The organism is Bacillus sp. FSL R7-0685, assembly GCF_038002425.1.
GTDB lineage: Bacteria > Bacillota > Bacilli > Bacillales > Bacillaceae > Bacillus > Bacillus subtilis.
In genome coordinates this window covers 1,320,875-1,377,506 of record NZ_JBBOCN010000001.1, presented here as the reverse complement: position 1 = coordinate 1,377,506, position 56,632 = coordinate 1,320,875, and the positions used below count along the sequence as shown (strand labels likewise).

The following is a 56,632-nucleotide window of genomic DNA, read 5'->3' as shown; positions in this document are numbered from 1 at the left end:
CAAGCGCCATCAGAAAAGCGGAACGGACAGCGCTTGCGATGGAATCTAAAGGTTTTACAGGAAGCAGAAACCGGACATATTATAGGAAATTGAGCGTGAACCGGCGCGACTGGGTGTTCTTTTGCCTCGTCCTCTTATTATTCGCGGGATCCTTTCTCGTATCTTTATGTTTCGCATCATAAAAAATCCGCTATCACAGATAGCGGATTTTTTTATTGATGATAGTTTAATGCTTGGGCAAGGTTGGTTTTAATGGTAATATTCGAAAAGTCAATCCCCAGCTGTACAGCAGTTTGCGCAATTTCAGGCCTGATTCCTGACAGGGTTGACCGGACACCGATCAGATTAAGCGCCTCAATCAATTTAAAGATCTGGTGCGCCACCATCGTATCCACCACAACAACACCTGACAGATCGATTAACAGATGCTCCACACGTCTTTTCGCACAAGCTTGAAGCGTGTTTTCCAGAATAAACTTCGCCCGTTCGGTATCAATGTCACCGACGAGGGGCAGCAAAGCTGTTGATTTGCTCAGGGTAATGACAGGTGAGCTTAATTCCAATATCATTTCTCTTTGGGCGTTTAATTGCTGCTTGGCATTCATTTCAGCGTGATCAACGAATGTATAAATGGTGAAATCAAATACTTTTACAATCAAATCTGCCCATTTTTGCTTCTCTCCCGGTTCAAACGCTGATTCATTTTCTTCTGCGAACTTCTCAAAATACTTCGTATATAATCTCCTGTTTCTCATAAACTCCCGAATGACATACTGAACCGGTGTGTCGAGATGTTTTTGATCGTTGGTCAGCTCAATGACCCACTCTTGAAACTCTTCGAGAAATTGTTTTTCCGGTAAAACATACATGTAATTCAGATGCCGGTAAAATTCTCTGTCCTGCTCTTTCAATTCTTCCGTTACTGTTGCATTATGTAGGGCGTAAAGCGAATTCGGATCACTTTCCTCCATCGTTTCAATCCATTCCTCGGCCATTTGTTCCACATGCTCTGAAAAAAATGCATATAATTTTTCATTCAGTTTCATGACACTGCTCCTTTCCCCAACACTATTATAACTTGACTTACAGTTGAATCCCAGTCATACACGCCGAAGCCATCCAATATTTTGAAAATTACTAATTCTTTGGTGTGTCTCCTATTTTTTCAAAATACTTCAAATGGCTCTGTCCGAGCGCTTGTTTTTTTCATATAATATGAGGCAACACCCTTGAATCCACTTGAAAGCATAAAAAAGGAGGGCTTTTTTATGAATGGTGAAATCCGCTTGATCCCGTATGTGACGAATGAGCAGATCATGGATGTAAACGAGCTTCCTGAGGGCATTAAAGTGATTAAGGCGCCAGAAATGTGGGCAAAAGGGGTAAAAGGCAAAAATATTAAAGTTGCTGTATTAGACACGGGCTGCGACACAAGCCACCCTGATTTAAAAAATCAAATCATCGGCGGAAAGAACTTCACGGATGACGACGGCGGCAAGGAAGATGCGATTTCCGACTACAACGGACACGGCACACACGTCGCCGGAACGATTGCAGCTAATGATTCAAACGGAGGCATTGCCGGAGTCGCGCCTGAGGCAAGCCTATTGATTGTGAAGGTTCTTGGCGGCGAGAATGGCAGCGGACAATACGAATGGATAATTAACGGCATCAACTACGCGGTGGAACAGAAAGTTGACATCATCTCAATGTCCCTTGGAGGGCCAAGCGATGTGCCAGAGCTGGAAGAAGCAGTGAAAAACGCAGTCAAAAACGGAGTGCTTGTCGTTTGTGCAGCGGGAAATGAAGGTGACGGCGACGAACGCACAGAAGAGCTTTCCTACCCCGCAGCTTATAATGAAGTGATTGCAGTTGGATCTGTTTCTGTAGCGCGAGAATTATCAGAATTTTCTAACGCGAATAAAGAGATTGACCTTGTGGCACCAGGAGAAAACATCTTATCCACCCTTCCCAACAAGAAGTACGGTAAGCTGACCGGCACTTCAATGGCTGCCCCTCATGTCAGCGGTGCGCTTGCTTTAATCAAAAGCTATGAAGAAGAATCATTTCAAAGAAAGCTTTCTGAATCTGAGGTTTTCGCACAGCTAATCCGCAGGACACTTCCTCTTGATATTGCAAAAACGCTGGCAGGCAATGGATTCCTGTATTTAACAGCTCCTGATGAGCTCGCAGAAAAAGCAGAGCAATCACATTTGTTGACCCTATAAGATTATTTTTCTTATATAATATACACCACATCATGTAAATAAAAATTTCAAATTCTATGTTGACAATGAATTTGAATTACTGTTAAGATTACCAACAAATGATTCAACTTTTCAAAAAATTAATAACATTTTCTCTTATCGAGAGTTGGGCGAGGGATTGGCCTTTTGACCCCAACAGCAACCGACCGTAATACCATTGTGAAATGGGGCGCACTGCTTTTCGCGCCGAGACTGATGTCTCATAAGGCACGGTGCTAATTCCATCAGATTGAATCTGAGAGATGAGAGAGGCAGTGTTTTACGCAGAAAAGCCTCTTTCTCTCATGGGAAAGAGGCTTTTTGTTGTGAGAAAACCTCTTAGCAGCCTGTATCCGCGGGTTAAAGAGAGTGTTTTACATATAAAGGAGGAGAAACAATGACAACCATCAAAACATCGAATTTAGGATTTCCGAGAATCGGACTGAACCGGGAATGGAAAAAAGCACTTGAAGCGTATTGGAAAGGCAGTACTGATAAAGATACGTTTTTGAAGCAAATCGACGAACTATTTTTATCCGCAGTAAAAACACAAATTGACCAGCAGATTGATGTTGTGCCTGTTTCTGATTTCACACAGTATGACCATGTACTCGACACAGCAGTCAGCTTCAACTGGATTCCGAAACGTTTTAGACATTTGACTGACGCTACCGATACATACTTCGCTATCGCCCGCGGAATCAAAGACGCCGTATCTAGTGAAATGACAAAATGGTTTAATACAAATTACCATTACATCGTTCCGGAATATGACGAGAGCATTGAGTTCCGTCTGACAAGAAACAAGCAACTCGAAGATTATCGCCGGATCAAACAGGAATACGGTGTGGAAACAAAGCCTGTGATTGTCGGCCCTTATACGTTCGTTACGCTTGCTAAAGGCTATGAACCGTCTGAAGCAAAAGCGATCCAAAAACGCCTTGTGCCATTATATGTACAGCTTTTGAAAGAGCTTGAAGAAGAAGGCGTAAAATGGGTTCAAATCGATGAGCCGGCGCTCGTTACCGCCTCTAGTGAAGATGTCCGCGGCGCAAAAGAATTATTTGAAAGCATTACAAGTGAGCTTTCATCCTTGAATGTGCTTTTGCAGACGTATTTTGATTCTGTTGATGCTTATGAAGAGCTGATCTCTTACCCGGTTCAGGGAATTGGCCTTGATTTCGTTCACGACAAAGGCAGAAACCTGGAACAGCTTAAAACACATGGCTTTCCGACAGACAAAGTGCTGGCAGCCGGCGTTATCGACGGACGCAACATTTGGAAAGCGGACCTTGAAGAGCGTCTCGATGCCGTTCTTGATATTCTCAGCATTGCAAAAGTTGATGAACTGTGGATTCAGCCTTCCAGCAGCCTGCTACATGTTCCAGTAGCGAAACACCCTGATGAGCATTTGGAAAAAGACCTATTGAACGGATTATCCTACGCAAAAGAAAAGCTGGCCGAGCTGACAGCTTTGAAAGAAGGCTTAGTATCAGGAAAAGCGGCGATCAGCGAAGAGATTCAGCAGGCTAAGGCTGATATCCAGGCGCTTAAACAGTTTGCAACAGGCGCCAATTCTGAACAAAAGAAAGAGCTTGAGCAATTAACTGATAAAGACTTCAAGCGTCCGATTCCGTTTGAAGAACGTTTAGCCCTGCAAAATGAATCTCTCGGCCTTCCGCTTTTGCCGACGACAACGATCGGCAGCTTCCCGCAGTCTGCTGAAGTGCGGAGCGCACGCCAAAAATGGCGGAAAGCTGAGTGGTCCGATGAACAGTATCAAAACTTTATCAATGCGGAAACAAAAAGATGGATTGATATTCAGGAAGAATTGGGGCTTGATGTCCTTGTTCACGGCGAATTTGAACGGACAGACATGGTCGAATACTTCGGTGAAAAGCTGGCCGGTTTCGCCTTCACTAAATATGCCTGGGTTCAATCATACGGCTCACGCTGTGTCCGCCCGCCAGTCATTTACGGAGATGTTGAATTTATTGAACCGATGACAGTGAAAGACACAGTCTACGCACAGTCATTGACTTCCAAGCATGTAAAAGGAATGCTGACGGGCCCGGTTACAATCTTAAACTGGTCTTTCCCTCGAAACGATATCTCGAGGAAAGAAATCGCCTTCCAAATCGGGCTTGCCCTTCGCAAAGAAGTTAAAGCGCTTGAAGACGCAGGCATTCAAATCATTCAAGTCGATGAACCAGCGCTGCGTGAAGGCCTTCCATTGAAAACCCGCGATTGGGATGAGTATTTGACTTGGGCGGCAGAAGCATTCAGATTAACCACTTCTTCCGTGAAAAACGAGACACAAATTCATACACATATGTGCTACAGCAACTTCGAAGATATCGTTGATACAATCAATGATCTTGATGCCGATGTGATTACAATTGAACATAGCAGAAGCCACGGAGGATTTTTAGATTACTTAAAAAACCACCCGTATTTGAAAGGGCTTGGCCTTGGTGTATATGACATTCACAGCCCTCGTGTGCCGTCAACTGAAGAAATGTACAATATTATCGTTGATGCGCTTGCCGTCTGTCCGACTGACCGCTTCTGGGTAAATCCGGACTGCGGATTGAAAACAAGACAGCAGGAAGAAACGGTTGCAGCATTGAAAAACATGGTTGAAGCCGCAAAACAGGCAAGAGCACAGCAGACACAGCTAGTATAATTTGAAAAAACCATCTGCATTTGGCAGATGGTTTTTTTCTATAATACAACCACAATCGGTTTCTTATTTAGCAAATCCCCCAAATACTTTGTTTATTTTGCACTTTTTTAAGAATGTTCTTTGCATTCTTTTCGGCTATACTAATAACACTCTATTGACAGGAGGGATTGGGATGAATCATGAAACGTTCTTAAAACGGGCTGTCACTCTCGCATGTGAAGGAGTGAATGCAGGAATCGGCGGGCCTTTTGGAGCCGTTATCGTGAAAGACGGAGCCATTATTGCAGAGGGACAGAACAACGTCACAACAAGCAATGATCCGACTGCCCACGCGGAAGTCACAGCTATTCGGAAAGCCTGTAAGGTGCTAGGAGCATACCAGCTTGATGACTGCATTTTGTATACGAGCTGTGAACCATGCCCAATGTGCTTGGGCGCCATCTACTGGGCCCGGCCTAAAGCCGTTTTCTATGCAGCTGAGCACACAGACGCTGCCGAAGCCGGGTTTGATGATTCATTCATTTATAAAGAAATTGATAAACCTGCTGAAGAAAGAACGATCCCCTTTTATCAAGTGACACTAACAGAGCATTTATCCCCTTTTCAAGCATGGCGGAACTTCGCCAATAAGAAAGAATATTAAAAGGATCAGGCATGCGCGGCCTGGTCCTTGTTATTTCTCCAAGTAGCGCTATGCCCTGTGCAAATACAAAACAGCCATCATGCGCGCCGGAATTCAGCTTTGCAGACACCGAGCCAGCCGCCCCCTTCATCTGTAACTTTTGCAGGCTTTAAACGCTGTGATCGCTTCTCTGACGTTTTATCAATTTCTGTGCCCACCCCTACCCCGTTCCGCGTCAATTCATAATGGATATAAGTCTAAATCCATTTATAAGAAATGTCTCAGACTTCGAAAAGATCACACCCGCTCCGACACCAAAAAACATCCTGAGAACACTCAGGATGCCGGTCATTATTTTAATTCGAGTTTTACATCAACATTTCCTCTGGTTGCCTTTGAGTAAGGACAGAATTCATGAGCGGCGTTGACAAGCTCTTGTGCCTTTTCCCGATCTAAATCTTTCGTGTTCACAACAAGTGTGACACCGATTTTAAACCCGCCGTCGCTCTCATCCTTCATGAGGCTGACCTGCCCTTCAATCTCCGAATCAATTTCGATATTCTGCTCTTTGGCTACGTGTTCGAGCGCGCCGCCGAAGCATGCAGCATACCCTGCCGCAAAGAGCTGTTCCGGATTTGTGCCGGTTTGTCCTTCTTTTTTGGCATTTGGCATGACAATATCAAAATCAAGAACACCGTCATCTGATGTAATATGTCCTGCTCGTCCGCCTCGCGCGGTTACTTTTGCTGTAAATAGTGCCATATTTCCCAACCTCCTTATTTGTATCTAGTTGTTATATTTCCCTTTCTGATCTTTTTAAACATGCTATGTTTGCCGAGAATAGGAAAAGTGAGGTTTTTCAGATACAATAGAATCGAATGACAAAAAAGAGTTGGTGAACAAAATGGAAAATAAATTTGATCATATGAAATTGGAGAATCAGCTTTGTTTTTTGCTATATGCGAGTTCGCGGGAAATGACAAAGCAATACAAGCCGCTGCTTGATAAGCTGAATATAACATACCCTCAATATTTGGCTTTGCTATTGTTATGGGAACATGAAACGCTTACTGTCAAAAAAATGGGCGAACAGCTGTATTTAGATTCAGGGACGCTCACTCCGATGCTTAAACGAATGGAACAACAGGGTTTGATTACGAGAAAAAGATCTGAAGAGGATGAGCGGTCCGTGTTGATCAGCCTGACAGAGGCCGGAGCATTATTAAAAGAAAAAGCGGTTGACATTCCAGAGACAATTCTGGGGCTCTCAAAGCAGTCTGGGGAGGATCTCAAACAGTTAAAATCCGCTCTATATACATTGCTGGAAACACTTCATCAAAAAAATTGAGGATGCCTTGTACAGGCATCCTCTTTTTATTTATTCAGCAACTTCAAGTGTCACATCAATATTTCCGGAGGTTGCTTTTGAGTACGGGCAGACGCCGTGCGCTTTTTTCACAAGCGCCTCCAATTCTGATGCACTGACTCCTTCTCCTTTTACTTGCAGCGTCACACCAAGCTTGTAGCCCTGGTCCGCTTCATCCTTTAACAGACTTACATTCGCTGTAACCTCTGTCTCTACTTTTACCCGTTCTGTTCTTGCGACGAGCTGCAGGGCGCTGTCAAAGCAAGCTGCATAACCTGCTGCAAACAGCTGCTCTGGATTTGTCGCTTTTTCTAATTTCTTGGCTCTCGGTGTCCCCGGCATTGCGACATCAAGCTCAAGAACGCGGTCTGATGAAATGACCTTTCCTTCTCTTCCTCCTACCGCTGAAACAGTTGCTGTAAATAATGGCTGACTCATTTTTCATTCCCCCAATATATTTTATACAATTAAATTGTACACAATTAAATTTGAAATGTCAATTTTTCGCGTATAAAAAAGCTTATCTCGTAATGAGATAAGCTTTTTCATTGAACATTGCCCCGCTATTCACGGATTTGCCCAGTTCCTTTAATGATGTATTTTGTAGAAGTCAGTGCAGGAAGCCCCATCGGTCCTCTTGCATGAAGCTTTTGCGTGCTGATGCCGATTTCGGCTCCGTAGCCGAATTCAAAGCCGTCGGTAAAGCGGGTTGACGCGTTATGATAGACAGCGGCAGCATCGACAGCCGTTTGAAAATATGCCGCGTTTTTGTCATTTTCAGTTAAAATCGCTTCAGAATGATTGGTGCCGTATTGTTGGATATGCTTCACAGCTTCTTGGACGTTTTCAACCGTCTTTACGCTGAGGACAGGCGCTAAAAATTCGGTTTCCCAATCTTCTTTTGATGCTTGTTTGCCTGAAGGATGAAGTTCACATACCAATTCATCACCGCGAATTTCAACTCCCGCGTTTTCCAGCTGGTCCAGCAATTCTCTCCCATGCTGTCTTGCCCAAGCCTTGTGAATCAGCAATGATTCAATCGCGTTGCATACGGAAGGGCGTTGCGTTTTGGCATTTACGACAACCTTTTCTGCCATTTGCGGTTTGGCTGTTTCGTCAATGAATATGTGGCAGTTTCCTGCTCCCGTTTCTAATACAGGAACCGTTGATTCTCTCACAACGAGATCAATCAGTTTCTTGCCTCCGCGCGGAATCAATACGTCTAAGCCATCATTTAACGTAAAGAGCTCTTTTGCTGTCTCTCTGCTCGTATCCTCAATCAGCTGCACAGCGTGAATCGGAAGCGCTGATTGCTCAAGTGCTCTGTGAATGACACTGACGAGCGCTTTGTTGCTGTGGATGGCTGAGGAGCTTCCCCGCAGCACAACCGCGTTCCCTGTCTTCAGGCAAAGGGTAGCCGCATCAACTGTGACGTTTGGCCTCGCCTCATAAATCATTCCTACGACACCGAGCGGCACACGGATTTTTTCAATAAACAGGCCGTTTTCTTTTTCAATCGTTTCAAGAGAGTCGCCGACCGGGTCCGCTAAGTCGATTAAGAGCTCCACCGCGTCCGCGATATCGCGTATCCGTTTCTCATCCAATGTGAGACGGTCAATGATGTCCGGTGTTAAACCATTCTCTTTTCCGTTCACAATGTCTTTTGCATTCTCCGCCAAGAGAAAATCCAGTTCTTTGCGGAGTCCGTTTGCAATGAGGCTGAGCGCCTCATCCTTCTCGGCTGTTGTTTTCATGATCATTTCGGCTGCTGCTTCTTTCGCCAGCTTCGCTTTTACAGAAACTTCACTCATTTTTCCGCCTCCTAGTCTTTTACATTGACCCAGTCATTCCTATGAATAACCTCAAACGTTTTCTCAAAATCAAGTTCGTCACTGCGTTTGCCCTTGGCCTCCATAATCTCCTCAGAGGAGTAATGGGTTTGGCCTTTGCCGATCACGCCGCCCGGTCCCCTGACTTCCACGACCGCCCCTTTCGGAAAGCTTCCGTTCACGCCCACAACGCCAGCGGGCAAAAGGCTGCTTCCATTATGGATCATCGCCTCCTCGGCACCCGCATCAATGATAATTTCTCCCGATATCGGCGAGTGGAACTGAATCCACTGCCTTGTGTTGTTAACCGAAGATAGTTCTTTGTCTCCGATATAAGTGCCGTCTCCCCTGCCGTCCAAAATGTCCGCAAGTTTTTGCTCTCCGCTGCCAGTTCCAATGAATACTTTCACTCCCAGAGACAGCGCGGTTTGTGCGGCTAACAGCTTTGATTTCATTCCGCCGGTGCCGACCTTTGATCCAGCTGAACCTGCATATCCAAGCAATTCAGGCGTGATCTCTGGCAAATAATCAAATCGTTTCGCCTCAGGATTTTCATTTGGATTGGCATCATACAGTCCGTTAATGTCGGTGAGAATCATGAGCTGGTCCGCGTGAATCAATCCGCTGACTAACGCAGAAAGCATATCATTATCTCCGAATGTCAATTCTTCAACAGATGTAGAATCGTTCTCGTTGATAATCGGAATGACGCCGCGTTCCAATAATTCCATTATCGTAGCATACGCGTTTCGATACCGTTCTCTTTTCGAAAAATCATTTCTCGTTAAAAGGATTTGTCCCGGAGTCAGTGAGTATTGTTTAAATTGATTCATATATTGCTGCATTAACAGTGTTTGTCCGACCGCGGCCGCCGCCTGTTTTCCTTTGATGGTAACGGGACGGGACGGATAACCGAGGCTGGAAAACCCCGCCGCTACGGCACCCGAGGTAATCAGAATCATTTCATGCCCCGCTTTTTTTAACACGGAAATCGCCTGAACATGCTCTCTGATTTTTGCCTCATCAATGCTTCCTTTGCTATTCGTGAGCGAACTGCTTCCTATTTTCACTACTATTCTTTGTTTTTTCATTTATTCTCCTCCGCGGCTCTTCTACAATAAAAAAACCCATTTCATCCTGATTCATAAGGACGAAATGGGTTTCCGTGGTACCACCTTGATTGAACGCGCTTGTGCACGCTCCGCTCTCCTGTAACGCCAGGTTATGCGCCTAGGTTTTTCCCCTAGGACTCCAAGGCAGGTTCGGCAGGTTTCATGCGGCAAAATGTTTCAGCGATTCATTTTGCTCTCTGTCACAGAAAGGTCTGCTTACTAATCCTCTTCAACGCTCAATGATTTTTTTATATTATGCAAAGAAAAAAGACACTTGTCAAGGTTTTTTGTCATCAAAAATAGCCCGCATTGCGCGGGCCTCTTGCAGTCTAGTTAAAGACGATTGTTTTATTTTCATGAACGATGACACGGTCTTCCAAATGCCATTTCACAGCACGGGCAAGCACGCTGCGCTCAATTGTTCTTCCGATGTTTTTCAGCGCTTCCGCATTATCGCGGTGGTCCACACGCTCAATATCCTGTTCAATGATCGGCCCTTCATCAAGATCGTTTGTCACATAATGAGATGTCGCACCGATCAGTTTCACGCCGCGCTCGTAGGCCCGTTTGTACGGATTCGCACCGATAAAAGCTGGCAGGAATGAATGGTGGATATTGATGATGCGATTCGGATGAGCCGAAACAAAATCAGGAGTTAGAATCTGCATATAGCGTGCGAGAACGATGACATCAACATCGTACTGCTCCAGCAGTTCAAGCTGCTTCTTTTCGACTTCCGCTCTGATGTCTTTGTTCGCTTTCATATAGTGGAATGGAATGTTCAGGCGCTCAACCAGCTCTCTCGCTTCCTCATGGTTACTGATGACAACAGCGATCTCCGCCATCAGGTTGCCGGTTTGCCATTCCCAAATCAGCTCATGCAGGCAGTGGAGCTCCTTTGAAACAAAAATGGCGACACGCTTCAATTCACTTGCCAAAGTTAAGCTCCATGTCATGGCGAATTTTTCCGCTACAGAGGCAAACGCCGCCTGAAGTGATGTTTTTTTCTCACGAATGCCTGCGCAGTCGAATTCGATTCTCAGGAAGAACCGGCCGCCTTCAGGGTCTGTCGTATATTGATTTGATTCTATAATATTGGCACCGTGTTCAAATAAAAACGCGGAAACTGCAGAGACGATACCCGGCTGATCGGGGCAGCTGACCAAGAGCCGACCTTTATCCTCATTTCCGTCACGGTATTCGTCCAACCGCTGAGTCATATATGATTTCATGAATAATCCCTCTTATCTTTGTAAGTCTAAACTATTTATCCATTATACTGAAGATTTGATAAAAATCAATTTATGACAGAATTTTTAAACCAACTGCTGAGCATAAAATCAACGCGATAAAGAAGATCCGTTTGGCGTCTTTCTGCTCCTTGTAAAAGAGGATGCCGATAAGCGCCCCGCCGGCGGTGCCAATTCCTGTCCAGACCGCGTAAGCCGTTCCCATCGGAATGGTTTCCATTGCGTACGACAGCAAGGAAAATGAAGCGGCAAAACCAACAATGATCAACAGCACCCATTTCACGCTTTTTTCTTTCGCATATTGATTCATAAGGGCCACGCCGGCCATTTCTAAACAGCCCGCGCACAGTAAACTGATCCAGTGCAGCATTATGCCTCGCCTCCTTTTTCCTCTGTCTCATCCTGTGTCACAAGCTTCAACCCGATTACACCGATTAAGAGCACGCCAATTAACAATAGCTTCGGCCATCCAACCGGTTCATGAAAGAGAACGATTTCACTAAGTACTGTTCCCGCTGTGCCGAGCCCGGTAAAGACGGCATACACGGTACCAACAGGCAGACTGTGAGTCGCCTTCATTAGAAGGTAAAAGCTGAATATGATGCCGATGGCAGTGCCGCTCCATGTTAAGGCTGAGTCAGCGTGCTTTAAGCCTATCACCCAAACAACCTCGAAAACAGCGGCAAGCACGACCAATCCCCATTTCATTTTGAGTCATTCCTTTCTATCTATTAAGATTCTCCGAAAACAAAAAAACCCCGGACAGTCGTCTCACATGAGATTGACTCTCCCGGGCTTTTTTCCCTCCGTGTGCATACGCGCTTCTATTTACGCGTATGTGTTTTCTCTCGGACCAGTCCATGTCAATTGACATGCGGAACCCTAGAAAACTTTACATGATATCATGATACTAAACTCAGCTCTATCTTTCAATTGTAAGATTTTCTTTCATATACCGCGATCGGTTTATTCCATTTTCTGATCGTTTTGCTGTAATGCATGCCGATTTTCTCCGCTACCCGTATGGACGCTTTGTTACCCGGATCAATCAAAGCCGCCATTTTGCCGAACTGCCGCTCGTTAAAGCCATAGTCCAGACAGGCCCGAGCCGCTTCTTGCGCATAGCCGTTCCCCCAGTGGCGGCGGGCAAACATATAGCCAATTTCCATTACGGTTTGATTTTCGATCTGCTGGGGAACGATGCCGCATTGCCCCAAAAACTCCCCTGTCCGCTTATCTTCGGCGATCCACAGACTAACGCCGTACCCTTTTTCATTTCGTTGGTTCCAATTGACCCACTCGCGGGTTTGCCTCTTATCTTTTAAACCGGAATAATATGTCATGACGTCAGGATCATTAAAAAGCAGCCCAAACAAAGTGGCTTGATCCCGATCTTCCATACAGCGCAAACGAATTCGATCAGTCACAAGCTTCGTTTTAGCGTTCATACTTCGCCACATCCTGCTTCCATTCTTTTTTGAGAGCTTCAATATGTGCCTGATGATAGCGGTTATGATCTGCCATATGCCAAATTCCCCATCGTATCGTCGCGGTGTCACCTTCGAAGGAAAGCGGCTGGTTCAAAGCATTTTCAGTTAAAGTGAAGCATACCGATTTCAACTCCTCTACTACATGCTGATGTCTTTTCAGGAGTTCATCTAAGCCTGGCTGATTCACCGGTTCAGGCAGCCGTCCGCTTTCATCTGTCATCGGGCCGTATGCCTGTTCAATATGGTCCGGTATCCGATTTTCCTTGATACGCCAGACCCATCTGATATCAACATTTGTGATATGGTGCAAAAGCTGAGCCGTGCTGTTTTTTGTTTGGCAGCGCCCCTTATAGTAAAGTTCACTGTGTGTCATATGGCTTACGATGGAAGCCAGACGGAGACTGTTTTCTTCCACTGCGGAATACAGCAAACTGACCGTTGGCGCCATGTCGTTTCTTATGGATAAGTCCTTCATGTTCAGTTCCCCTCCTAACTAGGTACATTTGACACCAAACAAAAATTCCCTTTAAAAAAGAAAAAAGCTCTCATTACAAGAGAGAGCCATCTTAATTGTTATTTCCCGGTTTATATAAGTAAGGATCATGCTGCGGTTCATTAGCGGTATTTAAATCAAGGGATATATCACCGCGTGCATTCATCGTGCCAAGGGTAATCGAAGACAGCAGTTTGGGGCTGTACCCTTTTTCCTCAAGCTTCTCAAACAGCCAAGATCGGTTTTTTTGGAGATATTTCAAATTATGATCAAGGATTTCGCCATCCAGTATGAGCGGAATCGGGATAAAATTCCGTTCAGCTTCCATATTCAAATCCCGCACCTGCACCGCTCTCGCTTCCTCTTTCGGGATGACGCTTACTTCTCCCGTTTCTTCAATGATAGCAAGATCAATGTCAGCCGGGTCGGCATAGCCCTTTTCCCTCAGCTTTCCAAGCAGCTCATTAACAGTCAGCCTTTCTTTACGAAGGCCGCGTTCATCAATATCCCCGTTTCGGATTAGGACAGTCGGGCTCACGACCAGGAGCCATCGCCATTTATTAGATAAAGAGAGCTTGCTCATGATAAGATAAAGCACCAAAAAAGCACCCGCATAATAAATTGACATCGGCAGCTTGGATGTAAGGATCGGCTCACTGATAATGGTTCCGATTGCGAAGGTCAAAAGCAGGTCAAAATTGTTCATTTGTGACACAGCTTTTTTACCGGCAAGCCGAAATAAAATATATGCAATCGAAAATACGATAACTGGCTTCAGTAAAAATACCCATACCATCCATAACACCGATCTTTACCTCCATCCGCTGGTCATATTGAACCTATTGTGCCCCGTGGCAGGCCCTCTATGCATCAGTGTCTAGGCGAACGTGCATATCGCCTGAACATAACATAATAGAAAGTGACACCGATTGGAGGCGCAATACGCAATATGAAAAATCAGAAGTCGAATGCCCTTTGGCCCTTTGATCTGCCATTGGCTCCCCAACCCGAGGGCTACCAGCAGCAAACAATCGACAGGCTGGCCGGTTTGGAGCTAAGGATGGAGCAACTAATTAGAGCGATTGAGGTAAACAATGAATTGCTGAGAACAATGCAAGAACAGCAAAACCGTGTATGCACAAATGGCGGCGGGTCTGTGATTGTCCGGATGTAGAAACCGGCGCTTGTCTGCCTTCTTATATCTCAATAAAAAACTCTTCTCTGAAAGGAGAAGAGTTTCATGTATGTGTTCAAACGGACTGCGCCAAACTTAATTGCGGGCCGAATAGCTCGTAATGGATAGACTCCGGCGCTGATCCGAGCTCTGATACAAGCTTATGCATTGCCGTAATAAACGACGGTGAACCGCAAATATAGTAATCCGCATCTGTGTTGGCAATCAGTTCTTTGAGGAATTGCTGATCAATCTGTCCTTCATGAAAATGCAGATCACCTGCACGGTCTTCCTCTGTCGGCTCGCGATACACAAATGCTGTTTTAACAGCAGAATGTTTTGCTGCTTCTTCTACTTCATGGCGCAATGCATGATATTCACTGTTTTTCGCCGCATGAATGAACAGAATTTTCCGTTCAGGCTGTTTGGAAACAGATGTTTTCAGCATGCTGATCATTGGTGTAATGCCAACTCCGGCACTGATCAAAACGAGATCTTTTTGTGATGCATGATCTAAAACAAAGTCCCCTGCCGGTGCGCTGATCTCTATTGAATCTCCCTCCTGCAGCCCATCGTGTAAGTAGGAAGACACGACACCATCTTTCTTCACTGAAATTCGATAATAGTCTTTTCCCGGCATATCAGACAGGCTGTACTGGCGGATATGCGTATATTCAGAATCAGGAATCCGCACTTTGATGCTGATATATTGCCCTGCTTGGAATTCAGGTAACGGCTTGCCGTCTTCCGGTTTCAAATAGAAGGATGTAATTTCTTTGCTTTCCCGCTCTTTTTTTGCGATAACGAATGGCTTATACTCCTTCCAGCCGCCGGCTTGCTCTTCAGCCTGTTCATACATGTCTTTTTCAATTCCGATGAACGCGTCAGCAATGACTCCGTACGCTTTTTCCCATGCCTGCATAATGTCAGGAGTTGCAGCGTCTCCCAATACATCTTTAATCGCAATCAGCAAATATTTACCGACGATTGGGTAGTGCTCAGGCTTAATTCCGATACTGCGGTGCTTGTGGCCGATTTGTTTGACAACCGGAATGATGTTTCCTAATTGGTCAATGTTTGCCGCAGCTGCAATAACGGCATTTGCCAGTGCAGTTCGCTGTGTTTTTTTCTTTTGGTTTGTTTGATTAAAAATGTTCAAAAGCTCTGGATGGTCTTGAAACATCCGATCGTAAAAACGGCCAGTGATTGTTTCTCCATGCTGTTGCAATACGGGTACAGTGCTTTTAATAATTTCGATTGTTTTGTTATCTAACATTGTATAAACAATCCTTTCGAAAAGATGTATTTAAAATATATCTTTAAAATACATGATCTTACGAATAAAAGATATATTTAAAATGAATCTTTAATAAAGTTGTCACAAAATTATCAATTTAACGTGACATTTGTTGCTTTTTTATAGAATCTCCTAGCAAAAACGGACTAACCATTGTAATAATCACCATTGAAAAGTACAAAAAAACCCAAAACAACTTATGTTTTGGGTTTAACGTTCACCAAGGCTTATCAGTTCCGAGCGCATTTGCAAGCGCCTGGCTGTGTTTCTTGCGGTTCTTACGTTCATTAGCACGCTGTACAGCTGTATTATGCAGCATGATTTCTTCTTCTGTTTCCGGTACAACCCTCGGTACAGGCACCGGCTTGCCATTTGAATCTAATGCGACAAATGTCAAAAAGGATGTGGCAGCGAGTTCCCGTTCGCCAGTCATCAAATGCTCCTTAATAACTTTCACAAATACTTCCATGGAAGATGTGCCGACCCATGTCACATATGACTCTAGGCAGACAGAATCCTTTTGCCCGATCGGCTTTAAAAAATCTACAGAATCCATTGAAGCTGTTACCGTTTCACGTCTGCAATGGCGCGCCGCTGAAATAGAGGCAATGTCGTCTATGTAGCTCATTAATTTTCCGCCAAACAGCGTATTATGGTTGTTCGTGTCAAGCGGGAACACCCTGCTGGTTTTCACAACCTTTGACTCTTTACAAAATCTTGTTTCCGGTGTTTCCATACCTTTCTCCCCTTTGATGTCTGATCTTTTAGCTAAATGCACTTATATTCTCCTATTAAACAATATTCTCTTCCATTTGTCTAAAATTTAAAATGGTTTAATGATTTTCATGATGAGGGAATAATAAATGTATTCTTCACACTTTAGGAGGAAAAACAAATGGACGTATCCATCCCGAAATCTCAGCACAAAACGGTATGCCGAACGGAATACGGCACACTTCAAAAAGTGATCTTATGCAAACCTGAGCACATGACCATAAAAGATGTTATAAACGAAACACAAAAACATTTTGAAGATGACAATATTCATGTAAAAACCGCTAACGACCAGCACAGCCGCTTAGTGGAGGCACTTAGGTCACACAACGTTGAGGTCGTCCTTTTGCCCGTTCGCGACGGACTACCAGAGCAGGTTTTTACTAGGGACATAGGATTTGTCATCGGAGAAAAAGCCTTTCTGTCAAGCATGACTGAACCGATTCGCCAAGGAGAAGAAGCCGTTATAAAAGATTTTTTTCACAGCCAAGGTATCTCTTACACCCGCATGCTTGATACGAGTATTGAAGGCGGAGACGTCATTATCGATGATGACATTGTCTATGTCGGAATCAGCCAGCGCACCGACATTTCAGCTATCGGCCAGCTGGAAGAGGCACTTCCTGAATATACGATCGTTCCAGTGAAGCTTCATGAAAAATTTTTGCATTTGGACTGCGTATTTAACATTATATCTGAAAGCGAAGCGTTAATTTATTCACAGGCCATTGAGCCAGATGCAGCCGATATGCTGGCAAAACGTTATGATCTTATTGAGGTGCCCGAGGACGAACAATTTACGCTTGGCACCAACGTCCTTTCAATCGGAAAAAAAACGATCATCAGTCTCCCTGGCAACCGCCATGTCAATCAACAGCTATCGAAAAGAGGCTATCACATTATCGAAATTGACCTGTCAGAAATTATTAAATCAGGCGGCTCCTTCAGGTGCTGCACAATGCCGCTGATTCGAGGCGAATGAAGAATCTTCCCCTTTTTCATGTTTTGAACAGCTTATTTTATCAAGATACGTTAATATAGAGGTGACATCATTTTTAAGGGGGAAATCGCATGACAAAATACATAGGATATGTGGGAACATATACAAAAGGCGGAAGCGAAGGAATTTATTCATTTGAGCTTGATACTGAGAAAAAAGCACTCAGCGAGCCAAAGCTGGCCGCTAAGCTGGGCAACCCGACATATGTGGCGACGAATAAAAACAACACCATCCTTTATTCCATCGAAAAAGCAGACGGCCAAGGCGGAGTTGCTGCCTATCAAATCGATAAAAACAGCGGCGAATTGACATTTCTGAATCATCAGTTAATTGATGGCCCTTCGCCATGCCACGTAAGCGTTGATGATCAAAATCAATTCGTACTGACTGCCAATTATCACAGCGGGAAGGTACACGTTTTTCCGGTTCAGGAAGACGGCAGCTTGCAATCACCTGTTTCAGAGGCCGCTCACACAGGAAAAGGGCCGCACGAAAGACAAGAAAAACCGCATACACACTACGCGGGGTTCACACCTGAACACAATTATGTGGTAGCGGTTGATTTAGGTATAGATAAGCTCTGCACCTATAAGCTTAAAGACGGTGTGTTGACTGAATCCGGAAGCCATTCCTTCGCTCCCGGTGCAGGACCTCGCCATATCGCTTTTCATCCGAAAGAAAAATACGCTTATGTCATGACAGAATTAAGCAATGAAGTGATTGCGCTTGAATACAACCCGACAGCCGGCGAATTTAGAGAAATCCAAGTCGTTTCTGCCATCCCTGATGATTTTACAGATAACAGCCAGGGAAGCGCAATACATGTCACGCAGGACGGACGTTTTGTTTATGTCGCAAACCGCGGCCATGACAGTATCGCCGTATTTGAAGTGAATCAATATTCAGGAGAGCTGGCTTTCGTAGAAAGAGTGTCGACAGAAGGAAACTGGCCTCGTGACTTTGTATTTGACCCAACGGAAGAGTTCCTCGTTGCTTCAAATGAAGAAACAGGCAACCTTGTCTTGTTTGAAAGAGACAAAGAAACCGGCCGATTGACACTCCTCCCATCAACGGTTTCTGTCCCTTACCCGGTTTGTGTAAAGTTTTTACATCAAGTATAAACAAATGGAGTGGCTCTAGTAAAAAGGAGCCACTCTTTTTATTTATCTTACTTTTTCCTTCGTTTCAGCATTTCGATACAAATGGCAAGCGACAAAACGGCCGGGTTCGATTTCTTGAAGCTGGGGACGAGATTCTCCACATTCAGGCATCGCCTCCGGACAGCGGGTACGAAACACGCAGCCGCTTGGCGGATTGACCGGGCTCGGCAGCTCCCCTTTCAAGAGAATACGCTCACGCTTGTCCTCCAATTCAGGATCTGGAATCGGAATCGAGGACAAAAGCGCCTTTGTATAGGGATGGAGCGGTTCACGATACAAGGTGCCGCTCTCTGTAATTTCCATCATGTGTCCTAAGTACATAACACCGATCCTGTCACTGATATGCTTCACCATCGAAAGATCATGGGCAATGAATAAAAACGTAAGCCCTTTCTCTTTTTGAAGCCGCTTCAGCAGGTTGACCACCTGCGCTTGAACAGAGACATCAAGTGCAGAAATCGGTTCGTCCGCCACGATAAATTCAGGATTCAGCGACAGTGCTCTCGCAATCCCGATTCTTTGCCTTTGCCCGCCGCTGAATTCATGCGGATAACGGCTGCCAAAATCGGGATGAAGCCCAACTGCCTCAAGCAGCTCGTCCACGACGAGAAGCCGCGCTTTATGAGTATTGTAGAGATTGTGAATCTCCATCGGCTCCAAAATAATTTCTCGAACGGTCATGCGCGGATTAAGTGAAGCATAGGGGTCCTGAAAAATCATCTGCAGTTTGCGGTTGAAGGCAAACTGCTCTTTTTCACTCAGCGCATGAAGATTTGTGCCTCTGTATATCACACTTCCTTCTGTTGGCTGATAGAGGCGCATCAGCACTCTCCCCAAGGTTGATTTCCCGCACCCTGATTCCCCGACTAGCCCGAACGTTTCTCCTTCACGAATCTGAAAGGTGACCCCGTCGACGGCTTTGACTGTCCGCTTTTTCCCTGCGTCAAAATGCATTTTCAGCTGGCTGACCTCTAACAAAGGCAGTGGCGTCATTTGTCTCCCTCCTTATTCTGAAAAACAGCGGCGCACCGCACAAAGTTCTTTTTCATAGATTGTGTCTTTTAATGTGAGGATTTCGATTGACTTCCCTGTCTTTGGAGAATGAAGCATTTTCCCGCCGCCTACATACAGACCGACGTGATGAATCGCTCCTTTTCCTTCCTCATAAGCAAAAAACAGCAGGTCACCGGCTTTCATATCATCAAGCGGGACACCCTTCCCCGCCTTAGCCTGATCTCCCGCATCACGGGGGATGCTGTATCCATTCGCCTTAAATATACTGTACATAAATCCGGAGCAATCAAACCCAAACCCGCTGATCCCTCCCCACAGGTAGGGAAGGCCAAGGAAAAACGCACCCGTTTGAATGATGTCTTCAGCAGTCCCTTTCTGTTGGCTGACAGGCACTGCATCACTTTGCTTCACAAACCTTTCTCCCAAAACGGTCGAAACCTTAAAATATCCTTTTTCATCTGCAATAAGGGGGAGAACTGTCAAAAAGCTCAATTCGATCTCCTTTTCTCCATTGCTTTTGTACAAAAAGGCAGCAGGTTTGCTGATCATCACATCGTGTTGTGAATGGACGGGCATAGATTTTTCCAGCTGGTTCTTTTTCATCCAGCCTGGGTATCCGCGTGGATCCTTTCGGGATGGCTGGCTAGGCACGATCACAGAAACCCATTCCCCCTGTTCCGCTGTCACAAGTACCTTTTCGCCAAAAAGAACCTGAGTTTGGATTACATTGTCTGTACATAATCCAAGCCGTTCATCATACGTCATGCGCTCCAGCCAGTCTCTGATCCTTACAGTCCGTTGAAGCATGAATTGATCAGACGGACGCGGTGAATCAGGCGCTGTCCAGATGTTGGCCAATGCTGATATGACAGTGTGCATCATTGCTCTTTTTCCCCTTTCAAAAGCGCAGCCCCGGTGATTCCGAGGCCCGGTTTGCCAGGCATCGAAATCGTGCTGCCGCTATATGTTATGCCGCCTATGAATACATCTGTTTTCAGCATCAGCGGCGCGTCAAAATCAAAGCGTGTGATGTTTCTCTTGCTTGCCGCAAAATGCGCCGCGGCCGTAATGCCCAGCTTCGTTTCGATCATGCTGCCGACCATACACTCCACCCCGCAGGCCTCCGCCATTGCATTAATTTTCTCTGCTCCGCTGATGCCGCCCGCTTTCATCAATTTAATATTGATCAAGTCTGCGCTCCGGGTTTGCAGAACTTCGAACGCCTGGCGCGGTGTAAAAACACTTTCATCAGCCATAATCGGCGTATCTGTTGCATCTGTCACCTTTTTAAGCCCAGCGAGATCATCTTTATGGACAGGCTGCTCGACAAGCTCAATGCCTAGGCCCGCATCCTCCATTTTCCGAACGGCAGTTACCGCTTCCTTCGGCGTCCACCCCTGATTAGCGTCTAAACGCAGTTTCACAGCTGATCCGACACGTTTTCTGATTTCCTGGATACGGGCGATATCTGTTGCAATATCATCTTTTCCGACCTTTATTTTCAGCGTTTGGAAGCCTTGTTTGAGATAATTCTCGGCATCAGCTGCCATCTCTTCAGGTGAGTTGACACTGACGGTATAATCTGTTTCCAGCGTATCTCGATATCCGCCAAGCATTTGATAAAGCGGCAGCCCGCACATCTGCGCCCAGCCGTCGTATAGCGCCATTTCTACAGCAGCCTTCGCGCTCATATTTCCTGTAAGAAGATGCTGGATGTCGTGCAGAATGGCCTCATAGCCCGCCAGGCTTTTTCCAAGCAATGCCGGCTTCAACACATGGTGGATGGCACTTTCAATGCTATCCATGCTGTCTCCTGTAATCACTAACGTCGGGGGTGCTTCTCCCCATCCGACTGCACCGCTGTCATAAGTAATCCTTACTATGACTGATTCAGCCGTATACACAGTGCGAAGTGCGGTTTTAAACGGCTTTGTCAGCGGGACAGCGATTCGGCTTGTTTCGATTCGAATGATTTTCATGTCTTCAGCGCCCCTTCTGAAACGCCCGCCTCTATTACGACTGTTTTTTCTGCTGTATTCATAGCAGCTTTCGCACCGATCGGAACGGCAATACTTGGCGAGCAGTGGCCGATTTTAAATCCTCTCAGAGCAGGCCTGCCCGCAGAAATAATATAGTCTTCCAGCACCTGCTCAAGCGAGAGAGACTTCTCTCGCTTCACCGGGACACAATTGTGAAAATCACAAACTAGAATTCCCGCCGCGTCCGTCAGCTTCCCCGCCATTTTCAGCTGATTCAGCATCCGGTCGATTTGATAAGGCTCCTCGTCAATATCTTCAATAAACAGAAGCTTTCCTCTCGTATCAATTTCAAATGGCGTGCCCAGTGTAGACGTCAGCAAAGACAGATTTCCCCCGACAAGCTCGCCTTCCGCTTTTCCAGGAACAAGCTCGGTCAGCGGAGAAAGCTCTTCTGTATAGGTGAATTCCGTCTCATGGAAGAGCTGCTTATATGACGCTTTTGTCAGCGGGTGAACGTCGTCAAGGCCAATATCCGTGCTGAGCATCGGGCCATGGAAAGTGACAAGACCTGTGTTTTGATGAATGGCAGTATGTAAAAACGTAATATCGCTGTATCCCCAAAAGATTTTAGGGTGTTTGCGGATCAAGCTGAAATCAATGCCCGTGGCGATACGTCCTGTCCCAAAACCCCCGCATGCGCACAACACTGCTTTTACCTCATCGTCTCTGAACATCTCATGGAGATCCGCCAGCCGCTCATCATCCTGTCCCGCTAAATAGCCGTGCTGGTTTTTCAGCGCCTTGCCCAACTTCACCTGAAGACCGAGCTCTTCTAAAAATAAAAGCGCGGTGTCAAGCTTTTTTGGATCCGGCGGACTTGCGGGCGCGATCACTCCGACTGTATCACCCTTTTTCAGCGCTTTCGGCTTGTGGTTCAACGAAAACACTCCTTTCATTTGCTCTGCACCCTACGTATACGTGCAAGAAAGAGAAAAAATACCGCTCCTTCGCATAAAGAAGCAGTATTTCCTCAATCACCGCCATCAGTTTTTATCTGCCCATTTTAAATCGATATAGCCGACAGGGTGACGGACAATTCCCTTTACTTGTTCATTTTGCAGGTGAACCTGATTATAAAAATAAACCGGAATGATGGGCGCTTCATTGATGAGCAGCTCTTCAGCTTGATGCATAAGAGAGAAACGTGTTTTTTCATCGGCTTCATTTTTCGCCTGTTTGATCAGCTGATCGTACTCTTTATTGGCCCAGCCTGTGCGGTTCATCGAATTTCCCGTTTGAAAGGCTTCCAGAAAACTGATAGGGTCCGCGTAATCAGGCAAAAATGAGCTTTGAGAGAATTGGAATTTCAGCGCTTTTTGATCCTCTAAAAATACGTTCCATTCCATATTGGCCAGCTTTACATCGACTCCAAGGCTATTTTTCAATTTTTGCTGAATAGCTTCGGCAATCTTTTTATGCTCCGGCTTTGTACTGTAAGTAAGCGTGATCGCAGGAAGCTTATTATAGTTTTCTTCCTTCATGCCCTTTTCGAGCAGCTGCTTCGCTTTGCTTTCGTTAGGCTTGATCAAGTCTCCGCCTGCTTCACGGAAATCTTTGCCGTCAGGCTGCGTAAACCCAGGCGATACAAAGGCGCGCGCCGGTTTTTCATTATTTTTCGTGACGTACTTTACAATTTCCTCTTGATCCACAGCCATCGCAAAGGCTTTTCTGATGTTTTCATTTTGGAATGGCTCCATGTTGACATTAAATCGATAGAAATAGAGACCCGCCTGGTCAACAATATTGACGTTATCCTGATCCATCAGCTGGTCGCTTAACTCTGCAGGGACATAAGCGGTATCAAGTTCCCCTGATTGAAACATCTGATAATCTGTATTTCTGTCACTGACCATCGCCCATTTCACCTTATCAAGCTTCACGGTATCTTTATCCCAATACGTGTCGCTTTTCTCCATAGTGATGCTGTCATCATGCTTCCATTCCGTCAGCTTAAACGGGCCGTTTCCGACAAATGTATCCGCCTCAGCAAACCACTTTGGATTGTCTTTATCGACCTTTTCATTTACCGGAAAATACGCAGGATTGGACACAACGCTCAGAAAATATTTTTGCGGTGCTTCCAGTGTAACTTCAAGGGTTCGATCATCCTTTGCCGTCACCTTCACATCGTCTTTTTTCCCTTTCCCGCTGTTATATGCTTCGCCGCCTTCAATAAAATAACCTAGGAATGCTGATGAAGCGCCTTTTTTCGGATCAAGCATCCGCTTCCACGCGTATTCGAAGTCTCCGGCTGTTACAGGATCTCCGTTTGTCCATTTCGCATTTTCCCGAATCGTAAATGTGTAAGTTTTATTATCTTTCGAAACAGACCACTTCTCCGCCATTGCCGGCTCAGGCTCATGATCTTTGCCAAGACGCGTCAGCCCCTCCATGATGTTATTTAACGGCTGCCATGACACATTATTAAAGCCGATCGGCGGATCGAATGAAGTCGGTTCATTTTCATTATTTACATACAGCACCTTTTCTCCGCTGGTTTTTGCCTTATCATGACTGCCTTCTTTTCCGGCCTGTTCATTTGCTGTGCACCCCATCAGCGCAAACGAAAGTCCTAATGCAAGACTCATGCCCCATAGCTTTTTCACTCGTTTCATCCTCTTCCCCCTTTTCATGTTCAATCCTTCGCATCTCCTGACAGCACCGCATGCTCTGCTCGTTGATCCTGCAGCCAGCAGTTGACGGTGTGCGAGTCAGATCTGATCGTCTGGCCCGGGTACACCCTGTCACACACAACCATCCTGTTCGGACAGCGGGCGGCAAACGGGCAGCCCGGCGGAGGCGAAAATAAATCCGGCGGCGTTCCGTCGATCGGGATCAGCTCCGCGCCATCTAAATCCAGCCGCGGGACAGAAGCCAGCAGTCCTTTTGTATAAGGGTGCTGCGGCTGATAAAAAATATCTTTTCTCGTGCCGATTTCCGCCATTTTCCCGGCATACATGACTGCGACTCTGTCAGCTACCTGGGCAACAACCCCTAAATCGTGCGTAATCAGAATGACAGACACATCCGTTTTTCTCTGAATCTCTTTAAACAGCTCTAAAATCTGTGCCTGAATGGTTACATCCAGGGCGGTGGTCGGTTCATCCGCAATTAAGATATCAGGCTCGCAAATCAGCGCCATCGCAATGACAATCCGCTGTCTCATACCGCCGCTGAATTGGTGGGGATATTGCTTTAGGCGCTCTTCGGGATCTGGAATACCAACCAATGACAGCATGGAAAGCACCTCTTTCCGTGCCGCTTTTTTGCTCATTTTTTTGTGGCGCAATAGCGCTTCCCCCAGCTGGTCGCCGACAGTCAGCGTAGGGTTTAACGCCGTCATCGGGTCTTGAAAAATCATAGAAATGTCGGCTCCCCTTATACCTCTCATTTCTTTGTCAGAGAGACGGCAAAGGTCTTTGTTTTTAAATAGAATGCTGCCGTCTGTCACCTTCGCCGAATAAGGCGGAAGCAGGCCCATGATGCTTTGGGAGGTAACGCTTTTGCCGCAGCCGGATTCGCCGACGATCGCAAAGGTTTCTCCTTTATACAAATCAAAGCTCACCCCTCTGACCGCCTGAACCGTCCCGCCGTAAGTCGTAAAAGACACGTGCAGATTTTGGACTGACAGAACTTTTTCCATACAGCTACCTCCTCAGCTTAGGGTCAAGCGCATCCTGCAATCCGTCCCCCAGCACATTAAACGCGTACATCGTCAGAGATATGAAAAAGGCCGGAAAAAACAGGCGCCACCAATGCCCAGATAAAATCGTGGGCAGGCCGTCATTCGCCATCACGCCCCAACTTGCAAACGGAGCCTGTATGCCGAGGCCGAGAAAGCTTAAAAATGATTCTGCGAATATGGCGGCAGGTACGGTTAATGTCATTTGTACGATGATCGCTCCCATAGTATTCGGCAGCAAATTCTTCCGGATGATGCGAAAGGTTTTCGCGCCAAAGGTTTTCGAGGCGAGTACATATTCATAATTTTTAATCTGAAGCACCTGGCCTCTTACAATTCTCGCCATGCCGACCCACCCGGTCACAGTCAGCGCCACAATAATCGTGCCCAGTCCCGGTCCCATGAGCACCATCAGCAAAATGACAACAAGCAGGTACGGCAGTCCGTACAGCACTTCGATAATCCTCATCATAATGCTGTCAATCCTGCCGCCTTTATAGCCGGCAACGCCTCCGTAAATGACACCAATCAAAAAATCAATCAGTGCTGCCATCACGCCGACAAACAACGAGATTCTCGCGCCATACCATGTTCGGGTAAACACATCCCGGCCGAGTTCATCGGTGCCGAACCAATGATCGGCTGAGGGCGGAAGATTTTGTTCTGTCAGTGATTGGCGTACGACACTATGGGGCGATAAAAAGGGCCCGATAACTGCCATGACAAAAAGAAATAAAAGAATAAAGAGTCCGGCCATCGCTAATTTATTTTTTTTCAGCCTCCTCCAGGCATCCTGCGTGTATGACAAACTCGGCCGCTTGACCGAATCTGCTTCCCGATTTTTTTCCTGATTCGAGACAAACCACTCATCAGGCACCTGATTGTGCTGTTCTGGCTGGCGTTCATCCGTTTGTACAGGGAGATTCACACGCTTCACCCTTTCTTATGCAGTTTAATGCGCGGGTCTAAGAGACCGTAGGCCAAATCGACCAAAAACAGCATGATAATCAGAATGACGCTGTAAAAAACGGTCGTTCCCATAATCACGGGATAGTCCCGCTGATTAATGCTTTCAACAAAATATTTTCCCATTCCCGGAATGGCAAAGATTTTTTCAATGACAAAGCTTCCTGTTAAGATGCTGGCGACGAGTGTGCCCAGGACGGTAATGACGGGCATGAGTGCATTTCTGAGTGCGTGTTTTACGATAATTTTGAATGGAGAAAGCCCTTTTGCTTTTGCTGTGCGGATATAATCCTGTGTCAGAACTTCGACCATGCTCGACCGTGTCAGCCTGGCAATGATCGCCATTGGCCCTACAGCAAGCGCTGCGGTCGGAAGCACCATATGAATCGGGCTCGTCCATGTCGCAGCAGGAAATAGTTTGAGATTGACAGCAAATTGCTGAATGAGCAATGTTGCCAGAATAAAATTCGGGATGGAGATGCCAAGTACTGCAAGACTCATCGCGGCGTAGTCCAAAAAGCCATTGCGGCGGAGTGCAGCAATTACGCCCAGCACCAGCCCAGAAATCACAGCAATGACAATCGCTGTCATCCCAAGCTCAAAGGAAACGGGAAATCCGCGTTCCAGCATATCATTTACGCTGTCCGACGGTTTTTTAATTGAAGGTCCGAAATCGAATGTAATGATGGATTTTAAGTAGAAAATGTATTGGAAAATGAGAGGATCGTCTAAGTGATAGTAGGCTTCGAGATTTTTTTGAACGGCTTCATTTGTGCCTCTCTCCTCGTTAAAAGGAGATCCGGGAATGACCTTCATGAGAACAAAAGTCAGGGTGGTAATCACCAAAATCGTAGCTGCCATTGCCCAAAAACGCTTTATCATGTATCGCGCCAAAGCCTAAAACACCCCTTTAGCAGAATGATGTCCGCATCGCAAGCTCAGTCATGACAAGCATCGCCTGATAGGCTTCAAGCATGTCCTTCGCCTGAAATTGAACGGTTGTAGTTCCCGTCTTGATTTCCGTTCCCGGCATCAGATTCGCCCATTCTGCTTGGCCATAATTGGCGAATTCAATGCTCAGAACTGGCCTGTCAGGCGGTGTGAGCGGCTTGACTTTGTCCTTGTTTTGCAGGGCAAACGCAGTTTTTTCTGTCAACAGCCGTCCGGCTTTCGCAGGGGACAAGCACTTCACTGCGGATCTTGAAATGGTTTGTTTGACTGCGGCTGTCGTCACGTTCGGGATAAGCTCTTCCGCTTCCTTCGCCGCCCGGTCATCCCCGGCTACCAGTAATACCGGGACATCATAATAACCGGCAACGTATGCATTTAATCCAAGCTCACCGACAGGCCGATCGTTTATGTAAAAATGACGGACGCCGAAAATCATGCTGTGTGACATGACACCGGGAGTCGAGGCTCTCGCATGATAACCGAGAAACAAAGCGCCTGTAAACGTATCATCCAGTCCCTCCACCATTGAAAATGGTTTGACGTCACCAGAAATCAAGTCTGCTTCAGGGTGAAGCTTTTCAACCATCAGATTATTCATCTTCGAATGACTGTCATTGACCAGCACCTCGGTACACCCGCTGTTAAACGCTTCAGCAATACAGTAGTTTGCTTCTTCAGTCATGATAAGCCGTCCGCGTTCATAATTCCGCTTGCCGGAATCCACAAAGGTATCGTCCGGAAGACCCGAAATACCTTCCATATCTACTGACATGTACAATTTCATAACGCTCCTCCTTTTTTACTAAATTATGAATATTCTAACAGATTATATTAAAAAAAGAGGAAAAATGCAATATAACTGGGGAAAATCTCAACCATTCAGTAATAAAAAAAGAATCCTCTTTCAAGGATTCATGTCTGTTTACCAACCTGTTCTGTAAGCAGTTCATATTTTTTCAGGGTTCTTTCAAACACCTCATCAAAAACGTCTGGCACAGAGGCGCGTATCACCTCAGCTCCCTCTCCCGTTATTCCGCCTTTGGTTGCGACACGTTCCAGCGTCTCCTCGAAAGACATATTTTTTTCGATCAGCATCTTGCCAGTTCCGTATAGCGAATGAATCAGAAAATCAAAGGCTTCTTCTTTGGACAGGCTGCTGTTTCTGACGGCAGACAGTGCCAGTTCTTCAAAGATTGCGGCTATGAATCCCGGTGCCGAGCTCGTTAAATTGCTGGCCGCATCTAAATTCGATTCTTTGATTTCTCGTACACGGCTGAAAACCGATAACAATTCATTCAGACGTTCTTTTTTCTCTGCAGCCAGTGCTTCACTGTGAACGACAAGTGAGATGCCAGCTTCTGCTTCGGACGTAATGGCAGGAATAACACGTGAGATACCCGCCTCTGTTTCTGCCTCCAAAAGACGCAGCGGCACACCGGCAGCTATGGATACGATGTGAGTATTTCTGTTCACATACGGGTGCAGACGGCGCATTGTTTCGATGACATGGAGTGGCGGGACGCATATCAAAATCAATTGGCACGTATTTGCCCAATTCTCCAACGGATCAGCCGATACGTTTGGATAATCTGACATGAGTGCCCGCAGCCGCTCCCCCTTCGTTCTCGTCTCAATAAATAGCTCATTCTCTTTTATTTGTTCATGTTTCAACAGCTGTCTAGCGATCATATCCGCCATGCTGCCATATCCAATCAATCCAATCTGTTCCATCGACTCAGTCCTTTCATATACAATATGAAGTGTACCGTTTTCCGCACTTTTTCACAATTTCCCATAATCTTTTCATTTTTATCCCACAGTTTTTGTTTATGATAAACTCAAGTCATAAACCTATCAATATAAATAGACATGTGAAAATAGAGAAACGGAGTGAACATGATGGATAACTATCGTGATGAAAACAGAACGAAAGGTAATGAGAATGAGGTCTTTTTAACGAAAGAGAACGATCAGAGCGCCTCCTACTCGGCCCGCAATGTCATTCATGATCAGGAGAAGAAAAAACGAGGATTCGGATGGTTCAGACCGTTGCTTGGCGGAGTGATCGGCGGCAGTCTTGCTCTTGGCATTTACACGTTTACACCGCTTGGTGACCATGATTCTCAGGACACTGCAAAACAATCATCCAGCCAGCAGCAAACGCAATCTGTTACAGCAACAAGCACCTCCTCTGAATCTAAAAAAAGCTCAAGCAGCTCATCTGCATTCAAGAGCGAGGACTCTTCTAAAATCTCAGATATGGTAGAAGACCTTTCACCAGCGATTGTCGGTATTACAAATCTTCAGGCACAATCAAACAGCTCTTTGTTCGGCTCTAGTCCTTCTGATTCCAGCGAAGATACAGAAAGCGGTTCAGGGTCAGGTGTCATTTTCAAAAAAGAGAATGGCAAGGCTTATATCATTACAAATAACCACGTCGTAGAAGGGGCATCATCACTGAAGGTATCTTTATATGACGGCACTGAGGTTACTGCAAAGCTGGTAGGCAGTGACTCGTTAACTGATTTAGCCGTCCTCCAAATCAGTGATGACCACGTCACAAAAGTGGCAAACTTCGGTGATTCATCTGATCTTAGAACAGGCGAGACCGTTATTGCGATTGGGGATCCGCTTGGAAAAGACCTGTCCCGCACAGTAACACAAGGAATTGTAAGCGGCGTGGACAGAACGGTTTCAATGTCTACATCAGCCGGCGAAACGAGCATTAACGTCATTCAGACAGACGCAGCAATTAATCCAGGTAACAGCGGCGGTCCTTTGTTAAATACAGACGGCAAAATTGTCGGCATTAACAGTATGAAAATCAGTGAGGATGATGTTGAGGGTATCGGATTCGCCATTCCAAGCAATGACGTAAAACCGATTGCTGAAGAATTGCTGTCTAAAGGACAAATTGAACGTCCATATATCGGTGTCAGCATGCTTGATCTAGAGCAAGTGCCGCAAAATTACCAAGAAGGCACACTCGGCCTGTTCGGCAGCCAGCTGAATAAAGGCGTTTACATCCGTGAGGTCGCTTCAGGCTCTCCTGCTGAAAAGGCCGGATTAAAAGCGGAGGATATTATCATCGGCCTAAAAGGTAAAGAAATTGATACAGGCAGTGAATTGCGCAATATCTTATATAAAGACGCAAAGATCGGTGATACCGTTGAAGTGAAAATTCTCCGAAACGGCAAAGAAATGACGAAAAAAATTAAACTGGATCAAAAAGAAGAGAAAACTTCGTAAGACATAATGCCTCAGGCCGTAAAAGCGGTCTGAGGCTTTTTATTAGATAAAAGACCTAATTGTTCTATGAAACTTTCTGACGAGATATCCGTATATCATACAGATTGACATCATTCACATCAGATGCTAGAAACATCGTTTGCTAGGAGGCATGAACATGAAAACCGTGGGACTGGGTATGATCTGCGCAGGATTGGCTTTTCTTTTGCTGAGCTTTCTTCTCTCTGAATCGACGTTGACGTGGGGAATTGTATTGGGTACGAGTATTCTATTAAACATAACTGGTACGGCTCTAATCATGCGTTTCTTAAAAGCCCCCCAATATAACAGCTGACATGCAGCAAAGCCGAGGACGAAATCTTTAAGTTTTGCTGTTTTTATTTCAGCATGACTGAACCGCAGTACAAGCTCACAATCTCTTCTTTACCCAATTTCCATATATCTATCAGCATCTTTTGCTTTAGATCGTGCTCAGAGCATAAAAACCCCCTGTCCATTACGGACAGGGGGTTTGAGGTTATGACATATGCTGGTCTCTATAGAGTCTTTTATTTTCAATTCCATACGATTTTTGGACGATGTAAAGCGGCCTGTCTTTGGCTTCATCGTAGATTCTGCCGATATATTCGCCAATCACGCCCAAAATCAGAAGGACAATGCCGCTGAACAGGAGCTGGATCACAATAAGTGATGACCAGCCGGTAATCGTGCTGTCTGTGAATAGCTTCAGATACAGCACGATAAACATATACAGAAATCCAGTACCTGACATTAAAATCCCCGCATAGCTTGCCAGCTTCAGCGGTTTATGTGAAAATGTCGTGATGCCGTCCATTGACAGCTTCAGCATTTTCTTGAGCGGGTACTTTGTTTCTCCGGCGAGCCTTTCATCACGTACATACTCGACCGCTGTCTGTTTGAAACCCACCCAGCTGACTAGCCCTCTTACAAATGGATTTTTTTCTTTTAATCTCTTCATTTCATCACAGACTTTTCTGTCCATGAGGCGAAAATCCCCCGTATCAATCGGGATATCAATATCTGTCATACCGCTGAGAAGCCGGTAAAACATAGCCGCGGTTTGTTTTTTGAAAAAGGTTTCCCCTTTTCGTTTAGTCCGTACGGCGTACACGACTTCATAGCCTTCCTTCCACTTTTCAATCATTTCTAAAATCAGTTCAGGAGGGTCCTGCAAATCGGCGTCAATGACGACGATTGCATTCCCCTGTGCATAATCCATACCTGCCGTAATGGCGATCTGATGTCCAAAATTCCTTGAAAAATCAATAATTTTCACTCTCGGATCGATCAGGCTGTGCTCTCTTAAAATCTCAATACTGCGGTCTTTGCTGCCATCGTTGACAAAAAGCAGCTCGTAGTTTTCCTTCGTTTGATCCATGACCTCTTTTAAGCGCTGATAGGTTTCATGAATGACAAGCTCTTCATTATACACAGGTACAACAATTGAATATTGAATATGTCTGCTCATGTTTTTGCCTCCTATTCATCAGCATGTAGTTCGTATAATGTTGCTGACTGATTCATTCCGCCAGGTCCGCCCATTTTGCCGTTTTCACCTGAAGCCTTGCTGCTTGATGTATCAGCTGAATCAGTATTTTCTGTTTTTTGATCAGAACTTGATTGCCATTTTTCTGATGCTACTTCTTTTCCATTTTTCTCAACCCATTCAACAATGTCATTGTTTCCGCCTCTTCCCATTCCAGAAGCCAAGAAGTATTTCACTTTTCCTTCTTTTACAAGTTTTTTGAATTGAGTCAGTGTGATTGCCGGGTCAGAACCGCTGTATCCACCAATAGCCATGACAGCTTTTTTCGTTTTAATGATATATGGTGCCGCTGTGTTCGAATCGGTTGTGGCGAATAGGTATTCAGCTCCGGAGTTATTCTCCTCTAGATATTTGATCAGTTTTTCATTTACAGTCGCATCAGACATTCCCATGCCTTTTCCGCTCATTGATGCGAGTTGAGGGCCTGTTTCAGGCAGTGAGCTGTTGCCTCCGTACAGAAGCGGTGTACTTGCCCAATACATCGGCATCACCAGCAATGCGAGGAGAGCTGCAAGTGAAACATAATAACTGAACGGTTTTTGGCGCTGTTTAAACAGCAGCAAAGCAATCGCTGACAACACGCCGATAACACCTACCCCGATACTCCATCCAACACCGATTTGATCGTTGTAGTTTCTGAGAATAAACAATTCAAATCCAGTTGTCGCAATAATTGCTCCCGGCAAAAGCCATGCTTTCCAGCCTGTCTGATTGCGGTACAGATGAACAAGAGCGACCCACCCCGCACCGACAAGAGCCGCAATCGGCGGTGCCAGCATGATGAGATAATAATGATGGAAAAATTCTGCGACACTGAAGAATCCGGCAATCGGTACAAGCCACGCAACCCAGAACACCGTTTCCTTCTGCTCTACAGATAATCTTCTTCTTTCTCTTGCGCCAGCGATCAGTAAGCCTGCGATTCCAAATATCGCAAATGGCAGAAGCCAGCTGATTTGATCAGATAACTCTTGTTGGAAAAGCCGCAGTGGACCAGGTGTTCCCGTTCCAAACATCCCTGAACCTGATTGCATTTTCGAACCGGTTCCTGTACCGCCTTTCCCTCCGTCTCCGCCGGGTCCGCCTTGGCCGCCATCTCCGCCGCTTGGAGGGCCTCCTTGACCGCCGCTTGGCATTTGGCCATTGGATGGAGGCGCCGCCATATTGCCATTTGAGGATTTACCATCGCTTGATGAGCTGTTGCTTGATGACTGATTAGGCGGTGCTTGAGTGTTATCAGAAGAAGACATTTCTTTTGAAGCGTCTTTGTTTGGCGCACCCTGGCCGCCGCCTGAATTTTGGCCTGTCAGCCGCTGGATTCCGTTATAGCCGAAAGCCAATTCCAAAACAGAGTTGGTTTGGCTGCTTCCGATATAAGGCCGCTTGCTTGCAGGGATATTGTCGACAATGAGCGGCCACGATAACGAAACGGCTGCTAATACGGCTAACGCACTTACCAATGAAACGATTTTTTTCTTGATTGTGGCGTTTGCCGCAATCAGATAGAACAATAAGAAAGCCGGTAAAATCATGTAAGCCTGCAGCATTTTTGTATTGAAACCTACTCCAACAACGAAAAATGCTGCTAACAGCCAGATCAGCTTTCCTTTTCTGATCGCTTTAAAGAGAAGCCATGTAGCAAGCAATAAGAAAAATACCAGTAATGCATCAACATTGTTTGTACGTGCTACAGCTACAGCAATCGGTGTACATGCCATGATGAAAGAGGCAATTCTTGCTGCTGTCTTACCGAATGTCGGTTTTATTAACAGATACATTAAAAGGACAGAACCTACACCAGCAAGTGCCTGAGGCAGGATGACGCTCCAGCCGTGCATACCGAATATAAGTGCGCTGATGGTTTGTATCTGGAACGTAATAGGCGGTTTATCAACCGTTATAAACCCCGCCGCGTCGAATGAGGCATAGAAAAAATTATGAAAGCTTTGCATCATACTTGTGACTGCAGCGGTGTAATAAGGATTCACCGTATCATCATTCCAGATGTTATAGATATTTAAGAATGCAGATGCGAGCAAAATGAGGATGAGGAAAATATCCAGCTCGCGTTTTTTCTTTTCCACGTGTTTTTCACTCCTTTTTGTCTAACTTGGGAATAGTGTAACAAGCAAATATGAATAAACTATTAATAAACAAAGACAATATTTTTGCCGAGGCCATTCCATACCAATCACCCATATTTGCAAAGGGTTTTAAGCCATTTCTCCCAATCAGCATCTGATATTTCCTCCCTAATAAGGCATGCTGTTTAGGTCAAAATTAATTATGGTAATAAAAAAAGCCCTCCGGCGGCGCCGGAAGGCAAATGAATCACAATTTATTGGATCGGTTTCAATTTCGCTTCAATTTCAGCTCTTCGATGCTCAAGATACGGCGGAAGAGCGATCGTTTGGCCAAGCTCATCAAGATTCTCATCTACCATAAAGCCCGGTCCGTCCGTTGATAACTCGAACAAAATGCCGTTCGGTTCTCTGAAATACAGCGCCTTGAAATAGTAGCGCTCCACAATGCCGGAATTGCTAAAGCCTTCGCGGCTGATGATCCGGTGCCACCCGGCAAGTTCTTCTTCATCTCTTACCCGAAATGCGACGTGGTGAACACTCCCTTTGCCTTGACGCTCGCGCGGAAGATCATTTCTTTCTATTAAATGGATTTCCGTTGCAGCACCGCCTTCTCCTGATTCCAGAATAACGGCGGTTCCTTGCCCTTCGACTGGTTCACGGCTGATTTCTGTAAATCCAAGAATATTCGTCAATACGTGTAAGGTTGGTTCAGCATATGGCACAGTCAGTTCAATCGGCCCTAACCCGCGAAACGAAAATTCTTCCGGGATGCCGCTCTGTTTAACAGGCAGGCCATATCCTTTTCCTTCCTCATCAGCAGTCAGCACAAGTCGCTGCCCTTCATGATCTTGAAATGCCAATATGTCACGTCCAGCTCTTTTGGAGATACCGCTGTGCGTTACTTGCTGCGCTTCAAAACGTTCTTTCCAGTAATGCAGGGCTTCTGTGCTTGGAACGCGCAATCCAATAGAAGAAATACTGTTTGTTCCTGCATGAAACGGTGCAATGCGGGGAATCTCGAAAAACGTCAGCTCAGTTCCCGGGTTTGCCACTTCATCTCCGTAGAACAGATGGTACATTGTCGGTTCATCCTGATTGACGGATTTTTTCACGAGCTTTAATCCTAATACTTTCTTATAGAAATCCAAGTTTTTTTGTGCGTCGGCCGTTAATGCCGATACGTGGTGAATGCCGTTAACTTTCATATGTGTCCCTCCAGGTTATTTTATCTCGATTTCGAGATATCATATCATAATTGTATATTTATTGTTCTAATAACAAATTATTTTATTCGCATGAGAAAGTCAACATATCAGCTTCACCGAAGGTTCGTTCATTTTCTGAATTCTCATCTCCCCTCTGTACCGGCTAAAATCCTAATACATAAAACACGAACTTTATAAATAAAAATCACGAAGTTTATTCGTTTATAGATTGTTAAAACAGGCGTTTTTACAGTTTTATTTGCTGTACACAAAGCAAATTTCGAAAATCAGAAAATTTATTTTATTTCACTTTTCTAAAATAGGGTTTACAATATGAAAAAATAGATTCTTCAACATGAAGCTTCAACATCATAGGAGGTTAAGGACATGCATACTGAAGACAACGGTTTGAAAAAAGAGATAGGCCTCTTGTTTGCCCTTACTCTTGTCATCGGAACCATTATCGGTTCTGGTGTTTTTATGAAGCCCGGCGCTGTGCTTGCTTATTCAGGTGATTCAAAAACGGCGCTTTTCGCCTGGCTGTTAGGCGGTATTTTAACACTGGCGGGCGGTTTGACAATCGCGGAAATCGGAACGCAGATTCCAAAAACCGGCGGGCTTTATACGTACCTTGAAGAAGTGTACGGCGAGTTTTGGGGATTTTTGTGCGGCTGGGTGCAGATTATCATTTACGGCCCGGCGATTATCGGCGCGCTGGGTTTATATTTTGGATCTTTAATGGCGAATCTTTTCGGCTGGGGATCTGGACTATCAAAAGTCATTGGAATTATAGCAGTTCTCTTTTTATGCGTCATTAATATTATCGGTACAAAATACGGCGGTTTTGTCCAAACGCTGACAACGATCGGAAAACTGATTCCGATTGCCTGCATCATCATCTTTGGCCTTTGGAAAGGCGATCAGCACATCTTCACAGCAGTAAACGAAAGCATTTCTGATATGAACTTCGGGGCGGCTATTTTAGCTACGTTGTTTGCTTATGACGGATGGATTCTCCTTGCCGCTCTCGGCGGAGAAATGAAAAATCCCGAAAAGCTGCTTCCACGCGCTATGACGGGCGGATTATTAATTGTAACGGCGATCTATATTTTCATTAATTTTGCATTGCTTCACATCCTGTCAGCGAACGAAATTGTCACGCTTGGTGAAAATGCGACAAGCACCGCTGCAACCATGCTGTTCGGGTCAATTGGCGGAAAGCTGATCAGTGTAGGGATTATCGTCAGCATCTTTGGGTGCTTAAATGGAAAGGTGCTTTCTTTCCCGCGTGTTTCATTTGCAATGGCGGAACGCAAACAGCTTCCATTTGCTGAAAAACTGTCACATGTACACCCGTCGTTCCGCACACCATGGATTGCAATTTCTTTTCAAATTGCTTTAGCTTTGATTATGATGCTGATCAGCAACCCTGATAAGCTCTCAGAAATCTCCATTTTCATGATCTACATCTTTTATGTGATGGCCTTTTTTGCAGTGTTTATTCTCCGCAAGCGAGCAAAGGGAAAAAAGCGCGCCTACAGTGTTCCGCTTTATCCATTTATGCCAATTCTGGCAATCGCGGGCTCCTTCTTTGTGCTAGGCAGCACACTCATTACAGATACAATGAGCTGCGGATTATCCATCCTCATCGGCCTTGCCGGACTGCCTGTCTATTACGGGATGAAAAAACGAAAAGCAAGCTGATAAAACGGTTCCCTTGTTTAGGGAACCGTTTTTTGGTGAAACAGAAGATAAAAGTTGACAGGAAAAACACAACTTTTGATATACTTTTTACGTTAAGCAGAAAGTTTTTGCAAACTTGGGTCGTTTTTTTAAAGCGAAGTAGGTCAAAATAAGGAGACACGATTTATCAAAAAAGTCAAGATACGTTTTTTTCGACTTTACCTGTTTTTTTTCGACAAAAGGCTATATAATAATTTGATGTGTGCATTGTTCATTCAAACTATGGAGGGTTTTTAATGATAAGAAGAAAAAAAGATAAGTTCTCACTCCTTTTAACAGAAATTGCAAAGAACATAGACGAAACTGCAGAATATTTTGTGAATTTTAAGGTCACTAACCAAACGACTCTTAAAGAATTTGCAGATACGTTAAAGGAATATGAAACAAAAGGTGACAATCATGTTCATGTCATGATTAAAGAGCTTAACAAAGCGTTCATCACTCCTATTGAGCGCGAAGATATCCTTCAGCTGACAAACAGCTTGGATGATGTGCTTGACGGAATCGAACATTTCTCTGCCATGATGGAGATTTTCTCAATTACTTCATCAGACGAGCATATTGATAAATTCAGCGGATATATCAGAGAATGTGCGAAAGAGATTTTGATTACGATCGAGCTGCTGGCAGAAAATCGCTTAAAGGATATTCAGCCTCACGCAATCAAAATTAAAGAGTATGAGCACAGCTGTGACAACTTGCACAGAAAATCATTAAAGAATCTTTTCGGAAATGAAACAGATCCAATCAAAGTCATTCAATATCGTGAAATATACGAAACGCTTGAAGAAATCGCCGACTCTTGTCAAAGTGTTGCCAATAATCTTGAAACCATCATTATGAAAAACGCGTAACGAGGGGTAAAAATGGATATTCTATTAATATTAACGATACTAATAGTCATTTGTGCTCTGGCGTTTGATTTCATCAACGGGTTTCATGATACGGCAAACGCAATTGCGACTTCGGTATCAACAAAAGCGTTAAAACCGCGCCATGCCATTATATTGGCGGCTGTGATGAACTTTGTCGGAGCAATGACGTTTACAGGTGTTGCCAAAACCATTACGAAAGACATCGTAGATCCTTATACGCTGGAAAATGGCTCTGTTGTCATTTTGGCTGCGCTACTCGCTGCAATTGCCTGGAACCTTATCACATGGTACTACGGTATCCCAAGCAGCTCATCCCATGCCATCATCGGCGCTATTGCCGGTGCAGCCATTGCGGCAGCCGGATTTGCAGCGTTAAACTATAAGGGCTTCATTAAAATCATTGAAGCACTGATTCTATCACCAATTATTGCCTTTGTCCTTGGTTTTATTCTTTATAGCATCGTTAAGCTGATTTTCAAAGACAGCAACTTGGCGAAAACGAATAAGCAATTCCGCAGAGTGCAGATTGTAACAGCTGCCCTGCAATCGTATACACACGGAACAAACGATGCGCAAAAAGCAATGGGAATTATCACAATGGCTCTCATCACAGCGAATTTACATACTTCTGCTAATGATATTCCTACCTGGGTGCAATTCGCCTGCGCGACAGCCATGGGTCTCGGAACATCAATCGGCGGCTGGAAAATCATCAAAACCGTTGGCGGAAAGATCATGAAAATCCGTCCGGTAAACGGTGTTTCCGCTGACTTAACCGGAGCAGCCATTATTTTCGGCGCCACGTTTATTCATTTGCCAGTCAGTACAACCCACGTCATTTCTTCATCAATTCTTGGCGTCGGTGCGTCCCACCGCGTAAAAGGCGTAAACTGGGGTACGGCCAAGCGAATGCTCATTACATGGGTCATCACGCTTCCGATTTCAGCGACACTTGGTGCCATCGCCTACTTTATTTTAAATATGATATTTTAATGTCACACCGCTTCTGTCAAAGGAGCGGTTTTTTTGATGGAACAGGAAAACTATCCGGATCTCTCGAATACAATAAGCAGAACCTATTTCAGATGTGAGGGATTCGAATATGGTTTTATTCTTTCAGATCATGGTCTGGTGCATTGTGGCCGGACTGGGGTTATACGTATATGCCACGTGGCGTTTCGAAGCGAAGGTCAAAGAAAAAATGTCCGCCATCCGGAAAACTTGGTATTTGCTGTTTGTTCTGGGCGCTATGGTATACTGGACATATGAGCCCACTTCCCTATTTACCCACTGGGAACGGTATCTCATTGTCGCAGTCAGTTTTGCTTTGATTGATGCTTTTATCTTCTTAAGTGCATACGTCAAAAAACTGGCCGGCAGCGAGCTTGAAACAGACACAAGAGAAATTCTTGAAGAAAACAACGAAATGCTCCACATGTATCTCAATCGGCTGAAAACATACCAATACCTATTGAAAAACGAACCGATCCATGTTTATTATGGAAGTATAGATGCTTATGCTGAAGGTATTGATAAGCTGCTGAAAACCTATGCTGATAAAATGAACTTAACGGCTTCTCTTTGCCACTATTCGACACAGGCTGATAAAGACCGGTTAACCGAGCATATGGATGATCCGGCAGATGTACAAACACGGCTCGATCGAAAGGATGTTTATTACGACCAATACGGAAAAGTGGTTCTCATCCCTTTTACCATCGAGACACAGAACTATGTCATCAAGCTGACGTCTGACAGCATTGTCACGGAATTTGATTATTTGCTATTTACGTCATTAACGAGCATATATGATTTGGTGCTGCCAATTGAGGAGGAAGGTGAAGGATAATGGAACGTGCGTTTCAAAACAGATGCGAGCCCAGAGCGGCGAAGCCGTTTAAAATCCTGAAAAAACGTTCAACCACCAGTGTCGCAAGCTATCAAGTCAGTCCGCATACAGCAAGAATCTTCAAAGAAAACGAACGGCTGATTGACGAGTATAAACGAAAAAAAGCATGATCACACTAAAAGGACAAGGGAAAACAGCTCTTGTCCTTATTCCTTTTCTTAAAGGGTGACATATAATAAATACAAACAGAGGATAATGTCAGGTGATACAGTGAAAAAATTGGTGAGGCGTGTGAAGTTTGTTGATTACGGAAGGTTTGGGCTTTCCGGGTACTCGCTTCGGGTGAGGGAGCGCAGTGCTGGAATTATAAAAAAGTTGAAGAAGAAAAAATAAATCCCGGAGCAGCTCCGGGATTTTTATGGTCTTTGATCAGCTTAATTGCGCTGCGATCTTCTCTTTCGTCGCAGGCCCGTAGATACCGTCAGCAGTTAGACCGTTAACAGACTGAAAACGGGCAACTGCGTCAGCTGTTTTCGGTCCGTAAACGCCGTCAATTCCGTTGTTAACAGCGCCTTTATCAGGGTAAAAATACAGAGCCGCAAGTGCTCGTTGTACCTGAAAGACGTGTTCTCCTGAGGTATAAGGTGTTGTCAATTGAATGATACCATCAGGGAGCGGATAGAGCTCGGGTTCTTCAGCGGACGATGGAGCACTTACAATTAATACTTGACCAACGCGAATAAGATTCGGGTCTTCGATATTGTTCCACTCTTGCAGCTGAGCAACCGTAACACCAAATGCTCTCGCTATGGATGTAAGTGTGTCGCCCTGTTTCACGACGTAAGTTTGGCTGCCGCCTCCCCCAATTCCTGCTTTGAACGAATCCCACGTATCTAATAATTTTCGCGGACATTCCTTCCCTGACCAATACTTATGAGGGACGACATTGGCGAGACTGATATTATGTTCAGCCATTAATGTTTTGATGAGCCACTGGGCATTTGCTGTTGCTTTTGCAAAATCTCCATCAGCATTTTCGCAAATTTCAATTCCGATAGAAGCCCGGTTGCCGCTGCCATTTCCGTCTCCCGCATGCCAGCCGTTTTCATTCAAAGGCAGATGCTGATAAATTTCTGTATCATCAACTGTAAAATGCCAGCTTGTCGTCGTATCAGGATTTTTCAAATAGCGGGCATGCGCTGCAGCATCTGCTCCTACTGCGGTATTCGCTGTGTTGTGCACCGTAATGTAAAGCGGCGTCATTGCGTAGCCTGGACGGTTATTTGCGCCAACCGGAATAAAGTCTTGAATAATGTTAACCATTTTCATCTCTCCTTATTTCGTCAGATTATTGTCCCTTAACAAGTCGCGCTGTTTTTTTCCTTTTTCTGTTACATAGTTGTTTTTAAACCAAGCGGCAAGTGTCGTTCCAATTGTAAATGCGATGGAACCGGCTGAATAAAGAGCGTCAGCGAGCTGATTGACCTGCTCCTCCTGAATGTCCAATGGTGATTTGCCGAGCATCAGCATGGTCTGGTTGATTAAAGCAATTAAAAGAAGCACCGTCCTGATGACCGTGCCCTTGTCAAACGTGTTCATAAAAATCCCCCTTTAATGCTGCAGCAGGCTGTACATAATGGCGATGGCTCCGCCAATGATGCCTGTAGACACTGCTGTAATGATGGCACCTGTGATGGTGCGTTTAATCCACGTGGTGTTTTCTTCAATTTTGTTTAATTTTTCGTTCAGCGTCATGATTTGCTGGTCTTGCCGGTCAGACACGCGTTCTAATGCAGAAACCCTCTGCTCAAGTGCTTTGTGCTCGCCTTTCATGTCTGCTAAATCCTGCTGAAACACATTCACGTCTGCCTCTTGCTGCATCTCTCACTCCTCCTTCACATGCAGATCACCTCCCTTCCGAGGGCCGAGACTATTATGAAACCGCGGTCCCTTTTACCGAAAGAGTACCGCCGGTGATACTGATAATCTCCATGATGATCTCCTTAAACCCTTTAATATCAAAGGCCCATGCCTCAGCTTTTCCTAATGTACTGGAGGCAGTGGTAGCATCATCAGTTTTCACGCCTCTGATCGGCAGTTTCTGTCCTGACACCGATTTGCCCCAAAATTTGACTTCGCTCATTTCTGCTGTGCCGTAGACTTCAACGAGTAAATGCGCGGCACCGTCAACAGGTAAAGCAGCCCCCTCGCCGGCGGACTCTGCATTTTCATGAAAGACAAAGTCAAATGTTTTGCGAGCCTCGACTTTCAGCCGTCCATCGTGTGTTTGATTCTCCGCAAAGTCAATCTGTAAAGGCGTTTTTTCATTGACACGCACATCCATCTCACCCGCACCGACTGATTGGTATAATACAAACTCAGATTGCTGAAGATTCCCGTTCACATAGCGGAAACGGTAATAGCGTTTAGAAAGATATACCCAGTCCGTCGCTGTCAGGACGCCTGCTGCGACATTAACTGCTGCTGTCGTTGTCCAAACATTGTTGTTGTCGCTTTCTTCTATAAAGAGCGTACCTTCATGATCTGCATACGCCCAGCCCTTCACTTTCGAAATCAGAACTGCGCCAAGCCTGTCCTGCCCGAGCTGACTGTATGCCTCAGTAGCCTTTAAAGCAGCATTTGTTAAAATCTCCGCTACGCCTGACAAATTCGAAACAGGTGTCACAAAATCATTTTTCCCTCCTCGATAGGGCTTTACAGCGCCGGCTTTTCCAGCCTTATCGAGAGGAAATTCATATTGATACTTCACCATCTTCATCCTCCTTTGATCTAAAAACAGGCAAAATAAAAAAGCCTTACTACATGGCTTTACCGGTAATTTCTTTATACTGGTCAGCTGTGATCAGCTTTTTGTTCACACCCTCTGCCAGATCCTCAATTGAACAGTCTTTATATGCTAATGCTTGCTTTACCATATCTGCTGTCGCCCACTCATAATAGAGGGCAAGCACCCAATAATTCATTCGGCAAGATCTCCTTTCAAGGAAAGTAATGATAGCTTTATATCTGACAACTCGTTACCTAATGTTTTGTTCAATTCTTCAAGCTGCTTGCGTGCCAGCTTTTCTTGTGACAATTCTTGAGCGAGAAGCTCTACCTGATCGGGCGGCTCGTACGGCGGATTATTTTGCAGCTCTTCCCACCAGGATTCGAGTTCTTTTTGGGTTGGGATGGGGGCGCGCAGGTTCCATTTTTCAATGTAAGAACCATTGCCGTCATTGCGCAGCTCAAAATCCTTTCTTGGCACAGCGTCAGGGTATTTGTACATGATTGCGTCGTATAATATCATTTTTGCACCTCCTAAGTTCTCGGGTAATTTCTGCCGCCGATTTCTGTAATATCAAAGTAGTTATACCACCCCGAGCTTTCTGTTGTATACCGAGTAGTACCACCGTTATATCCGACATATAAGTAAATTTCAATATAATCCCCTTGATTTGCTGGAACTGTTGCAGCCCCATAAAGTCCAACATTTATTTCGGTAGTATCCGACTGGTCTCCTGGATTTGCCCTATAGTGTGCAATATTTTTATATCTAACACCATTTAAATAAATGTCCAATTCATAGTTTACATACCTTTGATAATTTTCTATATACAATCCCGCGTTCACCAAAAACATTCCATCATTCGGAACAATAAATCTATTGTTTTTAGTATCAAAAGTATTATGGCTATCTTTTATTTTTCTATTATATTTTACTTTTTGAAGTTCTCCTTTAATCAATTGCTGCTTTCCTGTAGTTCCGATATTTGCATGAGCAAATCCAGAAATTTTATGCCAAGCTGTCCAACCGGAATCGGACCACCAATGGCGAATCCAAGAACCTGTACTAGTAAAATAAGAGTTTGACTCATTTCCTGTCCCATAAAAATATTGAGCAAATCGATAATTACTATACTTTTCATTTTTTACTATGCCATAGGTAAGCGGGTAACCTGTTGTATTATTTGCTCCTATATCCATAAAAGTCAGCCCAGCTGGATACTCATTGCCGCTTGTTCTAGCGTCTTGAATTGCATTGGATCCTGTAAGAACTGTTAATTTATTATTCGTATAGTTAGAGTCAACATAGTTTTTAGCATCAGCTAAAGCTTTATCTGCTTTACTTTGTGAACCTTCCGATGTTTCCAATATATACCAATCGGTATACTCAGTACCATTAACAGCTACCCTTGTATAAAGTGTTTTCGTAGAGATGCTAAACCAATCTTGACGTGTAGCCCATTTATTTGCAGAAGGGTAGATAATTAATAAACCTGTTCTGTTATCATTTAGCGGAAATTGATTTTGCAATTCTGGATTTGCATTCATGTAATTAGTGTCTAAACGATAAGTGCCAGGCGGAAGATTTAAATCATTTGCATCGGTTATTGAATTTAATGGTCTAGTAATAAAGGCCGTGCTGTTAGTATAATCTTTTGATTGGTTCAAAGCAGTATCAGCTTTTTTTTGCGCACCATCAGGTGTCTCCTGCTTAACATTCTCAACATTTCCGAGACCCACTTGTTGTTTAGTAACTGAATGTGGATTAGTTTTATCATTTTTGTGAATATCTAATTCTGATTGAACTCTATCTATAAAATCTGTTGTTGCAATTTGTTTCCATCCTCTAAATTTTCCATCAGTGTGAACCATTCCAATCCACATCATGCTTCCCCAACTTTGGTAAGCTACTATTGTTTTCCTTCCTGAACCGCCTTCTACAATATCGTAGTTATACCAAGTTGCATCGCCTTCCACCGGGTTGTTTACAACTGACTGACCAACTGCACAATAAAACCCAGAAGATAATGTAAGAATATCTGTACCGTCTTGGAGTTGTATTCTTTTACCATCGTCTCCAGTAAGTTTAATTAGTTGGGCAGCATTCCATTTGTTTCTTTCCCCTTCAGATACATGAACTTTAGTATTGCTTAAATGAGCATCAAAATCTGCTTGTGAGGCTTGTTTCACATTTTCGACATTCCCAAGTCCAACTTGTGCTTTTGTTACTTGGTTAGGATTATCTCTTCGTGCAGCAAAACTATCTGTATAGGCTTTTGCGTTGGCTTCGGCTTGATCTGCCTTATTTTGAGCTTCACCTGGAGTTTCTTTTGCGTTCCAGTTTTCACGCTCTGTCGATGTAATATGCCGCACCTGATCTTGCTCATGCTTGTCAAAATCCTTCTTCGCCGCTTGCCGCACGTTATCCACGTTCCCCAGCCCGACTTGCTCCTTTGTTGTGTTGTGGGGGTTGTTCATGTCGTTTTTGTGGGCAGCCAGGTTTGTGTGGGCGTCTTTTATTCCTTTTTCCCAGCGGTTGACGTCATCTTCGTTGATGGGGTCGTCCGGAAGCCAGTCTGTTTTTTCTTCGTATGCCATGTTTACACCACCTCAAAAGTAAATCTGAAATCGAGTGTTCGGTTTTCGCTGACGTCCAGGTCTGTTTTTCTTTCTGTAATGATGTTGCCCAGCTCGTCAAAAATTTGGACCGTTTCGATATGCTTAATGTCTTCTTCGCGTTTTGTCAGAACGGTAACTGTCGCTCCGTCAATGGCGAGTTCTGTTATTTCTGTTTTTTGTCCGTTAAGCAGCACATGATCAATTCTGCTTTTTAGATCTGCCGCTGTACGTTCTCTGTATATGGTTGAAATCAAGTTAAAACCACCTCATTGTTGTTAAGGGTGACTGAATAACCGACTTTCAGCTCACTGGCTGTTCGGTATCTGCGGTGATTCAGGATGACTTTGTCTTTGATTTGAAGCGTCTCGTTCAATCCGCCTCTGAGCGTATACGCCAAATGAGCGGGCTTCATGTTTTCTATCGTTTCGATCAGCTCATTCATGTGCTGAAGGTCATCAACATTGATATCGACGTTAAATCTGTATTCGCCGGGAAGCAGACGGACCTGTGCAGACGGGTTTTTCAAAAAGCGGTTCACCGCCTGCTCAATGGCCTTGTAAGTAATTGGCGGGATGTTCGACATTTTTGAAATAAGCCGCAATCTTCTGATCTCGTCGTTGTCGCCTGATTCCCGCGGGACGTTTAAAATCTTTTCCCAGCGGCTGAGCCCCCATGTCGCTGTCGGCACAAATAATTGATCGGTCAGATCAAATATGCTGTTATTCTGCTTGTCAAACTCAGGTGCCTCCGCTTTCAGCAGCTCGGCCATTTCTTTCAGGCTGGTGAGAAATGGCGGCAGGTATGCTGTCATGTCATCTTGTTTGCTCAATGATCTTCACCTGCCCAAGCTTAGGAATTTCCACGTCGCTCAGCACGAGATTTTCAGACGTGCCGTTGATTTGAATATTAGCGTAGTCACTGACTGACGGTGAATTATAAACAATATTGTTGATTTGCGATAGACGGATGATGTTATCTTCAAACGCCATTTTCTTAAAAAGATTTAAAACGCCTTCTTCAATTTCCGCCTTCACTTCATCAATCGAGTGATTGATCTCAGGCAGCACTTCGGCCGAAATCTCAACTTCCTTCCAGACCGCGCTTTCCACTGTGACAACGGCTCCAATTGGCGCCTGCCCCTCACCCTGCCCCGGTTCAGGATCGATATAATCCTTCACTTTTTGAATTAAGATATCGGAAGCTGGCTCGAGCTTGGCATTCGTGACGACAATTTTGACCGTGCCGTCCCCGTTCCAAAGCGGGAAAATCTTCGCCTTCCCAATACCATCCACTTCTTCAGCCCACTCTTTATAATGCATTTTATTGGCACTGACAGCCTCACGCCGAACTCTTGTAAAATACCGCTCTCTTAAGCTGTCGTCTCCTTCTTCCTCGCGGCCCGGAATGAGGATTTCTTTGACAATGGCTGTTTCTAACCCGGGAATGGTATCCAGTGACAGTAAATTACGTCCGGTCAGGTTGGCGTTTCCTGCTTCACCAGGTGTTTCACAGACGAGCGTCCCATCTGCTGTATATTGAAAATAAAGATTATCAACATAGAAGCGGGAGCCGGCCGGAATGGTCACACCAGACGTAAACTCTCCTGCTCTGACCGCCTTTGTCGCGGCTGTCCGTTCAATCCCCGCTTCCGCTGCGCGCCGGTCTAAAAACTCACCTTGCGCGGTATCGGAGAAAACCAGCTCTAGCACAGTATCCAGCCATATATAGGACTTCGCAAGCTCGGCCGCCGCCGGAGCTAACGCATTATAAATGACACTGCCTTCTCTTGTGTCAATATCTGCGGAGATGCTGTTCAGCATACGCTCCATAATCTCCTCAAAGGTCTGATCCTCAAACATCTTCGCCAATCACCTCCTCAATCTCAAGCGTCCCTTCATCTGTCTCCACCACAAAGGAAACATGAAACACATCGCCTTGTTTTTCAATCTCAAAATCTGTTACAGCAGATATCCGGTCGTCATAAACGAGCGCTTCCTCTATCAGCCTCGGAATCTCCATTTTTTTATAAGCATCAGTCGTCTCATGATCTGTCAGCACGTCCTGAAGTTCATTGCCGACATTATGGCTGTATACGGAATACGCATAGCGCTCTGTCTGTAAGGCGATATACACAAACTGTCTGATCGCTTCAAGACCGGTAATCAGCTCATTTGTAATTCTTCCGTTTTCAAAATCGATTTTGTACGTTTGCGAGGTTTCAATGACTTCACTGTCATCTTCAAAATCCTCAAACTGAACTTCCGGTGTCAGGGCCATGATGCCCACTCCTTTATAACAAACTAAATAAAAAACCACTTCTAGCTGAAGCGGTTTGTCTATACTTTATCTAAAATAAAAAACGATTGCCCGCCAGTCAGAGCAGCTGTCATAACACGGTCTCCCGGCTCGAGTGCATCGTCTCCTCCAGACTGCATCCGTTTTGGGATAATGATGACGTCTTCCGGTATGATCAGTTTGCTGTTTTCTTTTAATTTGATTTCCACAGGAGAAACCGAAACGACCTCAGCCGGGAGCAGTTCCACCGGAGACTCAGCGTCAACTGCGCCAACAGCCAACTGTTTTATAGCCTCACTTAATCTCATCAGGATACTCCTTCCGGCATCGTATTCTTTTCGACAACATCGATTGTCATCGTATGTTTCGTTCCTTTAAATTCATGCCGGTCCGTATCTACCCAATAGGTTTTCTTGATGCCGGCCTCCGGAATCGAAATATAGACGGGCAAGCCGCTCTGCACTTCCGGGATGCCCACTGCCTGAATATTTTTCAGTTCTTTTTTTACGCCCTTTTTTTCAGCAAGGCGTACATCTGCCCGCTGCTGAAGCTGTGCCTGGTTGATGTCATCTGTGACCGTTTCTGTATATTGAAGCACACCGTATTTATTTAAGCCTGAACTGTCCTTGGCAGAGGCTTTATATGTCTTATTGTCCTTCTGCCGGCGAAGCACCACCCGAGTAGCAGTGTCGTTTATAGAAGTGCTGTATTGGTAGCCCGTAATATTGACGCCCGTTTCAAGCACCCATATCTCTGACGGATCTGGCCACGCGCGCAGGCCGAGCTTTCCTTTTTCCGAATACAGCTGGTAATGTTGCCCTGTCTGGCTTTTCGTCTGTTTCAGCGCTTTTAATATGATGTCATACAATGTCGTATCATTTTTAATGACAAGACTTTTGATCGTATGGCCTGTGTTCGCGATCGAGGTTGTCGGTATCTGGAAGTCACTAGCAATCCTTCTGATGATCTGGTCGGCCCGCTGATTAGAAAACACGTACATATCCTGGTTTTTGACCAGGTACTGCAGCATGTCATAAGCGCTGAAGGCAAGCGTATGCTCGTCCGGGGTTCTTGCAAAAACAATGCCCCGAAAAAGCTCTTTTCCCTTCCATTTAAACAAGACCGTATCTCCTTCTGAGACACTGTAATACGTCTGGTCGCCCTGCTTGGTGACGATGGTTGCTTCAATGGAACGCGGCGCCTGATAACGATGGCCTTCAAGCGATACGCTTTCTGCAACCAGCTCCAGCCACTCTGTGTCTTTAATGACGAACAGTTCTATCATCATACATCACCTGTTTCATTGCGGTATCTTTAATTTTTGGCCGGGAAAAATCCAGTGGCCCGGCTGCCTGATGTTCCGTTTGCTTCGTTTGATCATTGCTGTTTTATTGGCGTTCCAAATTTTGCGCCATTGGGTGCTGTTCCCGTAAAATCTGCCTGCAATGTCCCATAGCGTGTCTCCCTTTTTGACTGTGTACGTCTTCGGCGCAGCCTTCGACGGACGTTTTGCCTTTGTTTTTTTCTTCTGCTTGATTTTCCGCGGGGAAGCGGTTTTGTATTCTTTTAGCACAATATCAAAATCCCGATCTCCTATTTCATTGTCTCCCTCACTATATTTAAGGCTTTCAATACTGCATGTCATATTGATTTTTGTTCCCGTAATTAAAAATTGAACAGGCTTTTTTGCCTTCATCCATTTTTCAATTTTCGCAATGACATTTTCCGGAGACGGGAGATTTTGATATTCAGCTATCGGCGTATACTTTTTTGGAAAAAAAGAAGAAAATGAAATTTCTTTTGCTCCGGGTTCTTCAATAAACGTTAGTTCACCCAATCCCGTTATCTTTACTGAGTCATTTTGTACACTATTCGCTATATCAATCGCTTCAGGAAGAACAGGGAATCGCAGCTTTTCTTTCCCCTGTGATATCCAAAATTCATAGATAGACTTAGTCAAAAGCCACGACCCCCTTTGTTCCAGTGTTAATGTCATTTTGTAATTCATCAAGTAATGCCTGCTTGATTTTCGCAACCAGGCCATCAGCATCCTGTCCATTATGGAAATGCTGATCGCCGTTAAACTCAATCTTTATTTCTTTCGTTCCGGCTGTTTGTATCGTTTGCCGTGTACCGGATGTAACTGCTGAAACTTGTCCTGAAGAAAGCTCAGACTGCTGGGATTGAGACGGATCTGTCACTTCCATACCAAGAGCTTGCGCAGCTCTCTGAAGGAGGTAGCGGCCGCGGATGCCTCGCTCCTCCGGAATGATCCATTCCCGCTTGTTTCCTTCACCGACACGTGCAATTTGTTCTTTCGTAATCAGTCCGCCGTTGGCATAACCAACGTACGGACCGCCATGATTCAGGCTTTTAATCCCCGGCACATTATTGATTGACCCATATCTGCTTTTAATGTAGCCGATCGCAGCAGCTGCATTGTGAATCGGGTTTCTAATGTTACCCATGCCCGGCGCTTTGTGATCATTAAAGGTACTTGGGATCGTCTGCATCAGCCCCTGTGACGGATGCCCTGCTTTTGCGTTGCTGTCCCACAAGTTAATTGCATTCGGATTGCCTCCGGACTCATGCTGCGCAATCGTCATGAGTCCCGGAAGCCAGCTCATCGGTGTCTTGGTGGCCATGAGAGCAGCCATAATCCATTGTTTTACGTTCCCGCCCATGTCTCCCATTCCGGAATAGGCAGCCGCCAGTGATCCAGCTTGTTTTTCAGCATATTTCTTTACATCTACTGAGCCAAGTCCTTTGACAACACCAATTGAAGCAAAACGCCCCAAGCTCATCATGACACGGGAAGGTGAATGAATATCTAGCTCCTCACGGAAAGCCTGCTCCACTCTCTTGGCCATATCCTTTGCTGCTTGTTTTACTTCACTGGATTTAGAATTCATGCCTGTCACAAAGTTTCCGATCAAACCGGAGCCCCAGCTGTTCGATGTGTCTTTTGAACGCAGGAACGGTTTGTCAACATGTGTACTCACATACTGTGCAGTCCCTGTTTGGGTTGAGTTTTGTCCTTGCGCAAAGCCTTTGACCGTTCCTGTGCCCCATGAAGACGATTTGTTCACAGTGGCTTGATACGGCGTTTTAACTTTTGATTGCAAAAAGCCGTCCGTTCCGGTTGCTGTACCGTTTTGGCCCTTGGCATACCCGCTTACCATTTGTTTACCGTAATTTGGTGAAGCAGAAATCATTTGTGTAAATGGCGTATTGATGTTTTTCTTTTTCCAGTCTTCCATTTTGACCGGCTGATCGCTGATGCCTTTACCAAAGCCTTCTGAAAATTGCTGTCCGAGTGTGGACGCTTGGCCTGTAAGATTTGCAGTGTTCATTGCTGGGGAGGCTGAGCCTGATAGAGGACTGACAGCTGCTCCTCCTGAAACAGATGCTGGACTTCCGCCAGAAGACGAAGCTGCTCCCATGTCGTCTACAACTTGCATACCCAGCTTAGACGCCGCTTGTGAAAGAAGCATCTTCCCCCGGCCTCGGTTGTTATCAACCGGGATAACGAATTCCTTGCCGGCTTCACCGATCCACGAGATGGTTGGTTTGGTGATGTAGCCGCCTGTGGCATTTTTATCCGGATCCTTACCTTTATTCGGATCACCGCCGCCGGTTACAAAATTAATTACTTTACTAGCTACGCCGCCAGCTTTATCCCAGATTTGCTTCACCCAGCCGAACGCTTTAGAAAAAGCATCTGAAATCGCTTCTCCCACCTTTGTAAGAGGTTCTTGAATATTCTTTTTAAACCAGCCGCTCAGGCCTTTCCAAATGTTCTTAACGGTGTCTATCGCTTTTTTGAAAGCATCTGAGATTCCCTTGCCTACATCTGAGACTGTATTTTTGACCGGGTTCCAAACTGTATCCATGAACCATCCCGATACCGTACTGAAAACACTCTTAATCTTATTCCAAGCACCGGTCATTTTATCCCAGATTGTAGTTGCCGCTCCTATTACAGCAGATTTGACTGGCCCCCACACATTACTCATAAACCATGAAGCAACTGTACTGAACACATTTTTAATCGTCGTCCATGCATTTACGATTTTAGACCATATTGCTGTTGCTACACCCACAACTGCTGATGAAACCGGCGTCCAGACATTGTCCATAAACCATGTTGCCACCGTGCTGAATATCGTTTGAATCGTTGTCCATGCATTTACGATGTTGGACCATATGCTTGTTGCTACACCCACAACTGCAGTTGATACTGGCGTCCAGACATTGTCCATAAACCATGTTGATACAGTTCCCCAAGTATCCTGAATGGCTGACCAGGCATTTTGCGCACCCTCTGTAATGCTGTTCCATGTATCTTCTAGAGCGCCAGCATCAATTGCCTTGCCTAAACTTTCACCGCCGAAAGTACCGGCAATTCCTCCTACAACACCGCCAATAGCGGTCCCGACTCCCGGCACAACGCTTCCAATAGCCGCTCCTGCAGCGGCTCCTGCTAAACCTCCGCCGGCTGAACCTACTTTTTCACCAGCATTATCCTTATTGATACCGGCTAAGTCAGTAAGGGACAGTATTTCGCCTAATCCTGGTATTCCTTTTGCCGCTCCTTTTAAGCCCTTCAGTCCGCCTTTTAAGCCTTTTGATTCACCCAATGTTTTCAGAAGGCCTGAAAAACCTTTGCCTGATGCTCCTTTAGCAGATTTAGGTGTATTCACAGGATTTGTTTTATTCCCTTTTGTTGATGAACCGTTTCTATTTTTGACTTTTTTGCTTTTGCCTGTACTGATTCCGGCACAGCAGCAACCACAAGCCCCGCCCCATTTGCCGCCTGACTTTTTCGATTTTGAACCTGAAGGTTTTTGGTTCATAGAAGGTTTTTTAGTGCGGTTTGAATTGTTAGAAGTTGAGTTCTTTGTATTGGCTTTTGAAACTTTTTGTTTGCCTTTGCTTCCGCTGGATTTGCCGCCAAGCAACCCGCCAATATCCAGATTCCCCAGCTTCTCAGCAATGCCTTTTATAATTTTTTCAAAAAACTCTCCCACTTTTTCAATAATTTTATCCGGGCTGAATTTCTCGAATTTCTTGGCGATTTTTGAAACAATGTTATCAACAAACTTTTCTGCTTTATTAGCGATTTTATCCGGGTTCAGGAAATTAAATTTCTCTGAAATTTTGTCAACAATATTTGTTACAAAGTCTTCCGCTTTAGTAATAATGGCGTCTGGACTGAATTTGCTGGCGACATCATCTACTTTTTTCATAAAGGAATCTGTAAACTTGTCAAGCTCGTTAAAAATGGTTTCCGGGCTGAATTTACTTACGACATCGTCCACTTTTTTCATGAAGGAATCTGTAAACTTGTCAAGCTCGTTAAAGATTGTTTCCGGGCTGAATTTACTTACGATATCATCCACTTTTTTCATGAAGGAATCTGTAAACTTATCAAGCTGCTTAAAAATCGCTTCTGGACTGAATTTGCTTGCGATATCATCCACTTTTTTCATAAAGGAATCTGTAAACTTGTCAAGCTGCTTAAAAATCGCTTCTGGACTGAATTTGCTTGCGATATCATCCACTTTTTTCATAAAGGAATCTGTAAACTTGTCAAGCTGCTTAAAAATCGCTTCTGGACTGAATTTACTTGCAATTGCATCCACTTTACTCATAAACGATGTTGTGAATTTATCCAGCTGCGACAAGATTGTCTCTGGACTGAACTTTGTCGCAATTGCATCCACTTTACTCATGAACGATGTTGTGAATTTATCCAACTGCGACAAAATCGTCTCTGGACTGAACTTTGTTGCGATTGCGTCCACTTTACTCATGAACGATGTTGTGAATTTATCCAGCTGGGACAGAATCGTTTCTGGACTGAACTTCGTTGCAATTGCGTCCACTTTATTCATGAACGATGTTGTGAATTTATCCAGCTGCGACAAAATCGTTTCTGGACTGAATTTCGTCGCAATTGCGTCCACTTTACTCATGAACAATGTTGTAAACTTATCCAGCTGTGCCAGAATCGTTTCTGGACTGAACTTCGTTGCAACTGCGTCCACTTTATTCATGAACGATGTTGTGAATTTATCCAGCTGCGACAAAATCGTTTCTGGACTGAATTTCGTTGCAATTGCGTCCACTTTACTCATGAACGATGTTGTAAACTTATCCAGCTGCGACAAAATTGTCTCTGGACTAAACTTTGTGGCGACTTCATCCACCTTATTCATGAACGATGTCGTAAATTTATCCAGCTCTGTTAAGATTGTTTCCGGGCTGAACTTTGTAGCGATTTCATCCACCTTTTCCATGAATGAAGCAGCAAATTTGTCCAGTGCTGTCAAAATCGTTTCTGGATCAAACATGCTCGCAATATCTCCTGTACCTCCTGCTGAAGGCGCTCCTTTTTCGGAGGGACCTGAGCTTCCCATGCTGTCAATTCTTTTCTGCAATGAATCCAGCTTATTTGACACCTTGTCATTAATAGCGAGCTCAAGTTTGTTGTCTTTTCCTGTTAAGGCATTAATACCAGCAGAAATACGACCGACTGTTTTCATGACGTGATCAATCACGCGTATCGTAACAGAGTAACCATTTTTAAGTGCAGTTTCCATATAGCGCTGTATTTTTTGCACAGCCGGCAACACTTGATCTTCTGCACTCAGCATAATCGTAAAGCCTTTAAAACCTGCCACGAGCTCTCTTAATCGTTCAAACTTTTCGGTTGCTTGGTCACTAGCATCTATTTTAATAGATACAGATGACGGCAATCCCTGCAATTGAACATTAACCTGCTGAATGACACTGCTGGCTTTATCCTCAGTTGAAATGGAGATCATTTGGGCGCCAAGCTTTTTCTTTAATGATTTTTGTATGCGATCAATTGTCCTTAATACAGTTTTGCTTTCTTTTCGTACATCAATAGCGCTTTTTCGCTGCACCATTTTTCTATATTTTTCAAGTGCTCTAAACCCATTCTGGATCTTTCTTAACTTTTTACTTACACGGTCTTCCATTTCAAACCTTGCTGTCAGCTTTGCCAATTACGATGCCCCTCCTTTCTTTGCTTGTTTTTCAAGGAGATCGAGCTTATATCCAATCAGTCCATACAACAGCGCTTTATAGTTTCTGGGCGCTTCGTAGAGCGCCAATAAATCTGATGGGGAATAGTGAAGCTCGTGCATCGCATAGTAGAGATACACGGCTTCTTTATGCCCATCCTTGATTAGTTTTTTGCTTCTTCTTCCAGATCCTCTAATTCATCTTCAAATCCATTAATCTCAATCGCTTTGTTTAACCAGTTCGCATACTCGCCTCCAACTGAGAGCACGCGTTTCGCAACTTCTACCGGGTCAGCCGTTTTGTAAGCTTCTCGAAGCTCTTTTGAACGGAAGTCCGGATAAACGGTTGATTCAACTGCGATTCGGGCATAAAAGCGCTGGCTGTCTAAATCTTTTACACGGCCTCTGCCTTTGACATTTTTATACGTTGTTGTTTCTTTCTCCAATTCATCAATGCGCTCCGTCGTGATCGCTTTAAAAATAAATGGCACGATGTTCCCTTTTTTATCAACAAAACGCTTTGAGATCGGCACTTTGATTTCCTCAGCTTCAATTGTTTTTCCCGGCATAAAAAAGGAAAGATCATATACGTTTTCGTTCTTCTCGCTCATGTAAAAAACTCCCTTGTCTATTGTTTGGTTTCATCTTTAAAAAACAGACCTTTCTGAGAAAGGTCTGCGTATGGGCTGATTCAGCTTTGATTAAAACGTGTCAGATAGCTTTTCAGGGACGTCGAAGTCTTCGAATGTAAATGGAACTTCTTCCTCTAACGCTTCTGAATCGACATCAAGGCTTGCGATTTTGGCAGAGTCAAAGTTGACGTCGTACAGCGTGACTCGCTCTGTGCCCCGGCCTGAGGATTGATCATCCAGCACAGCTTGGAGCGTGAAATAAGGGTCGCTGCCTTTTTTGACATAGTCCATCATCAATAGCACGAATTTTGATGTGACTTTATAAAACGTTGCTGTTCCAGTTCCGTTTGCCCCTGTTGTTTTATGGCCTGTCATGCGGCGGCCCATAATGTTGACTTCGGATTTGTTTTTCTCAACGTTTGCTTCAAATGTTTTGATGTGCGCCATTTCCTCACCATCGAGGAATAAACGGCCTTCTTTTCCTGAGATTGTGTTTTGTGCTTTTAATGCCATATTAGTTTACCTCCACATTAAAGTAGAATTTTTCTGCTGCGTCGACAGGCTGTACAGCCAGGTCAATCAAGAAGCCGTCACGATCTTCATTCATTGAAATTGTGATATCTTCATCGGAATCAAAGCCAGTGATGCCGCCTGCATCCTGAAGTGTTGTCATGTATTGCGTGATCATCGTTTTTACATACTGCAGTCCGTCTTCAGATGCCGGGATATCGCTTCCGCTGCCTTTTCTTGATTTAATTAAGGCTTTCAGCTCGCGTGTTAAATCATTATTCACAGCATCCAGGACACGAACGATTTTGTTCTTCGCAAATTTCTTGTTTTTCTCAGCTGTGAACGTCACGAGTGAGTTAATGTCCTTTTCTACGCTGACGGATTTATCACGGGCGTCGAATGTGAATAAAAATTCACCTTTGCCCAGACGTTCAACAATCGTATCGTGGTCAAGTCGGTGTAACACATCAACTGCGCCTTCGTACTCTACAAATGTGAGTGATTGGTTAAAGGTTGCTCCTGCACTCGCTCCAGCTACCCAAGCTGTTGCTTTGTCCGGTGTAACTTCCGTGCCATCTTCAAGCAGCACACCCTCAGTTACGTTGATGATGCCTTCATAATCACCGGCATAATTGGCTGTGACGCCTTGCACTTTTTGTCCTTGGCCGTCGCGCAGGCGTTTAATGAAAGCAGCAAACGTCGCCTTCAACTGGTCACCTTCTGCAACAGGCAGCGCAATCACATCAAAGCTCTCCGTTTCAGCCGCGGCTAAGAAATCTGTATAGTCGGAGTTGACAGGGGCTTTATCCGTACCGCCAGATAAACGGATTCCCGCGGATGCATTCAGCGTCTCAGCTGCAGTGTCTCCTTCTGATCCAGTGAGAGGAATCGTTGAAGAAAGATCGCCTGTCCCGGTAAAAGTGACATAGCCGTTAGCTGTTAATTCTTCAGCCTTTTTGACAGTCTGTTTATCAACCTCTGATTCGTCCATATATGTTGTCACATCGAAAGAAT

At 44.9% G+C, this 56,632-nt stretch carries 62 protein-coding genes, 2 riboswitches and 1 other annotated feature (2 of these 65 cut by a window edge); of the genes, 16 read left to right on the top strand and 46 right to left on the bottom strand.

What is annotated here, in order from left to right; genetic code table 11:
- Positions 1-182, top strand: partial view of a CbiQ family ECF transporter T component gene (thiX, locus tag MKY50_RS07320; RefSeq protein WP_213385246.1) — the final stretch only. It extends 583 nt beyond the left edge of the window; only the last 182 of its 765 coding nucleotides appear in the window; its start codon lies beyond the left edge, outside the window; its stop codon occupies positions 180-182.
- Between the two features lie 30 nt (positions 183-212).
- On the opposite strand, the gene rsbRB is transcribed toward thiX, so the two are convergent.
- Complete coding sequence (gene rsbRB, locus MKY50_RS07315) at positions 213-1,046, bottom strand: RsbT co-antagonist RsbRB (RefSeq protein ID WP_003232560.1); 834 nt, start codon at positions 1,044-1,046, stop codon at positions 213-215.
- Positions 1,047-1,268: 222 nt separating this feature from the next.
- On the opposite strand from rsbRB, the gene isp reads away from it, so the two are divergent.
- From isp to guaD, 3 genes are all read left to right on the top strand, one after another.
- On the top strand, positions 1,269-2,228 hold the full coding sequence (gene isp, locus MKY50_RS07310; protein WP_014479598.1) for a serine protease Isp: 960 nt from the start codon (positions 1,269-1,271) through the stop codon (positions 2,226-2,228).
- Between the two features lie 132 nt (positions 2,229-2,360).
- A riboswitch (SAM riboswitch) is annotated at positions 2,361-2,516 on the top strand.
- 127 nt (positions 2,517-2,643) lie between these two features.
- Positions 2,644-4,932 (top strand): 5-methyltetrahydropteroyltriglutamate--homocysteine S-methyltransferase, encoded by a 2,289-nt coding sequence (metE, locus tag MKY50_RS07305; RefSeq protein ID WP_085186169.1) that lies wholly within the window; start codon positions 2,644-2,646, stop codon positions 4,930-4,932.
- A gap of 172 nt (positions 4,933-5,104) precedes the next feature.
- On the top strand, positions 5,105-5,575 hold the full coding sequence (guaD, locus tag MKY50_RS07300; RefSeq protein ID WP_003245084.1) for a guanine deaminase: 471 nt from the start codon (positions 5,105-5,107) through the stop codon (positions 5,573-5,575).
- Positions 5,576-5,905: 330 nt separating this feature from the next.
- Here the strand turns inward: guaD and MKY50_RS07295 are convergent, their stop codons facing one another.
- Complete coding sequence (locus tag MKY50_RS07295) at positions 5,906-6,316, bottom strand: organic hydroperoxide resistance protein (RefSeq protein WP_003232570.1); 411 nt, start codon at positions 6,314-6,316, stop codon at positions 5,906-5,908.
- A 142-nt stretch (positions 6,317-6,458) separates the two neighbouring features.
- Here MKY50_RS07295 and ohrR point away from each other — a divergent pair, with 142 nt between their 5' ends.
- The gene (gene ohrR / locus MKY50_RS07290; RefSeq protein WP_019712470.1) at positions 6,459-6,902 is read left to right on the top strand and encodes an organic hydroperoxide resistance transcriptional regulator OhrR; all 444 of its coding nucleotides are present in this window, start codon (positions 6,459-6,461) and stop codon (positions 6,900-6,902) included.
- A 30-nt stretch (positions 6,903-6,932) separates the two neighbouring features.
- Here the strand turns inward: ohrR and MKY50_RS07285 are convergent, their stop codons facing one another.
- The 9 genes from MKY50_RS07285 to MKY50_RS07245 all read right to left on the bottom strand — a co-directional run bounded on the left by MKY50_RS07285 (position 6,933) and on the right by MKY50_RS07245 (position 13,899).
- A complete protein-coding gene (locus MKY50_RS07285) occupies positions 6,933-7,358 on the bottom strand; it encodes an organic hydroperoxide resistance protein (RefSeq protein WP_003232574.1) in 426 nt (141 codons plus the stop codon).
- Between the two features lie 125 nt (positions 7,359-7,483).
- Positions 7,484-8,731 (bottom strand): glutamate-5-semialdehyde dehydrogenase, encoded by a 1,248-nt coding sequence (gene proA / locus MKY50_RS07280; RefSeq protein ID WP_003232576.1) that lies wholly within the window; start codon positions 8,729-8,731, stop codon positions 7,484-7,486.
- Positions 8,732-8,742: 11 nt separating this feature from the next.
- Positions 8,743-9,840, bottom strand: coding sequence for a glutamate 5-kinase (proB, locus tag MKY50_RS07275; RefSeq protein WP_014479591.1), 1,098 nt, complete (start codon positions 9,838-9,840; stop codon positions 8,743-8,745).
- A gap of 52 nt (positions 9,841-9,892) precedes the next feature.
- Positions 9,893-10,103: a binding site (T-box leader), on the bottom strand.
- An 87-nt stretch (positions 10,104-10,190) separates the two neighbouring features.
- Positions 10,191-11,093 (bottom strand): formyltetrahydrofolate deformylase, encoded by a 903-nt coding sequence (purU, locus tag MKY50_RS07270; RefSeq protein ID WP_341116410.1) that lies wholly within the window; start codon positions 11,091-11,093, stop codon positions 10,191-10,193.
- 70 nt (positions 11,094-11,163) lie between these two features.
- Complete coding sequence (gene ykkD, locus MKY50_RS07265; RefSeq protein ID WP_015252242.1) at positions 11,164-11,481, bottom strand: multidrug efflux SMR transporter subunit YkkD; 318 nt, start codon at positions 11,479-11,481, stop codon at positions 11,164-11,166.
- Positions 11,481-11,819: a multidrug efflux SMR transporter subunit YkkC gene (ykkC, locus tag MKY50_RS07260; RefSeq protein WP_003232583.1), complete on the bottom strand. Its 339-nt coding sequence runs from the start codon at positions 11,817-11,819 to the stop codon at positions 11,481-11,483. The genes ykkD and ykkC overlap by 1 nt, the downstream gene beginning before the upstream one ends.
- A gap of 77 nt (positions 11,820-11,896) precedes the next feature.
- A riboswitch (guanidine-I (ykkC/yxkD leader) is annotated at positions 11,897-12,008 on the bottom strand.
- Positions 12,009-12,040: 32 nt separating this feature from the next.
- Complete coding sequence (locus tag MKY50_RS07255) at positions 12,041-12,559, bottom strand: GNAT family N-acetyltransferase (protein WP_003244793.1); 519 nt, start codon at positions 12,557-12,559, stop codon at positions 12,041-12,043.
- Positions 12,549-13,076 carry a DinB family protein gene (locus tag MKY50_RS07250; RefSeq protein ID WP_122894611.1) on the bottom strand — a complete coding sequence of 176 codons (528 nt, stop codon included), beginning with the start codon at positions 13,074-13,076 and terminating at the stop codon, positions 12,549-12,551. The genes MKY50_RS07255 and MKY50_RS07250 overlap by 11 nt, the downstream gene beginning before the upstream one ends.
- 91 nt (positions 13,077-13,167) lie before the next feature.
- On the bottom strand, positions 13,168-13,899 hold the full coding sequence (locus MKY50_RS07245; RefSeq protein WP_015715759.1) for a DUF421 domain-containing protein: 732 nt from the start codon (positions 13,897-13,899) through the stop codon (positions 13,168-13,170).
- 144 nt (positions 13,900-14,043) lie between these two features.
- Between MKY50_RS07245 and MKY50_RS07240 the strand changes: the two genes are divergently transcribed.
- On the top strand, positions 14,044-14,268 hold the full coding sequence (locus MKY50_RS07240; RefSeq protein WP_015715758.1) for a hypothetical protein: 225 nt from the start codon (positions 14,044-14,046) through the stop codon (positions 14,266-14,268).
- 76 nt (positions 14,269-14,344) lie between these two features.
- On the opposite strand, the gene hmpA is transcribed toward MKY50_RS07240, so the two are convergent.
- A complete protein-coding gene (gene hmpA / locus MKY50_RS07235; protein WP_326256540.1) occupies positions 14,345-15,556 on the bottom strand; it encodes an NO-inducible flavohemoprotein in 1,212 nt (403 codons plus the stop codon).
- A 226-nt stretch (positions 15,557-15,782) separates the two neighbouring features.
- Positions 15,783-16,301 (bottom strand): acyl-CoA thioesterase, encoded by a 519-nt coding sequence (locus MKY50_RS07230; protein WP_003232595.1) that lies wholly within the window; start codon positions 16,299-16,301, stop codon positions 15,783-15,785.
- 159 nt (positions 16,302-16,460) lie between these two features.
- On the opposite strand from MKY50_RS07230, the gene MKY50_RS07225 reads away from it, so the two are divergent.
- Positions 16,461-17,321 carry a dimethylarginine dimethylaminohydrolase family protein gene (locus MKY50_RS07225; RefSeq protein WP_003245320.1) on the top strand — a complete coding sequence of 287 codons (861 nt, stop codon included), beginning with the start codon at positions 16,461-16,463 and terminating at the stop codon, positions 17,319-17,321.
- A gap of 89 nt (positions 17,322-17,410) precedes the next feature.
- The gene (gene pgl, locus MKY50_RS07220; protein WP_341116408.1) at positions 17,411-18,460 is read left to right on the top strand and encodes a 6-phosphogluconolactonase; all 1,050 of its coding nucleotides are present in this window, start codon (positions 17,411-17,413) and stop codon (positions 18,458-18,460) included.
- Positions 18,461-18,502: 42 nt separating this feature from the next.
- On the opposite strand, the gene MKY50_RS07215 is transcribed toward pgl, so the two are convergent.
- The 10 genes from MKY50_RS07215 to proG all read right to left on the bottom strand — a co-directional run bounded on the left by MKY50_RS07215 (position 18,503) and on the right by proG (position 28,882).
- A complete protein-coding gene (locus MKY50_RS07215; protein WP_033884972.1) occupies positions 18,503-19,492 on the bottom strand; it encodes an ABC transporter ATP-binding protein in 990 nt (329 codons plus the stop codon).
- 12 nt (positions 19,493-19,504) lie between these two features.
- Positions 19,505-20,395 carry a gamma-D-glutamyl-L-lysine dipeptidyl-peptidase gene (gene eepC / locus MKY50_RS07210; protein WP_341116405.1) on the bottom strand — a complete coding sequence of 297 codons (891 nt, stop codon included), beginning with the start codon at positions 20,393-20,395 and terminating at the stop codon, positions 19,505-19,507.
- Positions 20,392-21,492 carry an L-Ala-D/L-Glu epimerase gene (gene ykfB, locus MKY50_RS07205; RefSeq protein ID WP_341116404.1) on the bottom strand — a complete coding sequence of 367 codons (1,101 nt, stop codon included), beginning with the start codon at positions 21,490-21,492 and terminating at the stop codon, positions 20,392-20,394. Before ykfB ends, eepC begins: the two co-directional genes overlap by 4 nt.
- Complete coding sequence (locus MKY50_RS07200; protein WP_341116402.1) at positions 21,489-22,448, bottom strand: S66 peptidase family protein; 960 nt, start codon at positions 22,446-22,448, stop codon at positions 21,489-21,491. Before MKY50_RS07200 ends, ykfB begins: the two co-directional genes overlap by 4 nt.
- Positions 22,449-22,535: 87 nt before the next feature.
- Positions 22,536-24,185 carry a dipeptide ABC transporter substrate-binding protein DppE gene (dppE, locus tag MKY50_RS07195; RefSeq protein WP_080316900.1) on the bottom strand — a complete coding sequence of 550 codons (1,650 nt, stop codon included), beginning with the start codon at positions 24,183-24,185 and terminating at the stop codon, positions 22,536-22,538.
- 2 nt (positions 24,186-24,187) lie between these two features.
- Positions 24,188-25,195 (bottom strand): dipeptide ABC transporter ATP-binding subunit DppD, encoded by a 1,008-nt coding sequence (gene dppD / locus MKY50_RS07190; RefSeq protein WP_341116400.1) that lies wholly within the window; start codon positions 25,193-25,195, stop codon positions 24,188-24,190.
- Positions 25,196-25,199: 4 nt separating this feature from the next.
- Positions 25,200-26,162: a dipeptide ABC transporter permease DppC gene (gene dppC, locus MKY50_RS07185; protein ID WP_014476568.1), complete on the bottom strand. Its 963-nt coding sequence runs from the start codon at positions 26,160-26,162 to the stop codon at positions 25,200-25,202.
- Between the two features lie 5 nt (positions 26,163-26,167).
- Positions 26,168-27,094 (bottom strand): dipeptide ABC transporter permease DppB, encoded by a 927-nt coding sequence (gene dppB / locus MKY50_RS07180; RefSeq protein ID WP_003245446.1) that lies wholly within the window; start codon positions 27,092-27,094, stop codon positions 26,168-26,170.
- 16 nt (positions 27,095-27,110) lie between these two features.
- Complete coding sequence (dppA, locus tag MKY50_RS07175) at positions 27,111-27,935, bottom strand: D-aminopeptidase DppA (protein WP_033884945.1); 825 nt, start codon at positions 27,933-27,935, stop codon at positions 27,111-27,113.
- A 128-nt stretch (positions 27,936-28,063) separates the two neighbouring features.
- The gene (proG, locus tag MKY50_RS07170; protein ID WP_032721395.1) at positions 28,064-28,882 is read right to left on the bottom strand and encodes a pyrroline-5-carboxylate reductase ProG; all 819 of its coding nucleotides are present in this window, start codon (positions 28,880-28,882) and stop codon (positions 28,064-28,066) included.
- A 168-nt stretch (positions 28,883-29,050) separates the two neighbouring features.
- Here proG and htrA point away from each other — a divergent pair, with 168 nt between their 5' ends.
- A complete protein-coding gene (gene htrA, locus MKY50_RS07165) occupies positions 29,051-30,400 on the top strand; it encodes a serine protease HtrA (RefSeq protein WP_341116398.1) in 1,350 nt (449 codons plus the stop codon).
- Positions 30,401-30,557: 157 nt separating this feature from the next.
- Positions 30,558-30,734, top strand: coding sequence for a hypothetical protein (locus MKY50_RS07160; protein ID WP_003245413.1), 177 nt, complete (start codon positions 30,558-30,560; stop codon positions 30,732-30,734).
- Between the two features lie 183 nt (positions 30,735-30,917).
- Here MKY50_RS07160 and MKY50_RS07155 read toward each other — a convergent pair whose 3' ends face one another.
- From MKY50_RS07155 to MKY50_RS07140, 4 genes are all read right to left on the bottom strand, one after another.
- The gene (locus MKY50_RS07155) at positions 30,918-31,889 is read right to left on the bottom strand and encodes a glycosyltransferase family 2 protein (RefSeq protein WP_003232632.1); all 972 of its coding nucleotides are present in this window, start codon (positions 31,887-31,889) and stop codon (positions 30,918-30,920) included.
- Positions 31,890-31,900: 11 nt separating this feature from the next.
- Positions 31,901-34,051 (bottom strand): glycosyltransferase family 39 protein, encoded by a 2,151-nt coding sequence (locus tag MKY50_RS07150; RefSeq protein WP_240304262.1) that lies wholly within the window; start codon positions 34,049-34,051, stop codon positions 31,901-31,903.
- Positions 34,052-34,058: 7 nt separating this feature from the next.
- Positions 34,059-34,205, bottom strand: coding sequence for a hypothetical protein (locus tag MKY50_RS07145; protein WP_122894618.1), 147 nt, complete (start codon positions 34,203-34,205; stop codon positions 34,059-34,061).
- A 100-nt stretch (positions 34,206-34,305) separates the two neighbouring features.
- A complete protein-coding gene (locus tag MKY50_RS07140) occupies positions 34,306-35,256 on the bottom strand; it encodes a ring-cleaving dioxygenase (protein WP_124059769.1) in 951 nt (316 codons plus the stop codon).
- Positions 35,257-35,643: 387 nt separating this feature from the next.
- Here MKY50_RS07140 and steT point away from each other — a divergent pair, with 387 nt between their 5' ends.
- The 6 genes from steT (at position 35,644) to spoIISC (ending at position 40,116) form a co-directional block, all read left to right on the top strand.
- The gene (steT, locus tag MKY50_RS07135; protein ID WP_015252262.1) at positions 35,644-36,960 is read left to right on the top strand and encodes a serine/threonine exchanger; all 1,317 of its coding nucleotides are present in this window, start codon (positions 35,644-35,646) and stop codon (positions 36,958-36,960) included.
- A 275-nt stretch (positions 36,961-37,235) separates the two neighbouring features.
- Positions 37,236-37,853 carry a DUF47 domain-containing protein gene (locus MKY50_RS07130; RefSeq protein ID WP_003218470.1) on the top strand — a complete coding sequence of 206 codons (618 nt, stop codon included), beginning with the start codon at positions 37,236-37,238 and terminating at the stop codon, positions 37,851-37,853.
- Between the two features lie 12 nt (positions 37,854-37,865).
- Complete coding sequence (locus tag MKY50_RS07125) at positions 37,866-38,867, top strand: inorganic phosphate transporter (RefSeq protein ID WP_003232642.1); 1,002 nt, start codon at positions 37,866-37,868, stop codon at positions 38,865-38,867.
- A 109-nt stretch (positions 38,868-38,976) separates the two neighbouring features.
- Positions 38,977-39,723 (top strand): toxin-antitoxin-antitoxin system toxin SpoIISA, encoded by a 747-nt coding sequence (gene spoIISA, locus MKY50_RS07120; RefSeq protein WP_003244695.1) that lies wholly within the window; start codon positions 38,977-38,979, stop codon positions 39,721-39,723.
- The gene (gene spoIISB / locus MKY50_RS07115) at positions 39,723-39,893 is read left to right on the top strand and encodes a three component toxin-antitoxin-antitoxin system antitoxin SpoIISB (RefSeq protein WP_003232646.1); all 171 of its coding nucleotides are present in this window, start codon (positions 39,723-39,725) and stop codon (positions 39,891-39,893) included. The genes spoIISA and spoIISB overlap by 1 nt, the downstream gene beginning before the upstream one ends.
- Positions 39,894-39,978: 85 nt before the next feature.
- Positions 39,979-40,116 (top strand): three component toxin-antitoxin-antitoxin system antitoxin SpoIISC, encoded by a 138-nt coding sequence (spoIISC, locus tag MKY50_RS07110; RefSeq protein WP_003232648.1) that lies wholly within the window; start codon positions 39,979-39,981, stop codon positions 40,114-40,116.
- Between the two features lie 36 nt (positions 40,117-40,152).
- Here the strand turns inward: spoIISC and MKY50_RS07105 are convergent, their stop codons facing one another.
- The 19 genes from MKY50_RS07105 to MKY50_RS07015 form a co-directional block, all read right to left on the bottom strand.
- The gene (locus MKY50_RS07105) at positions 40,153-41,046 is read right to left on the bottom strand and encodes an N-acetylmuramoyl-L-alanine amidase (RefSeq protein WP_122894620.1); all 894 of its coding nucleotides are present in this window, start codon (positions 41,044-41,046) and stop codon (positions 40,153-40,155) included.
- A 12-nt stretch (positions 41,047-41,058) separates the two neighbouring features.
- The gene (locus MKY50_RS07100; protein ID WP_003232653.1) at positions 41,059-41,322 is read right to left on the bottom strand and encodes a phage holin; all 264 of its coding nucleotides are present in this window, start codon (positions 41,320-41,322) and stop codon (positions 41,059-41,061) included.
- Positions 41,323-41,334: 12 nt separating this feature from the next.
- Positions 41,335-41,604, bottom strand: a complete 270-nt coding sequence (locus MKY50_RS07095; protein ID WP_003232655.1) for a hemolysin XhlA family protein — start codon at positions 41,602-41,604, stop codon at positions 41,335-41,337.
- A 52-nt stretch (positions 41,605-41,656) separates the two neighbouring features.
- Positions 41,657-42,496: a phage-like element PBSX protein XepA gene (gene xepA, locus MKY50_RS07090; protein WP_341116393.1), complete on the bottom strand. Its 840-nt coding sequence runs from the start codon at positions 42,494-42,496 to the stop codon at positions 41,657-41,659.
- A 46-nt stretch (positions 42,497-42,542) separates the two neighbouring features.
- Complete coding sequence (locus tag MKY50_RS07085) at positions 42,543-42,707, bottom strand: XkdX family protein (RefSeq protein WP_014479563.1); 165 nt, start codon at positions 42,705-42,707, stop codon at positions 42,543-42,545.
- Entirely contained in the window at positions 42,704-43,033 is a 330-nt protein-coding gene (locus tag MKY50_RS07080) for an XkdW family protein (RefSeq protein ID WP_341116392.1), read from the bottom strand. The genes MKY50_RS07085 and MKY50_RS07080 overlap by 4 nt, the downstream gene beginning before the upstream one ends.
- Positions 43,034-43,044: 11 nt before the next feature.
- On the bottom strand, positions 43,045-45,108 hold the full coding sequence (locus MKY50_RS07075; protein ID WP_341116390.1) for a terminase: 2,064 nt from the start codon (positions 45,106-45,108) through the stop codon (positions 43,045-43,047).
- Between the two features lie 2 nt (positions 45,109-45,110).
- Positions 45,111-45,383 (bottom strand): hypothetical protein, encoded by a 273-nt coding sequence (locus tag MKY50_RS07070; RefSeq protein ID WP_151267409.1) that lies wholly within the window; start codon positions 45,381-45,383, stop codon positions 45,111-45,113.
- Entirely contained in the window at positions 45,380-45,958 is a 579-nt protein-coding gene (locus tag MKY50_RS07065; RefSeq protein ID WP_174229288.1) for a YmfQ family protein, read from the bottom strand. Before MKY50_RS07065 ends, MKY50_RS07070 begins: the two co-directional genes overlap by 4 nt.
- Positions 45,942-46,988 (bottom strand): baseplate J/gp47 family protein, encoded by a 1,047-nt coding sequence (locus tag MKY50_RS07060; RefSeq protein WP_341117296.1) that lies wholly within the window; start codon positions 46,986-46,988, stop codon positions 45,942-45,944. The genes MKY50_RS07065 and MKY50_RS07060 overlap by 17 nt, the downstream gene beginning before the upstream one ends.
- Positions 46,981-47,406: a DUF2634 domain-containing protein gene (locus MKY50_RS07055; protein WP_167872167.1), complete on the bottom strand. Its 426-nt coding sequence runs from the start codon at positions 47,404-47,406 to the stop codon at positions 46,981-46,983. Before MKY50_RS07055 ends, MKY50_RS07060 begins: the two co-directional genes overlap by 8 nt.
- Positions 47,407-47,465: 59 nt before the next feature.
- Positions 47,466-47,732: a DUF2577 family protein gene (locus tag MKY50_RS07050; RefSeq protein ID WP_341116381.1), complete on the bottom strand. Its 267-nt coding sequence runs from the start codon at positions 47,730-47,732 to the stop codon at positions 47,466-47,468.
- A complete protein-coding gene (locus MKY50_RS07045) occupies positions 47,732-48,709 on the bottom strand; it encodes an XkdQ/YqbQ family protein (protein WP_341116380.1) in 978 nt (325 codons plus the stop codon). Before MKY50_RS07045 ends, MKY50_RS07050 begins: the two co-directional genes overlap by 1 nt.
- 15 nt (positions 48,710-48,724) lie before the next feature.
- Positions 48,725-49,384, bottom strand: coding sequence for a LysM peptidoglycan-binding domain-containing protein (locus MKY50_RS07040; protein ID WP_029727048.1), 660 nt, complete (start codon positions 49,382-49,384; stop codon positions 48,725-48,727).
- Positions 49,377-53,159 (bottom strand): transglycosylase SLT domain-containing protein, encoded by a 3,783-nt coding sequence (locus tag MKY50_RS07035; RefSeq protein WP_445662045.1) that lies wholly within the window; start codon positions 53,157-53,159, stop codon positions 49,377-49,379. The genes MKY50_RS07040 and MKY50_RS07035 overlap by 8 nt, the downstream gene beginning before the upstream one ends.
- 1,299 nt (positions 53,160-54,458) lie before the next feature.
- Positions 54,459-54,599, bottom strand: coding sequence for a hypothetical protein (locus MKY50_RS07030; protein WP_014479557.1), 141 nt, complete (start codon positions 54,597-54,599; stop codon positions 54,459-54,461).
- Between the two features lie 41 nt (positions 54,600-54,640).
- A complete protein-coding gene (locus MKY50_RS07025) occupies positions 54,641-55,087 on the bottom strand; it encodes a phage tail assembly chaperone (RefSeq protein WP_015715734.1) in 447 nt (148 codons plus the stop codon).
- Positions 55,088-55,177: 90 nt separating this feature from the next.
- Positions 55,178-55,621, bottom strand: a complete 444-nt coding sequence (locus MKY50_RS07020) for a phage tail tube protein (protein ID WP_003232677.1) — start codon at positions 55,619-55,621, stop codon at positions 55,178-55,180.
- A gap of 1 nt (position 55,622) precedes the next feature.
- Positions 55,623-56,632, bottom strand: partial view of a phage tail sheath family protein gene (locus tag MKY50_RS07015; RefSeq protein WP_003245369.1) — the 3' portion only. 391 nt of this gene lie beyond the right edge of the window; 1,010 of the gene's 1,401 nt are visible here — the last part of the coding sequence; its start codon lies off the right edge, out of view; it ends in the stop codon at positions 55,623-55,625.

Bases quoted from the DNA above. Each gene is read 5' to 3' on its own strand.
- MKY50_RS07145 (WP_122894618.1), bottom strand. From the start codon at position 34,205: ATGCTGATTGGGAGAAATGGCTTAAAACCCTTTGCAAATATGGGTGAT.
- MKY50_RS07255 (WP_003244793.1), bottom strand. From the start codon at position 12,559: ATGAACGCTAAAACGAAGCTTGTGACTGATCGAATTCGTTTGCGCTGT.
- spoIISB (WP_003232646.1), top strand. From the start codon at position 39,723: ATGGAACGTGCGTTTCAAAACAGATGCGAGCCCAGAGCGGCGAAGCCG.
- dppD (WP_341116400.1), bottom strand. From the start codon at position 25,195: ATGGAAAAAGTTCTGTCAGTCCAAAATCTGCACGTGTCTTTTACGACT.
- MKY50_RS07230 (WP_003232595.1), bottom strand. From the start codon at position 16,301: ATGGAAACACCGGAAACAAGATTTTGTAAAGAGTCAAAGGTTGTGAAA.
- MKY50_RS07035 (WP_445662045.1), bottom strand. From the start codon at position 53,159: ATGAGTAAAGTGGATGCAATTGCGACAAAGTTCAGTCCAGAGACAATC.
- ykkC (WP_003232583.1), bottom strand. From the start codon at position 11,819: ATGAAATGGGGATTGGTCGTGCTTGCCGCTGTTTTCGAGGTTGTTTGG.
- proB (WP_014479591.1), bottom strand. From the start codon at position 9,840: ATGAAAAAACAAAGAATAGTAGTGAAAATAGGAAGCAGTTCGCTCACG.
- MKY50_RS07020 (WP_003232677.1), bottom strand. From the start codon at position 55,621: ATGGCATTAAAAGCACAAAACACAATCTCAGGAAAAGAAGGCCGTTTA.
- MKY50_RS07225 (WP_003245320.1), top strand. From the start codon at position 16,461: ATGGACGTATCCATCCCGAAATCTCAGCACAAAACGGTATGCCGAACG.
- isp (WP_014479598.1), top strand. From the start codon at position 1,269: ATGAATGGTGAAATCCGCTTGATCCCGTATGTGACGAATGAGCAGATC.
- xepA (WP_341116393.1), bottom strand. From the start codon at position 42,496: ATGGTGAAGTATCAATATGAATTTCCTCTCGATAAGGCTGGAAAAGCC.
- MKY50_RS07215 (WP_033884972.1), bottom strand. From the start codon at position 19,492: ATGACGCCACTGCCTTTGTTAGAGGTCAGCCAGCTGAAAATGCATTTT.
- htrA (WP_341116398.1), top strand. From the start codon at position 29,051: ATGGATAACTATCGTGATGAAAACAGAACGAAAGGTAATGAGAATGAG.
- proA (WP_003232576.1), bottom strand. From the start codon at position 8,731: ATGAGTGAAGTTTCTGTAAAAGCGAAGCTGGCGAAAGAAGCAGCAGCC.
- spoIISC (WP_003232648.1), top strand. From the start codon at position 39,979: ATGTCAGGTGATACAGTGAAAAAATTGGTGAGGCGTGTGAAGTTTGTT.
- metE (WP_085186169.1), top strand. From the start codon at position 2,644: ATGACAACCATCAAAACATCGAATTTAGGATTTCCGAGAATCGGACTG.
- MKY50_RS07030 (WP_014479557.1), bottom strand. From the start codon at position 54,599: ATGCACGAGCTTCACTATTCCCCATCAGATTTATTGGCGCTCTACGAA.
- eepC (WP_341116405.1), bottom strand. From the start codon at position 20,395: ATGATGCACACTGTCATATCAGCATTGGCCAACATCTGGACAGCGCCT.
- MKY50_RS07100 (WP_003232653.1), bottom strand. From the start codon at position 41,322: ATGAACACGTTTGACAAGGGCACGGTCATCAGGACGGTGCTTCTTTTA.
- guaD (WP_003245084.1), top strand. From the start codon at position 5,105: ATGAATCATGAAACGTTCTTAAAACGGGCTGTCACTCTCGCATGTGAA.
- MKY50_RS07130 (WP_003218470.1), top strand. From the start codon at position 37,236: ATGATAAGAAGAAAAAAAGATAAGTTCTCACTCCTTTTAACAGAAATT.
- MKY50_RS07075 (WP_341116390.1), bottom strand. From the start codon at position 45,108: ATGGCATACGAAGAAAAAACAGACTGGCTTCCGGACGACCCCATCAAC.
- MKY50_RS07200 (WP_341116402.1), bottom strand. From the start codon at position 22,448: ATGAAAGGAGTGTTTTCGTTGAACCACAAGCCGAAAGCGCTGAAAAAG.
- MKY50_RS07285 (WP_003232574.1), bottom strand. From the start codon at position 7,358: ATGAGTCAGCCATTATTTACAGCAACTGTTTCAGCGGTAGGAGGAAGA.
- rsbRB (WP_003232560.1), bottom strand. From the start codon at position 1,046: ATGAAACTGAATGAAAAATTATATGCATTTTTTTCAGAGCATGTGGAA.
- ohrR (WP_019712470.1), top strand. From the start codon at position 6,459: ATGGAAAATAAATTTGATCATATGAAATTGGAGAATCAGCTTTGTTTT.
- MKY50_RS07125 (WP_003232642.1), top strand. From the start codon at position 37,866: ATGGATATTCTATTAATATTAACGATACTAATAGTCATTTGTGCTCTG.
- spoIISA (WP_003244695.1), top strand. From the start codon at position 38,977: ATGGTTTTATTCTTTCAGATCATGGTCTGGTGCATTGTGGCCGGACTG.
- MKY50_RS07240 (WP_015715758.1), top strand. From the start codon at position 14,044: ATGAAAAATCAGAAGTCGAATGCCCTTTGGCCCTTTGATCTGCCATTG.
- proG (WP_032721395.1), bottom strand. From the start codon at position 28,882: ATGGAACAGATTGGATTGATTGGATATGGCAGCATGGCGGATATGATC.
- MKY50_RS07080 (WP_341116392.1), bottom strand. From the start codon at position 43,033: ATGATATTATACGACGCAATCATGTACAAATACCCTGACGCTGTGCCA.
- MKY50_RS07250 (WP_122894611.1), bottom strand. From the start codon at position 13,076: ATGAAGGACTTATCCATAAGAAACGACATGGCGCCAACGGTCAGTTTG.
- MKY50_RS07045 (WP_341116380.1), bottom strand. From the start codon at position 48,709: ATGATAGAACTGTTCGTCATTAAAGACACAGAGTGGCTGGAGCTGGTT.
- MKY50_RS07095 (WP_003232655.1), bottom strand. From the start codon at position 41,604: ATGCAGCAAGAGGCAGACGTGAATGTGTTTCAGCAGGATTTAGCAGAC.
- MKY50_RS07055 (WP_167872167.1), bottom strand. From the start codon at position 47,406: ATGGCCCTGACACCGGAAGTTCAGTTTGAGGATTTTGAAGATGACAGT.
- MKY50_RS07060 (WP_341117296.1), bottom strand. From the start codon at position 46,988: ATGTTTGAGGATCAGACCTTTGAGGAGATTATGGAGCGTATGCTGAAC.
- MKY50_RS07140 (WP_124059769.1), bottom strand. From the start codon at position 35,256: ATGAAAGTTAACGGCATTCACCACGTATCGGCATTAACGGCCGACGCA.
- MKY50_RS07025 (WP_015715734.1), bottom strand. From the start codon at position 55,087: ATGAGCGAGAAGAACGAAAACGTATATGATCTTTCCTTTTTTATGCCG.
- MKY50_RS07105 (WP_122894620.1), bottom strand. From the start codon at position 41,046: ATGGTTAACATTATTCAAGACTTTATTCCGGTTGGCGCAAATAACCGT.
- pgl (WP_341116408.1), top strand. From the start codon at position 17,411: ATGACAAAATACATAGGATATGTGGGAACATATACAAAAGGCGGAAGC.
- MKY50_RS07295 (WP_003232570.1), bottom strand. From the start codon at position 6,316: ATGGCACTATTTACAGCAAAAGTAACCGCGCGAGGCGGACGAGCAGGA.
- steT (WP_015252262.1), top strand. From the start codon at position 35,644: ATGCATACTGAAGACAACGGTTTGAAAAAAGAGATAGGCCTCTTGTTT.
- MKY50_RS07050 (WP_341116381.1), bottom strand. From the start codon at position 47,732: ATGAGATTAAGTGAGGCTATAAAACAGTTGGCTGTTGGCGCAGTTGAC.
- ykkD (WP_015252242.1), bottom strand. From the start codon at position 11,481: ATGCTGCACTGGATCAGTTTACTGTGCGCGGGCTGTTTAGAAATGGCC.
- dppE (WP_080316900.1), bottom strand. From the start codon at position 24,185: ATGAAAAGGGGGAAGAGGATGAAACGAGTGAAAAAGCTATGGGGCATG.
- purU (WP_341116410.1), bottom strand. From the start codon at position 11,093: ATGAAATCATATATGACTCAGCGGTTGGACGAATACCGTGACGGAAAT.
- dppA (WP_033884945.1), bottom strand. From the start codon at position 27,935: ATGAAATTGTACATGTCAGTAGATATGGAAGGTATTTCGGGTCTTCCG.
- MKY50_RS07155 (WP_003232632.1), bottom strand. From the start codon at position 31,889: ATGAGCAGACATATTCAATATTCAATTGTTGTACCTGTGTATAATGAA.
- ykfB (WP_341116404.1), bottom strand. From the start codon at position 21,492: ATGAAAATCATTCGAATCGAAACAAGCCGAATCGCTGTCCCGCTGACA.
- MKY50_RS07160 (WP_003245413.1), top strand. From the start codon at position 30,558: ATGAAAACCGTGGGACTGGGTATGATCTGCGCAGGATTGGCTTTTCTT.
- MKY50_RS07085 (WP_014479563.1), bottom strand. From the start codon at position 42,707: ATGAATTATTGGGTGCTTGCCCTCTATTATGAGTGGGCGACAGCAGAT.